Below are 57,671 nucleotides of genomic sequence, written 5' to 3' on the forward strand. Positions count from 1 at the left end.
AAGAAGAAGAAACCGTTACCCGATTGTCTCGAGTAGGTTTTGATCACTTAATTGGTTATTTGGACGGCGGCTATGCTTCATGGACTAAAGCTGGTTTTGACAGTGATAAAGTGACACGAATTACGCCAGAGCAATTTGCCAAAGAAGTAAAAATTGGTGAAAGTACCGTAATTGACGTTCGAAAAGAAACAGAATATAAGGCTGAACATGTAGACGAAGCCTTCAGCAAGCCCTTATCCTCCATCAATGAATGGGTAAAAGACATTAATCCGGACGAACATTTCTACATGCATTGTGCAGGCGGTTACCGTTCGATGATTGCCGCTTCAATTCTACAAGCACGTGGCTACAGAAACTTTACAGAAGTAAGCGGTGGATTTAATGAAATTGCCAAAACCGACGTACCTAAAACTAATTTTGTGTGCCAAAGCAAAGTGCTTAAAGCATAAATTATAAATGCTATTGGTACTAATTTAAGTGCCAATAGCATGCTCTTAAAAAGTAACATTATGAAAAGTAACATCCTATTTATAGCTATTGTAGCACTTTCAACAACATTTGGTTGTGCTCAAAATAAAAAATCAACTGCAACCGAAACTACGCAAACAGAAGTTTCACAAGAAGAAACGTTCTATGTAGATGTAAGAACACCCGAAGAATTTGCCGAAGGTTCTGCAAAAAACGCCGTGAATATTCCATTGGATCAAGTGGAAAAGAATTTGGCTCAATTTAAAGACAAAAAGAATATCGTAGTGTTTTGTAGAAGTGGCGGAAGAAGCGCAAAAGCCATCGACATCTTAAAAAACAATGGAATTACCAATGTAACAAATGGGGGAACTTGGCAAGAAGTAAATGCTTTATTGACAAAGTAATTAGGTCATTGTAAATTGCACACCTTACTTTCAAACTACATCATCTCATGAAAAACAACATCGGTTCTACCGACAAAATCATCCGGCTTGCGCTAGCTATTATTGTTGGTCTTTTATACTATAACGATCTTATCAATGGGACGCTTGCACTCATTTTAGGTACTATGGCATGCGTTCTGTTTATTACTAGTTTCATTAGTTTTTGCCCACTTTATACCCTGATTGGTGTCAACACGTGCGAAAATAAATCGGCTAAATAAGTTGAAGCAATGAGTGATTTACAAAATACAAATACAACCGACACTTCCTCCAATTCCAATTTTTGGGAAAACAGGTACCAAGCAAATGCCACTGGCTGGGATTTGGGAAAGGTGTCGCCACCACTAAAATCCTTTATTGACTCTATAGCAAATAAAGACGCAGTCATTCTAATTCCAGGCTGCGGCAACGCGTATGAGGCCGAGTATTTAGTGCAACAAGGATTTACGAATATTACAGTCATTGACATTGCACCTTCATTGGTGGAAGTGCTGCAGAAAAAATTTGTACATCAAGATCAGATCACAGTACTTTTGGGTGACTTTTTTGAACACGTTGGAAGCTATGATATAATTTTGGAACAAACTTTTTTCTGCGCATTACCTCCAGAAATGAGACCGCGGTACGTATGGAAAATGCACCAACTTTTGGCACCAAACGGAAGTATAGCGGGTTTGCTATTCAACCGATCTTTCGAAAATGGTCCGCCTTTTAGTGGAAGTAAATCGGAATACGAACAGTTGTTTGCAAAATCTTTTACATTTAAAACATTGGAAGTAGCCAAAAATTCAATATCCAATAGAGCCAACACCGAACTTTTTTTTGAGTTTCAAAAAGTAAATGCCGTTCAAGTCAATCTGTTTAGCATTGATTCCGTGACTACTTCAGTTAAGATAATTGCAGAAAAACTACTTGCCGCTGATGGTATTGAAAATATAAGTATCAACACTAAAAAGTCCGAAATACTAATTGTCAGCGCTAATGCAGTTAGCGAAGGAAAGTTACAAGATCTGCTTTCCAATGAACTGAAATTATCGCTGATTCAAAAATCGTAACACATGATGAATTATATTATTTTTGGAGTTATACTTCTGCATTTAATAGCAGGTTTCGGATGGCTTTTTTACAAATTAGAAGTTCAAAAAAGTAAGCCGAAGGAGGAAGAACCAACGGATACAGATGCGAAAGATGCATAAATAATTACCCATGTAATAGCTGCTACAAACATTTGTTTTTGTTTAACTATAAATTAATATAGATAAACAAAAAATATAATTTATATTTGCATTATAATTTATGAAAGGAAGTTGACACAGCACTACAACTGATACTTTTCTTTCTGAACTACTTTATAAAACGCAATTTCACATTTCATGGAAAATAAAAAACCCGATAATATTGTATACTCTGAAACCGAAGGTTACAACGCCAATATACTGCCTTATGCCACAAATGTTGGCGCTCCCGCTATTCGCATCGACGATTTAGTATCGTGGAAAAGCAGAGGAATCACGAGTGTCAATAAAGAATTAGCGGGTAAGTTTGAAGAACTGAAAGCCCAATACCAAAGTCTAGTTGAAGAATTTGAATGGAACGAATTGGTGTACAATGCTAAATTTGCATTTGAACCTGTTATCGGAGAAATTTACCATTTATATGTGGGAAAAGATGGCTCCAACTTTCTTTCACTAATTGGACCTTTAGAATGGAACAGAGAACACATCGGAACTTTTAAAATGAATAGTGATAAGAAGTGGATTCATTTGGGTTGAGGTATTTTGTGAAAATTGAAGAGTATAGAGTATAGAATATAGAGCATAGATGTATGGCTTTGAAATATAGATGTTATGCTTTCTTTCACTTTAATCTCCGAGCTACAAATTGAAACTAATTTTGACTAAAAAGGCTATAAATATTGTTTGGTTCAAACGTGATTTGCGTTTTACAGACCACGAACCTTTGTTTTTGGCTCAGGCTTCAGGGAATCCTACACTCCTGCTCTACTTTTTTGAACCTTCTATTATGAACTATGCTGATTCGGACAGTCGGCATTGGCGTTTTATTTATGAGTCGCTTCAAGAATTGAATAAAAAATTAGAAGCATTTTCAACCCAGATTTATATTTTTCATAGTGAAGTTGAAGTTGTTTTTGAAAAACTTTCGGTGCTTTATGACATTCAGAACATTTTTTCGCACCAAGAAATAGGAAATAAAGTGACCTATGATCGAGATGTTGCGATGCAGCATTTCTTTGATCGTAAAAATATCACGTGGCAACAATCTCAGATGCACGGCGTGATTCGGAAATTAAAATCGCGGAAGGATTGGGAAAAGAGGTGGAAAGAAGTGATGCAATCGGATGCAAAAATCATCGACTTGGCTTTATTTCGATTTGAAAATTTGGAAGGTGATTCCTATTTAAAGTTAAAAGGTACTGCTCTTTCCGCAGCAATAACCACTCATAACGAAAATTTCCAACAAGGCGGCGAATATTGGGCTTGGCGGTATCTGGATAGTTTTGTTAGAAAGCGTCACGTCAATTACAGCAAGCACATTTCCAAACCAAGTTTAAGCCGAACCGGTTGCAGCCGAATGTCGCCCTATCTGACTTATGGAACTATCAGCATGCGAATGGTCTATCAATATACCAATCAATTTTACGAAAATTCACCCAATAAGCGAGCTATGCTCAACTTTGTATCGCGTTTGCATTGGCATTGTCATTTCATTCAGAAATTTGAGGACGAATGCCGGATGGAATTTGAAAACGTAAATAAAGCTTATGATTCTTTAGTAAAACCTAAAAACGAAATGTACATCAAGGCGTGGCAGGAAGGTAAAACTGGGGTTCCTATTGTGGATGCTTGCATGCGCTGTCTGGTTCAAACGGGATACATTAATTTCAGAATGCGAGCAATGGTGGTTTCATTTTTCACATTTAACTTGTGGCAAGATTGGCGCGAATTGCATTTTCTTGCAAGGCAATTTCTGGATTACGAACCGGGAATTCATTATCCGCAAATTCAGATGCAATCTGGAACTACTGGCATCAATACCATACGGATTTACAATCCGATAAAGAATTCGGAAGAACATGATGCTGAAGGTGATTTTATCAAAAAATGGATACCTGAACTAGTGGAAGTTCCCGTACATAGTATTCATGAACCTTGGAAATTAAACGCTATTGAGCAAACATTTTACAATTGCGAAATAGGTAAAGACTATCCCTTTCCAATCGTTAACATTGAAGAAACCCGCAAATATGCAAGCGAAATTGTCTGGAGTTTTAGAAAAAAGGAAGCGGTAAAAGAAGAATGCAAACGAATTATGAATAAACATGTGAATAACCCTAATTCACATTTTGACAGTCGAACTAAATCTACAAAAGGGAAATAATAATCCTAAAAAAAAATATTAAAAATTTGACATAAAAAAACCGAGCTATTGCTAACTCGGTTAATTCTTATTTTAAATATATAATTCTAAAGTCTTAATACTTAATACTTCAGTCTTAATACTTACTTAACTTCTTCGTAATCTACGTCTTGAACGTTGTCACCTTCTGGAGCGTTATCTTGTGGTTGAGCACCTTGTGCTTGACCAGCATCTCCTTGAGCGTACATTGCTTCAGTTGCAGTTTTCCAAGCAGCATTGATGTTATCAAGTGCAGTTTGAATTGCAGTAACGTCTTGGTTAGCGTGTGCCAATCTCAATTCAGTTAATGCCATTTCAATTGTCGTTTTGTGAGCGTCAGTTAATTTGTCACCCAATTCTTTCAATTGACTTTCTGTTTGGAAAATCATAGAATCAGCTTCGTTTAACTTCTCTGCTCTTTCACGAGCTAATTTATCAGCACCAGCGTTAGCTTCTGCGTCTTTTTTCATTTGCTCGATTTCGTCAGCTGTCAATCCAGAAGAAGCTTCGATACGAATATCGTGAGATTTTCCTGTTCCTTTGTCAGTAGCCGAAACTTTGATGATACCATTTGCATCAATATCAAAAGTAACCTCAATTTGAGGAACTCCTCTTGGTGCTGGTGGAATACCGTCTAAGTGAAAACGACCGATTGTTTTGTTATCAGTAGCCATCGCTCTTTCTCCTTGCAAAACGTGAATTTCAACCGATGGTTGAGAATCAGCAGCTGTAGAGAACACTTGTGATTTTTTAGTTGGAATAGTTGTGTTAGACTCGATTAATTTAGTCAATACACCACCCATAGTTTCGATTCCTAAAGATAAAGGTGTAACGTCAAGTAACAATACATCTTTTACATCTCCAGATAAAACTCCACCTTGGATAGCAGCTCCAATAGCAACAACTTCATCAGGATTAACTCCTTTAGATGCTTTTTTACCAAAGAATTTTTCTACTTCGTCAGCGATTCTTGGCATACGAGTTGAACCTCCTACAAGAATAACTTCGTCAATATCAGAAACAGATAAACCTGCATCTTTTAATGCTTTAGCAACTGGTTCCATAGAACGTTTTACTAAAGAATCAGTTAATTTTTCGAACTGAGAACGAGATAATTTTTTAACTAAGTGTTTTGGTCCTGAAGCCGTAGCTGTAACGTATGGCAAGTTGATTTCAGTTTCTGAAGAAGAAGACAATTCAATCTTCGCTTTTTCAGCAGCTTCTTTCAAACGTTGCAATGACATTGGATCCAAACGTAAGTCAATACCTTCTTCAGCTAAGAAATCTTTTGCTAACCAGTCAATAATTTCATGGTCAAAATCATCTCCACCTAAGTGTGTATCTCCGTTTGTAGACAATACTTCAAAAACTCCGTCTCCTAATTCAAGGATAGAAATATCAAAAGTACCACCACCTAAATCGTAAACCGCAATTTTTTGGTCTGAACCTTTTTTATCTAATCCGTAAGCAAGTGCAGCTGCAGTTGGCTCATTGATGATACGCATTACTTTAAGACCTGCAATTTCACCCGCTTCTTTCGTAGCTTGACGTTGTGCATCATTAAAGTAAGCAGGAACAGTAATAACTGCTTCAGTAACTGTTTGACCTAAATAGTCTTCAGCTGTTTTTTTCATTTTTTGAAGAGTCATTGCTGACAATTCTTGAGCCGTATATAAACGTCCATCAATATCCACACGTGGCGTATTGTTGTCTCCTTTTACGATTTTGTACGACATTCTTTTAGCTTCACCTGTAGTTTCAGCAAAATTTTGTCCCATAAAACGTTTGATAGAAGCAATTGTTTTGGTAGGATTAGTTACTGCTTGTCTTTTTGCAGGATCTCCTACTTTAATTTCGCCACCTTCAACAAAAGCGATGATTGATGGTGTTGTTCTTTTTCCTTCTGCATTAGGAATTACAACTGCTTCATTTCCTTCCATTACAGACACACATGAATTTGTTGTTCCTAAGTCAATACCAATTATTTTACCCATTGTATATAATTTAATTTAATAATTTTTTTTATTATTCACTTAAAAGCAATCATTGTGCCATTGAAAATAATCCTATGAATTGTCAGTTTTATTAATTTACAAATCAATTTTTGCTGACAAGTTGACATTTTTACGCACGTTAAGGAATAAAAACAATGTGAACTGGCGAACAAATTTGAATCTTCCTCGGCAAAGGTGACAACATTCCCGAAATTATATCTCTTCTAAACACCTGTATTTCATTTGAATTTTGATTGGCAACCAGTAAAAATGCTCCAGTGGGATCAATAGCAAAATCTCTTGGTCCTTTTCCACCTGATGGAACACTTGCTTTATAATTCAATCTTCCATCTGCTTGAACGGTAAAAATGGTAATGTCATTCACACTTCCTCTATTGGTAGCGTACAAATATTTGCCGTCAGGCGAAAAGTGAAGGGCTGCTCCACCAATTATTCCTTTAAAATCATCATCCACAATTTGAGTTTCCTCCAACTTGCGCAAAATTCCGTCTTGGTAATTGAATACAATCATTCCACCATCCAATTCCTGGAGTAGATATACAAACTTGCCGTTAGGACTGAATGTCAAATGCCTTGGACCTGCTCCTCTTTTTAGCGAAACACTGTCTTTAATGGTCAATACTTCTTGCTCCGAAGTTGGATTGTAATTGTAAATGTAAATTTTATCTGTTCCTAAATCTGTCGCTAAAACATATTTGTTGTCCGGTGAAAACTGCACTTGATGAACGTGTGAAGCAGATTGTCTATCTGGATTTTTACTTTTCCCTTTGTGCAAAATAACTTGCGAAGCTGCATTTAAACTTCCCGTTTTTGATTTTTTAAAAACACTTATCGAACCACTGGAATAATTGGCTACCACTACATTTTTGTCGTCATTAATAATATGACATGGATCCGAACCTGCTGCTTCTTGTTTATTGAGCAACTTTATGGAACTGCTAGCTTTGTCATACTTAAAACTCGAAACCGTACTTTCTGCACCATTTTCATTGACAGCGTAAATAATTTTGCCATCTGCCGTAACAGACATATAACTTGGATTCACTACATTGCTGGATTGTTCATACAAAGAAGTATTTCCAGTATTCAAATCTAAATCAAAAACGTAAATACCATCACTTTTGCAGGTGTTGGTGTAAGTACCCACTAAAAATTTTAAGTTAGTTTCTTGTGCATTAGCGATGCCAAAACAAATCAAAACTAATATGTATAAACTATTTTTCCACATAAATACTTTCTTTTAAAAGACAAATTTATACTCTTCCCTCCTATTCCGAATGATTATTAACGAACATTTACTCTTTTTATGATTTTCAATTAATTTTGCAAGCCTACAAAATAAAAAGTAGTATTTTTGACACACAAAATTCAGTTGCTTTTCTGAAAAAACCCATTTAAGTAAACTATAAGGTAGAATGCAATTTAAAAATCCCGAAATTCTTTATTTTTTATTCCTATTGCTTATTCCAATTTTGGTTCATTTATTCCAATTGCGTCGATTTAAGAAGGAATATTTTACCAATGTTCAATTTTTAAAGGAATTAAGTCTTCAAACCCGCAAAAGTTCACAAATCAAGAAATGGCTTTTATTAGCTACCCGTCTTTTAATTTTAACAGCGTTGATTTTTGCCTTTGCACAACCTTTTTTTGCCGCCAAAGACGAAAATGCAAGTACAAATGAAACTTATATCTTAGTTGATAATTCGTTTAGTATGCAAGCTCAAGGCCAGAACGGCCCATTATTAAAAAGAGTCATGGAAGATTTACAGCAGCACCTTCCTGAAAATCAAAACTTTTCGCTCCTCACAAGCACCGAAAATTACTGGGAAACAGATGTAAAATCAATACAGAAAGAAATTCAAAATTTAGAGTATAGTGCTTCCGAATTTTCTTTGAACCAAGTGCTTTCTCAAATTAAATCTAAAAAGTCGCCATTCCAAAAGGACATTATCATCATTTCTGATTTTATTAATGCGGATGCAAATGCGTTAGATAAAATAAATAGTGCGTTTAATACTTTTGTAATTCCACTACAAGCAGAGAAGAAAGCCAACATCTCCATTGACAGTGTTTTTATCAAAGAAACCACCGATAAATTCTATGAAGTTGGAATTCAGTTGACCAACTACGCCACCGAAAAAACCGAAATACCTCTCGGGATTTACAACGAGAGTAAACTCATTGCAAAATCAGTTGTTAAATTTGAAACTGCAAAAAAAGTTGTATTCTTCACACTTCCTAAACTAGCGTTTAACGGTTTTGCATCCATTGATGACAACGCGCTTACCTACGACAATCAACTCTATTTCAGTATTTCGGAACCAAAAAAAATCAATGTATTAAGCATTGGAGCAACCGATAAAAGTACATTTTTATCCAAGATTTATACGGAATCAGAATTTAATTATGTAAATGTTGAACTTACTGCCTTAAATTATAATCTATTGGAAAAGCAAGAGGTTATTATTGTCAATGAACTTTCTTCGATTCCACAATCCTTGCAAACTACGCTTACTGATTTTGCCAAAAAAGACGGCAACATCATTTTTATTCCTTCTGCAGCATCCAATGTAGAAGAATTAAATAATTGGTTTAGAAGTGTTGGGACCATTCACTATTCTAAAATTGAAAATACCAAAAAGTTGATTACCAAAATCTCTTTTTCACATCCATTATTTAAAAATGTTTTTGAAAAAAATGTGACTAATTTTCAGTTTCCATCCGTAAATAATTATTTCCGTGTAAACACAACTGCAGCTCCAGTCTTACGTTTTGAAGACGAAGCGCCATTTCTTTCTGCAATTGGAAAAGTGTTTGTTTTTGCCGCACCTTTGAATAAGGAAAATGGTAATTTTCAGAATTCGCCTTTAATCGTTCCTACTTTTTATAATATGGCGCAAAATTCAAATCGCTCTGGAATTTCTGCAATGCAAATCGGATTTGAAAATGCATTAACTGTTGACGCAAAATTACAGAAAGAGGAGATTTTAAAAGTCCGTAAAAGTAATTCATCGGAAGCAACGGATTTTGTACCTTCGCAGCAAATTAAAAACAATAAAGTGCTGCTGACTTTTGACAATGCTCCATCCGAATCTGGAAATTATGGCATCTACCAAAATGAAAAAATACTGCAAAATATAAGTTTTAATTATCCGCGAACTGAAAGTAATTTAAATGATGCTGTTGTTAATTTGAGTAACTATAACGTTGCAACATCAATAGAATCCATCATCGATACTTTACAAACCAATCGCACCAATAATGAAATTTGGAAATGGTTTGCTGTTTTGACCTTACTTTTATTAATCACGGAATTGTTTATTCAAAAATTTGTAAAATGAATGTAATCCTGCGAAAAGCAAAAATAATTGATGCTAAAAGTGTCTTTCACAACCAAATTATGGATGTTGAGATTACGGATGGGATTATTAAATCAATTGACAAAAGTCTCGGAAATCCAAACAATATACAAGAAATTGCATTACCCGATTTACATATTTCTACCGGTTGGTTTGATACAAGTGTCTGCTTTGGAGAACCCGGTTTTGAAGATCGAGAAACCATTGCCAACGGGTTAAACGTAGCAGCAAGAAGTGGTTTTACAGGTGTAGCACTCCAACCCAATTCCACTCCTAGTATTGATAATCAGTCACAAATTAATTTTGTAAAATTAAAAAGCAATGGATTTGCAACGTCACTGTATCCTATTGGAGCGCTTACAAAGAATAGCGATGGAAAAGATTTAGCGGAATTATTTGATATGAAAAATGCTGGAGCTGTTGCATTTGGCGATTACAATTCAACTATTGACAACTCTAATTTATTAAAGATTGCGTTGCAATATGCCGCCGACTTTGATGCATTGGTCATTGCCTTTTCGCAAGATTCAACAATTAAAGGTTCGGGCGTTGTGAATGAAGGAATTGTTTCCACTCGATTGGGCTTAAAAGGAATTCCCGCTTTAGCCGAAGAATTGCAAATTGTCAAAAATTTATTTGTCCTTGAATATACCGGCGGAAAAATGCACATTCCAACTATTTCTACGGCAAAGTCAGCTCAGTTAATTCGAGAGGCCAAAGCGAAAGGCTTGAATGTAACATGCAGCGTTTCGGTACATCATTTGGTTTTAACCGATCAAAAACTGGAAACATTTGACACACGATTTAAAGTTTCGCCTCCTTTACGAATTGAAAGCGACCGACTCGCATTAATTGAAGCAGTAAAAGACGGTACAATTGATGTGATCACTTCGGACCACAATCCGATGGACATTGAACACAAGAAAATGGAATTTGACTTGGCAAAAAATGGAACTATAGGTCTAGAATCTGCTTTTGGCGCTTTAATGACTGTTTTGCCAATTGAAGACATCATCGAAAAATTAACAGCAGGAAGGTCCTTGTTTTTAGGAATCGAACAAGCAATTGAAATTGATAAACCTGCAAATATTTCATTGTTTTCTGCAAAAGTTAATTACACTTTTTCAAAATCTGACATTTTATCAAAATCAAAAAATAGTGCTTTCCTTGGCACAGAATTGCAAGGTAAAGCACATGGAATTTACAATAATAATCAACTCGTTTTAGCATAACTATGGATACGATTCAAGAAGGAAAAAAAATAGCAACTATAAGTTATATTACTATAATAGGTACAATTGTAGCTGCAACGATGAATAGTGATGCTAAAAACACATTTGCCGCTTTTCATGTCAGACAATCATTGGGAATTTTTATAACCTTTTTTGGCTTTGGATACATCATCGGATATTTTAACAGCTGGATGATTACCTCTGCCTTTTGGGTGTTTATATTTGTACTTTGGATGTACGGATTTTTAGGCGCTTTAGAAGGGAAAGCCCGATTGGTGCCGCTTGTTGGACCACTTTATCAAAAATTATTTAAAGGAATTAATTAAGCATGAAATTAACATTAGAATACCTTATAAGAGAACCAAAGATAAAAGCCGAAAAAAATCCTTTGATCTTATTATTGCATGGTTACGGTAGCAATGAACAAGATTTATTTTCTTTTGCAAGCGAGCTTCCTGACGAATATTATGTTATCGCGGCGCGAGCGCCTTATGACTTGCAATATGGAAGTTATGCATGGTACGCAATCAATTTTGATGGAAATCAAAACAAATTTTCTGATGATGTGCAAGCTGTAGCATCACGAGATCTAATAGCGACATTTATTGACGAATTAGTCCTAAACTACCCAATAGATGCAAAGCAAGTTGCATTATTAGGTTTCAGCCAAGGAACCATCTTAAGTTATGCTGTGGCACTTTCCTATCCTGAAAAAGTACAAAGGGTAATTGCATTAAGCGGTTACATCAATGAAGAAATTATAGCTAAAGATTACAGAAATAACGATTTCTCTAATTTACAAATATTTGTATCACACGGCTCTGTTGATCAAGTAATTCCGGCAAGTTGGGCTAGAAAAGCACCTGGAATTTTAAATGCTTTGGCCATACCAAATACCTATCAAGAATATGAAGTAGGTCACGGCGTTGCTCCACAAAACTTTGCCGATTTAAAGAATTGGTTACAAAAAACAAAAAGTTCCATTTAGGAACTTTTTTTTTTTAGCGTTTTGGGTAAATCACTGTTTCTGCAACTTCAAAGGAAACGGTTTTATCGTCGTTGATAAAATACTTTATAAGTACTTCTCCCCAAGTTGTACCATTATTAAAATCAGCAATAATCCAACGGTGGTTGAGCACTTTTACTTTATTTATAATAAATTTTCGTTCTGAAATTTTATCAAATCCTGTGTATGGATTTCCGTCTGGTTGATCATTAAAAGCTACTAATTGGTCTTTAAGAAAAGGAATCAACTTCTGATGAGCTAGAAATTCGCCTGTGGTTTTATCTTCAAAATAATTTTGTGCATTGTCATTGGTTTCCAGAGAAAAATAATCAGCGTCAAATAAATTGTTGTTCAAAACTTGAATAGAATCGTGCATTTTTTTGTCCAACTTTTCATAGCGCTCTTTTTCAAATTTCTGATCTTTTGTAAACCAAGCGTACGTAAAAACATTAAATAAACCAGCTAAAACTACAAGGTAAAGTAGAATTGATTTTTTCATATAAAATAATTAAATAGTAATTTCTAAATTATCATAAGCCACAAAAACATTCGGCGGCAGTTCGGATTCAATTGTTTCGTGAAAACCGAAATTATGACTAACGTGTGTAAAATAGGTTTTTTCAGGCTGTACTTTTTCAATAAAGGCAAGTGCTTCTTCTAAATTAAAATGCGTCGGATGTGGTTCCTTTCGCAGTACGTTAATGACTAAAACTTTGACACCCTTTATCTTCTCAATTTCCGCTTCTTCAATGGTTTTGACATCAGTCAAATAGGCAAAATCCCCAATTCGATATCCAAAAACTTGCAAACCACCATGACACGCATTGATTGGAATAACAGCTTGATTGAGAATTGAAAATGGTTCGTTCTTATCCACTGCAATTGGAAGAACAGAAGGAGCTCCAGGATATTTATTTTCGGTTGTAAATATGTAATCAAAACGTCGCGCCAAATTTTCTAAAACCCGCGGATGACCATAAACTGGAATATCCCCTTGTTTAAAATAAAAGGGACGAATATCATCCAATCCCGCGGTATGATCTGCATGTTCGTGTGTAAAAAGTAAAGCATCCATTCGGTTGCAACCTGAGGCTAACATCTGCATACGGAAATCGGGACCACAATCAATTACGATTGAAAAGTTTTCATTGTAGACCCAAACAGCAACTCTGAGCCGTTTATCTCTCGAATCCAAACTATTACATACCGCATCTGTACATCCAATAACTGGAATGCCTTGAGAAGTTCCTGTACCTAAAAAATAAACGTTCAAAAGTAATAATTTTATGCAAAAATAAGATAAAATTGGTTCATTAACGGCCTATTTTGTTAACTTTGTATCTACTAAAATGCAACTTATTTTCATGGATACTGAAATAATATTGAAAGGTGATAGAGTCATCGAACAAATTCCTTCTATAAAAGACAAAGCGCTTCGAATTAATTTGAACGAAAACATTTACGGCACGTTTGCTGAAATTGGTGCGGGTCAAGAAACCGTACGACACTTCTTTAGAACGGGTGGTTCATCAGGTACAATTGCAAAAGCAATGTCGGCTTATGACAAAGATTTTAGTGATGCGGTCTATGGAGTTGAAGAAGACGGAAGATATGTAACAGAAAGTCGTTTGAAGAAAATGCTTTCGCACGAAGTCAACTTAATTGAAGCTCGTTTAAATAGAGAGAAGCATCCTCATAAAATGTTTTTTAGCTATGCGAATACGGTTGCTACTATCGACTTTGCCAAGCAATTTAAAGGACACGGTTGGGTTGGAATTAAGTATCAATTGGACGCCAGTCAAGAATACAATGAAATTATAATCCACATCCGTTTTAAGGAAATGGATGCACGTTTGCAACAAGAAACTTTAGGTGTTTTAGGTGTGAACTTGATTTATGGTGCTTATTATAAGTATAACGATCCTAAAAGATTGCTTCGCTACTTATACGATCATTTGGATAAAGACCAATTGGAAATTGATACCATAAATTTCTCCGGACCTTTATTTGCAGATGTAGACAATCGATTGATGAGTTTACAATTGGTAAAAAATGGAATGACTGATGCAGTAATGTTCAACCCTGAGGGGCAAAACATTTTACCAGCCTCCATTTTATATAAAAAAAATATCCTTGCTTTACGAGGAAGTTTCCGTCCAGTTACCAAAGTAAATATTGATATGTATGAAAAATCATATAAAATGTTTATTGAAGAAAATAAGGTGGATGAAAAAAATACGTTAGTAATTTTTGAAATTACGCTGTCTAATCTGCGATCTGAAGGTGAAATTGATGAACGTGATTTCATGGATCGAGCAGAATTGCTTTGCTCATTAGGTCATACCGTGATGATTTCAAATTTTCAGGAATATTATAAAGTAGTAGAATACTTCTCCAATTACACCAAAGCGCGTATGGGATTAGCCATGGGTGTAAATAATTTAATCGATATTTTTGACGAGAAATATTACCGTCACTTGAGCGGTGGAATTCTAGAAGCTTTCGGAAAGTTATTTTACAGAGATTTAAAAGTATTTTTGTACCCTATGCTTGACGAAGAAGGAACTCTAATTACATCAGAGAATCTAAAAGTGCATCCTAGAATGAAAGAATTGTATAAATTCTTTAAATTCAATGGAAAAGTAATTGACATAGAAGACATTGATAATGAAGATTTGCAAATTTTCTCTCGTGAAGTGCTTAAAATGATCAGCAAAGGAAAACCCGGTTGGGAGGAAATGCTTCCAAGAGGTATTGCAGAAATTATAAAGCAACACCATTTGTTTGGCTTTGGTGAAACTAAAACGCTTGAAAAAACAAGCTAAGATTGAACGTTAAAATAAAAATCTCCAACACTTTAGTAAGTTTTGGAGATTTTTTTTTGGACAATTAACTATACAAATTGTTGCAGTGATCCTGCATCTATACTGTCGTGTGAAGCATCATAAACCGCTTTTCCTTGTTTTAAAACAATCATTTGAGGCGATTGATGCGTTACTCCAAAGCGTTCTGCTATTGCATTCGAAATGGGACGGTATTCTATTAAATCCAAAAAATAAATATCCATTTGATCTGCCGGAATACCGTAGGTGTTTTCAAACTGTTTTAATACAAAACGACTGATACTGCATCGCGTACTGTGTTTAAACAATACTACTGTCTTCTCCTTCGATGCTTGTTCTGCAGCATCCAAGTCTTCCATTGATTCTAGATATTTCCAATCTAATTTTGAAGATGGTTTCTCTTCACTTTTTCCAAACATTCCTCCAAATATACCCATTTTGTCATTTTTTATGCCAATTTGTCATTAAATTCAAAGTCGTATCTAGCAATTTGGCGCTAAATTCACATTGGACTATAAATTGACGTTCTATTATCAAAGTTAAAAAATATTAATTTAATTATAATACACAACATATGAACATTAACAATTTTACAATCAAATCTCAAGAGGCGATTCAAAAAGCGCAAATGTTAACGCAAATAAACGGGCAACAACAGATTGAGAATGAACACATTTTGAAAGGTATTTTTGAAGTAGATGAAAATGTGGCGCCTTACCTACTTAAAAAACTCAATGTTAACGTTGATTTATTCAAGCAGATTTTGGATAGAATGATTGAATCATTTCCTAAAGTTTCTGGTGGCGATATCAATCTTTCGCGTGAAGCAAATGCAACACTGAATGAAGCAGAAATTATTGCTAAAAAAGGAAATGACGAATACGTTTCCATAGAGCATTTAATTTTAGCCATTTTTCAATCTAAAAGTAAAGTAGCTCAAGCGTTAAAAGACCAAGGCGTTACTAAAAAAGCTCTAGAAAGTGCCATTGAAGAATTGCGCAAAGGTGAACGGGTAACTTCGCAATCTGCTGAGGAAACTTACAATGCGCTAAATAAATATGCCCAGAACTTAAATGAATTGGCGCGAAACGGAAAACTAGATCCTGTAATTGGTCGTGATGAAGAAATCAGACGGGTTTTACAGATTTTAACTAGGAGAACCAAAAACAATCCGATGTTAGTAGGAGAACCTGGAGTTGGTAAAACCGCCATTGCCGAAGGTTTAGCACACAGAATTGTAGATGGCGACGTTCCTGATAACTTAAAAGACAAAATTGTTTTTTCTTTAGATATGGGCGCTTTAATTGCCGGAGCAAAATTTAAGGGAGAATTTGAAGAACGCTTAAAATCAGTGGTCAAAGAAGTAACTTCTGCCGAAGGCGACATTGTTTTATTTATTGATGAAATCCATACCTTAGTTGGTGCTGGAGGTGGTGATGGCGCGATGGATGCGGCAAATATTCTAAAACCGGCTTTAGCCCGTGGCGAATTAAGAGCAATTGGTGCAACAACTTTAGATGAATACCAAAAGTATTTTGAAAAAGACAAAGCGTTAGAACGTCGTTTCCAAAAAGTGATGGTGGATGAACCGGACACAGAAAGTGCCATTTCAATTTTACGTGGGATTAAAGAAAAATATGAAACACATCACAAAGTTCGTATCAAAGACGATGCAATTATTGCAGCCGTAGAACTTTCGCAACGTTATATTACTAACCGATTTCTTCCAGATAAAGCGATTGACTTGATGGACGAAGCGGCTTCCAAATTACGTATGGAAATCAATTCAAAACCAGAGGAATTAGATGTTTTGGATCGAAAAATCATGCAATTAGAAATTGAAATTGAAGCGATAAAACGTGAGAATGACGAAAATAAACTCAAAGTATTGCATCTGGATTTGGCCAATTTAAAAGAAGATCGTAACATCATTTTTACCAAATGGAAAAGCGAAAAGGACGTTGTAGATAACATTCAAACGGTAAAAACAGAAATTGAAGACTTAAAATTTGAAGCTGAAAAAGCAGAACGTGAAGGCGATTACGGAAAAGTAGCGGAAATTCGGTACGGAAAAATGAAGGAAACGCAGGAGCGTTTGGATGAATTACAAAAAGATTTGGCAGAAAATCAGAACGAACATTCTTTGATCAAAGAAGAAGTAACCCGTGAAGATATTGCTGAAGTGGTAGCAAAATGGACCGGTATTCCAGTCATGAAAATGTTACAAGGTGAACGTGAAAAATTGCTGAATTTAGAAAACGAATTGCATTTGCGTGTTGTAGGTCAAGAAGAAGCGATTGAAGCGGTCTCAGATGCCGTTCGAAGAAGTCGTGCTGGATTGCAAGATTTGAAAAAACCTGTCGGAACGTTTTTATTTTTAGGCACAACAGGAGTTGGAAAAACAGAATTAGCAAAAGCACTGGCTGAATATTTATTTGATGATGAAAATGCAATGACGCGAATTGACATGAGTGAATATCAAGAACGCCACAGCGTGAGTCGATTGGTTGGAGCACCTCCGGGATATGTAGGTTATGATGAAGGTGGACAATTGACAGAAGCCGTTCGAAGAAAACCGTATTCTGTAATTCTTTTAGATGAAATAGAAAAAGCGCATCCAGACACCTTTAATATATTGTTACAAGTCTTGGATGAAGGTCGATTGACCGATAATAAAGGGCGTCTCGCTGATTTTAAAAATGCGATTATCATCATGACTTCGAATATGGGAAGTGCAATTATTCAAGAAAAATTTGAAAAGGAAAACCTTAAAAAAGGACTTGATCAAGCTATTGAAGAAGCTAAAGTTGAAGTGTTGTCATTATTGAAACAGACGGTTCGACCAGAATTCATCAACAGAATTGACGAAATCGTGATGTTTACACCTTTGACTCAAAGTAATATCCAAAAAATTGTTGGATTACAATTGAAATCAGTAAGCAAGATGTTGGGTTTACAAGGAATCACTTTTGATGCAACTCCCGAAGCTGTAGCTTACTTATCAGAAAAAGGTTTTGATGCTGAATTTGGCGCCAGACCTGTGAAAAGAGTAATTCAAAGAGATGTATTAAATCCATTATCGAAAGAGATTTTGAGCAGTACAATTTCGACAGAAAGTATTATTTTACTTGATGCCTTTGATGGAAAATTGGTTTTCAGAAATCAATAACAACTTGTTTTAAGATAAAAATCCGTCTCGAAAATGTGTTTTCGAGACGGATTTATTTTTTTAGAAATTATTCTTACATTCTAATGGTAAAGACATCCATTGGATTTCGCACTTTTTTCATTGTAGCCAACCAATCGCGCTCTTTGTCACTATAACCAACGTAAAGAAGGCAAACACTTTTCAGCCCTTTTTCTGGTAATCCTAAAACAGTATCCACCAATTTATTATCAAATCCTTCCGCAGGCGTAGAATCAATTTTAAGTTCGGCAGCTTGCGCCAAAGCCATTCCTAAACCAATATAGGATTGTTTAGCGGCATGAATAAAGTGTTCTTCTTTAGGCTGTTTTGCATACATTTCTTTAAGTTTGTCCGTGTATGAGTCAAAACGACCTTTGGGCAAATTTCGTTCTTCTGTAGTTCTATCGTAAATTGCATCAATTCTTTCTGGTGTGTATTCATCCCAAGCGGCAAATACTAAAACGCAAGACGCTTCCACCATACATTCTGGATTAAGCGATCCTATAGCTAGTTTTTTACGCAACTCTTTATCTTCAACAACGATCACTCTAAATTGCTGCAAACCTGATGATGTTGGCGCTAAACGAGTTGCTTCTAAAATTTTAGTAAGGTTTTCTTCACTTACTTTTTTCTCTGGAAGGTAAGCTTTTGTGGCGTGGCGCCAATTCAAATCTTCTATTAATGACATAGATTTAGTTTTATACAATTAATATTATTCTCTGTTTTTTAAAAATACAAAACTTTTAGAGATGGGAGATTTAAAATTATATTAAATAAAAAATAATTATTGCATCACTAATTCGTTTTTTTATAACTCCAAACGGCAAAACCATTAATTGCGAAAGCATAAATTGCAATTATTACTAATTGACTTTTTATATCATTAAACCCTGCTCCTTTTAGCATAACCATTCTTATGACTTCAACAAAATAGCGAATAGGATTTAATAACGTTACTTTTTGAGCCCAACTTGGCATGCTTTCAATTGGTGTAAAAAGTCCACTCATTAAGATAAAAATCACCGTAAAAAACCACGCAATAAACATCGCTTGTTGTTGGGTCTCGGTATGATTGGAAATGAATAATCCGATGCCTAAAATAAGAATTAGATAAATGGAAGTAAATAAGTATATCAAAAAAATATTTCCTAAAATCGGAACGTTAAAGAGTACTTTGGCAATAATCAACCCGACAGTTAAAATTACTAAGCCTAAAATCCAAAATGGAAATAATTTCCCGATGATGAATTGGTGTTTTTTAATGGGAGTTACATTAATCTGTTCTAAAGTACCCATTTCCTTTTCGCGAACAATGTTCATGGATGACAAGAATAAAGACAACATAGTTACAATTAAAACTAAAATTCCGGGTACCATAAAGATTTTATAATTTAGATTTTTGTTGTACCAAAACGATGGAATAGTAAGAATGTTTTCAGGCTGTACTTCGTTACCTTGATTATAGATTTGCAATCGCATTTTTATGGATTGATTAAAACTCGATATAATTTGTGTGATATACACATTTGAAACTCCAGCAGCTGCTCCATCAATCGCATTAATGCTCACTGAAAGATTGGTATAATTTTGTTTTATTAAATTGCGTTCAAAATGAATTGGGATTTCCAGAATTACGTCTACATTTCCTTTTTGCATTTGAAGGTTGGCTTCTTTTTTACTTGGAAATTCGGCAATTATATCAAAATAATCGGATGATTGAAATGTACGGATCAACTCGCGAGAAGCGGCTGAATGATCGTGATCAACATATGAAAATTTAATATTTTTTACTTCAAAACTTGCAGCATTTGATAAAATGACCAATTGCAGTAAAGGCAAAATAAATATAATAGGAAGCATACTTTTATTTCTAAAAATTTGCTTGAACTCTTTTTGAATTATGAATAGAATTATTTTCACATTGCGAGTATTAAGATGGAAGTGTTGAGATAATTAATTTTGGAACACCGATTTGAGAAAATAGAGCAATTTTAATACTCTTTTTTGATACGGATTTTCTATTATCATTGATATTTGAAATTATTAGTGGTATCTCCTACTCTAATCTGATTTTGTACTTTTTAATACTAACTGATATAAACAACAGAGTCATTCCTACGAGAATCAGCGTTTCTTTCCAAATTATAGAAAATCCTGCACCTTTGAGCATGATTGCTTTTATAATGATAATAAACCATTTTGCGGGAATAATGTTACTGATGATTTGCAATGGCAAAGGCATACTCGAAATGGGAAAGATGAATCCAGACAGTAATATGACAGGCAACATCAAGCCAAAAAGCGATATCATCATAGCGGTTTGTTGCGAATTGGACAAAGTTGAAATCAAAATACCGAGGCTCAAGGCACAGATAATAAACAACACACTTTCAACAGCCAATAAAAATAAACTGCCTTCAATAGGCATTTTAAAAACAAAATAGCCTAAAAGTAAAATCACTGCTGCGTTAATAATGGACAAAAAAATGTACGGAAACACTTTTCCAATAATTACTTGAATCGGTTTAATGGGCGAAACCAGTAACACTTCCATCGTTCCCATTTCCTTTTCTCTAGTAATTGAAATAGACGTCATCATAGCCGAAACCAACATTAAAATAACAGTCATAACTCCTGGAACAAAGGTGAAAACACTTTTCAGTTCTGGGTTGTAAAATAGTTGTGTTTGCGTTTCTATTTGATGCTTTTGATTGTTGATTTTATTTTTGTCTTGCATGTAATTTTGCAACATTGCAGTAACATAATTAGAAATTGTATTAGCAATATTGGGATCCGTAGCATCCGTAATTACCTGCACTTTTGCATTTTTTTCGGTTTGCAATTGTTTGATAAAATCATTCTCAAAAACCAAAACCGCCTTTACTTTACCTCTTTTAAAAACCGCTTCAATTTGTGATTCTGAACTTAATTCTTGTTCGATATCAAAATAGGTAGAATTGCTGATTTTTTGAATAATCTTTTGCGTTTCAGTATCTTTTGACTTGTCTAGAACGGCAATTTTAACGTTATTAATTTCGTTTGTTATGGCAAAACCGAACAACATAATTTGTGCTATCGGCATTCCAAAAAGAATGAACATAGAACGTTTGTCACGAAAAATGTGATAGAATTCTTTCCTTACAAAACCGATGAATCTTTTCATTTTTTCAATTTTTAACAGTAAAGTCCGCAAAGGTTTACGCGATCTTCGCAATGTTTTAATTTTTAGGAAAACAGATTTAAGAAATTTGAGAAATCAGTAAAATCCATACTCTTTTAAAATCTTATTACTATTCTATATTCCGCGCCAACTTCAAAAACACATCATTCATTGAATTTACCTTGAATTGTTGTTTTAGGTTTTTTGGCGTATCCAAGGCTTCGATCACGCCGTCAACCATTATAGAAACGCGGTCGCAATATTCGGCTTCGTCCATATAATGCGTGGTTACAAAAATTGTAGTTCCTTTGTGGGCTTGTGTATAAATCATTTCCCAAAATTGCCTTCTGGTAATGGGATCAACACCTCCAGTGGGTTCGTCTAAAAAAACAATTTTTGGCTCATGCAGCAAAGCTACCGAAAACGACAGCTTCTGCTTCCAACCCAATGGCAGTGCACCCACTAAATTATTGGCTACATTTTGCATTTCTAGTTCTTCAACTAATTGAATCGACTTTTCTTTAATCTGCTTCCGCGATAAGCCGTAAATTCCACCGAAAAACGTAATGTTTTCATTTACCGTTAAATCATCGTACAAAGAAAATTTCTGACTCATGTACCCAATATTCATCTTTACTAAATCGGATTGCGTAGCAACATCTAATCCAGCAACAATCGCTTTTCCTGAAGTAGGATTTGAGATACCAATCAGCATTTTCATCGCCGTAGTTTTGCCTGCACCATTAGCTCCTAGAAATCCAAAAATTTCTCCTTTGTAAACATCAAACGTAATGCCTTTCACTGCAGTGAAATTGCCAAATGTTTTGGTGAGTTTTTCTACTTGTATGATTTTTTCTTTGTTCATAATAATGATAGATACCTGCAAGGTTTCGAAAACCATGTAGGATAATTACAAGTCCATAAATACATCTTCAATAGTTGTTTCTGCTTTTTTTATTATAATGTCCGAATGATTTTTTTCTTCCAAATACTGTTGTAAATCTTCTGGTTTAAAATCAACATTTTTATCAATGTAATGAATGAATTCTCCAAAAGCATAAACACTATAATGACTTGAATAATTTTTCAAATCATGAATTAATCCGTGTGTATTTTTAGACTGAATATCATAAATTAGTTTTTCATAATTAGCTGTTATTACTTGTGGAGCATCAATTTTTAATATTTTTCCTTTTTGTATCAACGCAATTCTATCACATAAGGAAGCTTCATCCATGTAAGGTGTAGAAACTAAAATGGTAATTCCTTTTAGCTGCAATCGTTTCAGCATTTGCCAAAATTCTTTTCGAGAAACTGGGTCAACACCTGTTGTCGGTTCATCTAAAAACAAAACTTTTGGTGCGTGAATCAATGCACAACACAATGCTAATTTCTGCTTCATTCCACCAGACAATGCTCCTGCTCTTCTGTCTTTGAAAGGTTCAAGTTGAATATAAATGTCTGCAATTAAGGCATAATTTTCAGCAAGTGTAGTTCCAAAAATGGTGGCAAAAAATTCAAGATTTTCTTCAACTGTCAAATCTTGGTACAGTGAAAACTTCCCCGGCATATAACCCACGGAACTCCGAATGGCTTTATAATCTGCAACTACGTCATATTCAGCAACAGTTGCATTTCCTTCATCAGGCATTAAAAGTGTTGTTAGTATTCTGAAAATGGTTGTTTTTCCAGCACCATCAGGACCAATCAATCCAAACAATTCTCCTGAATTTACTTCAAAAGTTACCGCGTCAACTGCTTTGATTTTATTGTACGATTTGGAGATGTTTTGAACTTTTATATTCATTTCAATTGCAATAACAATGGCAATGTCAAAATTCAATTTTTGTACTTGATCTTGACTTTTGCCATTGAAGATGATTTTTGTTATTATTTACTTAATTAACAAGAAGTTGCTATTTTCAGAAGCATCCACCCAATGTTTGATGTTTGGCTCGATTTTTACATAATCGCCTGATTTTAAATTTACCTTCTTGCCTCTTTCATCTTTATAACTTCCGCTACCTGATACACAAACTAATAATGCTGGTACATTTGTGATGTGTTCTGCTAATTGTTTACCTTTCGCAATTTGCAGCGACAGTACCTTATTTTCTGATGGAGCAAATAAAAGTGCCGTTTGAACGTCTTTTACCTCAGTGTGTAATTCTTTTAAATTCATTGCTTTAGTAGTTTGTTGAACTGACGTAGACTTACAACTGGTGAATCCTAAAATGGATACGAAGAGAATTATTTTTTTCATAGTAGTACTTTTTACTGTTTATATAAATTGTAATTGATTTTATTGTTGAAATTGATTCAAAAAATTAATATTGTCTTTGCTATTGAACTAAAGCATTACTTCCGCAGGCATTCCTATTTTTAAGCTTCCATCATTCTTAACGATTACTTTTACAGCGTAAACCAAATTAACCCGTTCTTCCTTAGTTTGAATGATTTTAGGAGTAAATTCTGCCGCAGAAGCAATCCAAGAAATTTTTCCTTTAAAGGTTTTTGTTCCGTCTTTTTCATCGATAGTAACGTTTACTTCTTGTCCGACTTTTATGGATGACAATTGCGTTTCGCTAAAATAAACACGCAAGGTCATTTCGGACAAATCGGCAATTTTATAGATTGGTTTGCCATACGATGTGATTTCGTTGGCCTCTGCATATTGTGCTAAAACAGTTCCCGAAACGGGATTTATAATTTTTGATTTTTTAAGTTGGTCGTTTAATTTTTCAATTTGAACGTCGATCGATTGTACTTCGTTTACAATTGGTGCATTTTGTGTTGCTACACTTTTAATTTGCTGTTGCAATACGTTTACTTTTCCAGAAATTTCGTCTACTTGGCGTTTCGTGGCAGCACTTTCGCTGAACATCGTTTCGATTCGGCTTTGTTCCAATTTGGCTGTTTTCAGTTGTTCTTGCACCACATTGCGTTGTGACAAAACATTTGCTGACTTTGATAGAATCGTATTTTTAGAAGCAAGCAACTGCTGTTTGTTTAAATACAATTGCAGTGTATCAATTTGGCCAATCACCACATTTTTTTCAAGCAGCATGCCTTCATCTAGATTTAAGAACTCAATTTTTCCATTGGCTTCTGCAGAAATCGTAACTTCTGTAGCTTCAAAATTTCCATATGCATCCGCTTCGTTCTCTGCTTTATTGCAAGAAAATAATACAAATGCGATTATAATTGTAACTATATTTTTCATTATATATTTTTATTTTTTTTGACTTTACTACTTTCGACTAATTCGTACCCAATGTCGTTTGGTAACTAATTTTGGCTAATTCAAGTTGTGTTTCGTGTATTTTTTGGTTCGTTTTTGAGTCATAAAGTTGGTTTAATTCTGTCAAATATTCTGACGAAGTTATCACGCCATTTCGCAATTGCGAATCAAAAGCATTCATTACTTTCTCCCTGATTTCAATAATTTTAGCATCCGTTTTTATGATGGCTTCCATTTTAGCAATTTCAGATTGTAAGTCATTTAACTGCATCTGATTATTGGTTTCAAAAGTATCTTTTTCGGTTGTAATAATTTCCTTGGCAATGTCTAAAGCTTGATTATCGGTTCTTGATTTATTCCAATCAAAAATATTCCAATTTAGCTTTAAACCCACAATATAAAATCCCTGAAAGGAATTGTCAAGCATATTCAAACCTGGATTTCCATAACCTGCTTGTCCAAATGCGCTAAGTTTCGGTAAATTTGATTTTGAAATCACTTCCTTTGAAGCGTCGATTTGCGCTTGTTGCAATTCAAAAAACTGTAATTCTGGTCGAAAACCTGCACCTTGTACATCAGTACTTGGATTTTCTAAAATGGTATTTTCGGCAAATTCAATTGTTGTTAAACTAGCTAGATTTTGAAGTTCTTTAGCTCTTTGAAAACTATTTTCCGTCAAAGCTTGATCTAACTTTAGTAATTCCGCTTCTAAAACTTGTTCTGATGCCGGCAAGTTAGCTCCGTTTTTAACACCAGAATGCACTTCTTTTAATCTTGAATTGATTGTATTTTGTTTTGCAACCAACAATTTACTTTGCTCTTCAAAAAGCAAAATCATCATGTATGCATAATTAATTCTAGATTTTAATTGATATAGATTTATGGCAACTTGCTGCTGTACTGTTTGCATTTGCGCTTCTTTTAATTTGGAATTTGCAGCGATCATTCCACCATTATAAATCAACTGATTTACATCTAAAGTTGCTCTATATTGATCTTTATTTATCGGCTGAATTCCAGGCAAAGATGTTGGTAAACCAATAACATCCGATTGATAGGTTGCCAATGCATTCAAATCTACCTTGGGCAATTTTGCTTTATGCAACGCACCAATTTCTAATGTTGATTTTTGTTGAATCAAATCAGTTTGTTTCGCTAATGGATAATTTTTTTCGGCCCAATCATAACACTCTTTCAAGCTTATTTTTTGCTGTGAGAATCCTAAAAAGGGTATAAAAATTAAATAATATAAAATTAATTTTTTCATTTTTTTATTGCATTTATAATAAAGGATGTGATATGCTTTTTACGTTCTGCAAGAAGTTGGTTGTAGTCGACTTCATTTAAATTTGAAATTTTCTGAAGTAATGGAGCGCCCACAAATGGAAATATGGACAAGGAAAACATATCCACTACTATTTGTTTTGGATCTACAGATCGTAAAATTCCATTTTTAATTCCTTCTTCAATTTGGATCAAAAATTTAGTGGGTTTTGGAAATTCAGCCTGACTGAAAAAATCAGCGGCAAAATCAGGGTTGTTATTTAGCTCTTGAATAATGAACGTGGGTAAGAAACGATTTTCCAATACAAATGAAATGTACTTGTCGGTAAAATTTTCAATTTTATCAAAAAGAGCATCATCAGAATTCAAGACGATGTGAATTTGCGGTGCCAATTGCATAAATGCTTTCTTAAAAACAGCCTCAAAAAGTAACTGTTTGCTCCTAAAATAATAATGCAACATCGCTTTATTTATACCCGCTTCATCTGCAATTTCTTGCATTCTGGCACCCGCCATTCCTTTCTTGTGGAAAATAGCAATGGCACTTTTAAATATAAGCTCTTCTGTATTGGATTCTAATTTCTTCATTTTGACTAAACAGTTTAACCACTTGGTTAACAAATTTACAATAATTTTTGCACAATAAAATTAATTTCTACAAAATAAATTAATTCTTTTTAACAACCTGATTAAAACTAGCTAATTAATTGTTTTTCAATTTTTTATGTAAAAATTAAAAAAGTCAATTCATTTTTAAAAGATTAGATTCTGTGTAACTTTGGTTACTTTACAACTTAAATTTAATTTGTAATTTTGAATAATATAAAAAATACTATGAAATATTTTCTATCCCTTTCGGCGTTACTCTTCCTTTTTGGATGTCAAAAAAAGAACACCACCTTCACCGAAATTTCCACGCACGCTGATGAAAAAACTGCTGCTGTTGTAGAAGGAAAAAAACTAATGGAAACCCATTGTTATTTGTGCCATAGTCCAGATGCTGCAGAAAACCAGGGCCGAATCGCGCCTCCCATGGTTGCCATAAAAGCACACTATATAGATAAGAAAGGCTACAGTAAGGACGAATTTATTGAAAAAATGACTTCGTTTGTACAAAATCCAACCAAAGATAAGGCAATTTTGAAGGGTGCTGTCAAAAAGCACGGTTTGATGCCAAAACAAGATTTTCCAATAGGTAGCGTAGAGAAAATAGCGGCATATCTTTACGAATACAAAATTGAAGAACCCCAATGGTTTCAATCGCATTGGCAATCGCATGGAAACCAAAACTGGTCGCAATCAGGTATTGTATTTACAGAATCAAGCACAGCTCCAAATTTTGCCGACATAGGTTTAGAATATGCTTTAGAAACCAAAAAAGTGCTGGGGAAAAACTTAATGACAGCTATTCAGCAAAAAGGGACAATTGCTGCTTTGGATTTTTGTAATGTACAAGCAATACCACTAACTGACAGTATGTCTACACATTACAATGCAGTCATTAAACGTGTTTCAGACCGGAATAGAAACCCAAACAACAAAACAAACGCAGAGGAGTTATATTACATCAATCATTTTAAAAAATTGACTGCCAATAAAGAAGAAATTAAGCCAGTGGCATTAGAAAAAGGATCTAAAATTCAATTTTACTATCCAATAGAAACCAATTCAATGTGTTTACAATGTCATGGAACCCAGATCAGACCCGATGTTTCGAAACGGATACTAAAACTATATCCAAACGATTTGGCTGTTGACTACAATGAAAATGAAGTTAGAGGAATTTGGAGTATTACATTTGATAAAAATTAAAATGACAAGAAAAGGATTTATAATTACAGGAATAGGGATTGTTTTTGGATTAGTTTCAGGTTACTTCTATTACGACAAAATTGGTTGTTTAACAGGAAATTGCGCCATTACATCCAAACCATTAAATAGCACACTGTATGGCGGTTTAATGGGTGGATTATTGTTTAATTTGTTTGCTACATCATCAATAAAGAAGCCAGAGAAAAAATAAATAGAACTTCATCTCAACACTGAGAATAAACTCTTCTATTTTACAACCAGAAATAAAATAAGTATCTTGCACTACTTATTAATAAACGCCAAATGCAATTTCGTTACCTTTCAAATCATACTATATATTTACTTTCCTTAGTACTTTGGATTTTAAATACTGGTTTATGTCACTCCCAAGTTAAAGTAGTTTCTTGGAATGTAGAGCATCTCGGGAAATCAAAAACCGCCACAGAAATCAAATTCATGGCAAAAATTATTAGAGATTTTGACGTTGCGGCAATTCAGGAAGTCGTTGCCGGCTACGGAGGTGCTCAAGCTGTAGCTCAATTAGCAGATGAATTAAATCGTACAGGTTCAAAATGGGATTACGTTATAAGCGATCCTACTTCAAGCAGCGCTTATAAAACAGAACGATATGCATTTCTATGGAAAACGGCAGTTGTAAAGAAAATTGGCAAACCATGGTTAGAGCAAAAATATACTTTGGAGATCGACCGCGAACCTTTCTACTGTACTTTTGATTATAAAGGACAACCATTTACGTTAGTTAACTTTCATGCTATTACCAAGAATCTTCAGCCGGAGACAGAGATAAAATACTTTAAATTTCTACCCGATTTATATCCCAAACTGAATCTGATATTTGTTGGCGATTTCAATTGTCCGCAATCGCATTCGGTTTTCAATCCTTTGAAGAAATTGGGCTACCAACCTTTGTTAATTGCTCAAAAAACAACCTTAAAAAAGCATATTAAAAACGGCGAATACTTGCATTCCGAGTTTGATAATATGTTTTATTCTCCGAAAGTAAATAAGACAAATGGGGGTATTATTCTGTTTTACACAAATTTTAAAACTTTACCTGAAGCTCGATCCGTTTCTGATCACCTCCCGATTTGGATGGAATTTTCGTTGAATTAAAGAGTCGATTTTATTTGGCGAAAGCCTTAGAAAAAAATTTAAAATTCGACTAGAATACTTGATGTAAAAAACACGCATAGTCTTTATAATTCTTGTTTTTATCTTGAAAATCTATACTCATTTTTGAAAAGTCATTATTCAGAAGATACAATTCCAGCACATGTAAGTAGCTTTTTAAAAATGTACTTCGTAGATAACCAATAGGAAGATGCCAATCATTTCCAAAACAAGCCAGTGCGATTTTATTATAGATAGTTCTGCCTTTTGTCGCTAATTCTTTATGTAATTGGACGAAAGTTTTTCCTTTAATTTTGATTTTATGCGACACAAATTCTGCATCAATAACATCCTTTGAAGATTGATAATTTATCATTACACTAGACTCGTTCTTGTACACCCGATCTAGAAGTTGCACTTTTAGTGTTCGTTCAAATTGTTCTTCTAGCGATAATTTGATAAAAGTGCTTATCGTCATAATGATACATTAAAATAAATTACTTGCGAAATCTTGGCTCTGTTTTAAAGGAATATCGATAAGCCCGCTTCACAAATTGCGTAGAAGTGATAAAAAACAACGCAATAATAAATCTATATTGTTTTGCAAAACTTCCAATTGGAGCATAAAGAAGCGCATAAATCATAGCGATCAAAATGGCCAACCAGAAAATTAGAACACTATAAAAAACCCATTGACGTTTAAAATTCATTGTCGTACTTTTAGAATATAAAGATAGGAAAAATAAAAGTTTCTTTTATAAGATTCATTTTGGGTTAAAATTAAGTATATTGATTTTAATAATTATAAAGTAAAAGCAAAGCATATTGCCAACTGTATAGTGCATAACTCTGTAGTAAAGATTTTATATTAAAAATAATACAATCTATATTGAAAGCGAAGTCCAGATTCAGTAACAAGGCGAATTATGAATTATCGGATTGAATTAAGTCAATTTAGCAAAGTTTGTGTTTTTAAAATTAAAGAAATCATCAGGATTTTTATTATCTTAATTTGCAAAATGCTTAGCATTAGTAAGGATTATTTTTTGCTCAACTGGAATTGATTAGAAAGTACTAAACAAAAAAAAGGATTTGTAAAATTACAAATCCTCTTTCAATCAACCAAAAAAACAAACCTTATGTGTTATGCTTTTGGAGTAACAACAGTATCAATTACGTGAATAACACCATTAGATTGGTTAACATCAGCAATAGTTACTTTTGCTTTTCCTCCATTTTCGTCCGTGATATATAAATCTTTACCCATCATCCAAGCCGTTAATGTACCACCTTGAACGGTTTTCAACATTGCTTTTCCATTTCCTTTTTTAATTGCTTTTGCAATATCTTTTGCATTCATTTTTCCTGCAACAACGTGGTACGTTAAGATCCCTTGCAACATTGCTTTATTTTCGGGTTTAACCAAAGTTTCAACTGTTCCTTTAGGCAATTTGTCAAAAGCAGCGTTCGTTGGAGCAAAAACGGTGAAAGGACCTTTACTTGATAAAGTCTCTACTAAATCTGCAGCTTTAACTGCGGCAACTAGAGTTGTATGGTCTTTGGAATTTACTGCATTCTCAACAATGTTTTTAGTTGGATACATTTCGGCACCACCTACCATTACTGTTTTTTGAGCGTAAGAAGTTGTTCCGAATGCTAATGCAATTGTGAAAATTGCTGTACTTAATAAATTTCTGTTTTTCATGATAATTTTTATTATTAGATGTTTATACAGTCATTTACGGGAATGCATTTGATATGGTTTTAAATAAATAAAAATAATGCATAAAAAAAGCCCCACATTACTGTGAGGCCTTAATTTTATTGAAATAAAGTCTGGAAATTAGTTTCCTCCTTTTTCCATTTTAGCTTTCAAAGCTGCAAGAATGTCGTTACTATCTCCTAAAGTAGAAGCAGCAGGTGCATTGTTGTTACTAGATGAATTGCTATTGTTATTGTCATTGTTTGCTTTCACATTTTTCTCTTCTTCTTCACGGAAGATCGCTGTGTGAGATGCAACAACTCTTTTGAATTCTTTGTTGAATTCGATAACTTTGAAATCAGCAGTATCGCCTTTTTTCAATTTTTTACCGTCTTCTTTTTCTAAATGACGAGTTGGAATAAACGCAACAACATCATCACCGAAATCTACAGTAGCTCCTTTGTCAACAATTTCAGAGATTTCACCGTTGTGGATAGTTCCTACAGCAAAAGCTTCTTCATGTTTGTCCCATGGATTAGCAGTAGTTTGTTTGTGACCTAAAGACAATTTACGTCCGTCAACATCTAATTCTAATACTACAACGTCAAGTTTTTCACCAACGTTTACAAATTCAGATGGGTGTTTAATTTTCTTAGTCCAAGATAAGTCAGAAATGTAGATTAATCCATCAATTCCTTCTTCAAGCTCTACGAAGATACCAAAGTTTGTAAAGTTTCTAACAATACCTGAATGTTTAGAACCTACAGGGTATTTAGAAGTAATATCAGTCCAAGGGTCTTGAGACAATTGTTTGATACCTAATGACATTTTACGGTCATCTCTATCTAAAGTTAAGATCACTGCATCCACTTCATCACCAACTTTTACGAAATCTTGAGCAGAACGTAAATGAGTTGACCATGACATTTCAGAAACGTGGATCAAACCTTCAACACCTTCAGCAACTTCGATGAAAGCACCGTAATCAGCGATAACAACTACTTTACCTTTAACTTTATCACCAACAGCAAGGTTAGCATCTAAAGCATCCCAAGGGTGAGCGTTTAATTGTTTCAATCCTAATTGAATTCTTGTTTTCTCGTCATCAAAGTCAAGGATTACAACGTTCAATTTTTGATCTAATTCAAGAACTTCACTTGGGTGATTAATTCTAGACCAAGAAAGGTCAGTAATGTGAATCAATCCATCAACACCACCTAAGTCAATAAACACACCATAAGAAGTAATGTTTTTAACAACACCTTCTAATACTTGTCCTTTTTCTAATTGACCGATGATTTCTTTTTTCTGTACTTCAATATCCGCTTCGATAAGCGCTTTGTGAGATACAACAACGTTTTTAAATTCGTGATTAATTTTCACAACTTTAAATTCCATTGTTTTGTTTACGTATACGTCGTAATCTCTAATTGGTTTAACATCAATTTGAGATCCTGGTAAAAACGCTTCAATTCCGAAAACGTCAACGATCATACCACCTTTAGTTCTGCATTTTACAAAACCATTAACGATTTCTCCTGTTTCGTTTGCAGAGATAACTCTATCCCAAGCTTTGATAGTACGTGCTTTTCTGTGAGATAATACCAATTGACCTGTTTTATCCTCACGGATGTCAATTAATACTTCTACAGTATCACCTACTTTTAAGTTTGGATTGTAACGGAATTCATTTAAAGAAATTACACCTTCAGATTTAGCGTTGATATCAACGATTGCATCTCTGTCAGTAATTCTTACAACAATACCATCTACTACTTCTTCTTGATCAGTTGCAATAAAAGTTTTTGCTACTAATTCTTCAAATTCTTGCAAGTTTTTTTGGTCAACAGGATCAATTCCTTCTTCGAAATTGTGCCAATTAAACTCTGCTAAAAACTGCTCTTGTGATTTGTTAACGTCAGACATATGTTCTGATAAAAATTTGTATTCTGCATTCCTTGCGTTTCTTAATGCGATAAGAAAAAAACAGAAGTTGTTTACTTAAATATTTGATACCTAATGGAAACGCTATTCGCTAAAAGGTGTGCAAAAGTAAAGCTTATATTTTGAATTACAAAATAATGTTACACACAATTTAATTATTGTAAATTAAAATCAGGAAACTAAGCCACTTTAGATATTTTACAACAAATACAGGTGCAAAATAGTCTTTAAAAAAAAAGTCTGACAAAAATGTCAGACTTTATATATACTTTACTTGAGGTTTATCTCGAATAATTTGGAGCTTCCTTTGTAATCGTTACATTATGAGGATGGCTTTCATTAATTCCGCTGGACGTAATGCGAACAAATCGTCCCGTTTCTTGCAAAGTTGGAATATCTTTTGAACCACAGTATCCCATTCCAGCCCGTAAACCACCGATGAACTGTTGCATACTTTCGTTTAATTCTCCTTTATAAGGTACACGACCAACGATTCCTTCTGGTACTAATTTTTTAACATCATCTTCAACATCCTGGAAATAGCGGTCTTTTGAACCTTCTTGCATAGCTTCTACAGAACCCATTCCACGGTACGATTTGAATTTTCTACCTTCAAAAATTATCGTCTCTCCTGGAGATTCTTTTGTTCCCGCTAAAAGCGAACCTAGCATTACACAATCTGCTCCTGCAGCAATTGCTTTAGGAATGTCTCCTGTATAACGAATTCCTCCATCAGCGATTACCGGAACGCCTGAGCCTTTAATTGCAGCGGCAACTTCTAGGACTGCAGAAAATTGCGGAAAACCAACACCTGCTACAATACGAGTAGTACAGATTGAACCTGGACCAATTCCTACTTTTACGCCATCTGCACCATTTTCAACTAAAAATTTAGCTGCTTCAGGTGTAGCAATATTTCCTACGATAACGTCTATACTGGTAAATTTTGCTTTTATTTCTTTCAAAACATTGACCACACCTTGCGTATGTCCGTGAGCCGTATCAATTATTAAAGCATCTACACCAGCGTTTACCAAAGCTTCAGCTCTTTGAACCGCATCACCAGTAACACCAATCGCAGCGGCAACTCTTAACCTACCGTAAACGTCTTTATTTGCTATTGGCTTTTGTGTTAATTTGGTAATATCTCTAAAAGTAATTAATCCTACTAACACATTATTAGCGTCAACAACGGGAAGTTTTTCAATTTTATGACCTTGCAAAATTATTTCCGCTTCGCCTAAAGAAGTTCCTGCAGCAGCTGTCACTAAATTCTCAAAAGTCATCACTTCAACAATCGGACGGGTTCCCACTTTTTCAAAACGCAAATCACGATTGGTAACAATTCCTTTCAATTTTTTCTCTTCATCAACAATTGGAATTCCACCGATACCAAATTCCTTCATTGCATTTTTAGCATCTGCAACTGTTGAATTTAAAGGTAAAGTTACAGGATCGATAATCATTCCCGACTCCGCACGTTTTACACGACGCACTTTTGCAGCTTGCTGTTCAATGGTCATGTTTTTATGCAAAACACCTATTCCGCCTTCTTGAGCCATCGCAATTGCCATAGCACTTTCAGTCACTGTATCCATTGCTGCGGAAACAATAGGAACATTAAGCGTTATATTTCGAGAAAATTTAGTTTGGATATTGACTTCTCTAGGAAGTACATTTGAAAAATTTGGTACTAATAAAACATCGTCATAAGTAAGTCCTTCTCCGATTATTTTTGTTTGATGTGCAATCATTGCCTGTTGTAGTTGTGGTTTAATTGCGTGCAAATATACTACAATTAAATAAAATTATTTCCTAATTTTTTAAAAAAGAAATAATAAACTCCGTGCCATTTTCTACTGTACTTTTCAAATCAAGCCTGCCCCGATTATTAGCTAAAAATTGCTTTACTAATAAAAGCCCTAATCCTGTTCCTTCTTCAAATGCTGTTCCATCCTCTGAAGTCATCCGTTGTTGCCTATTTAGTATTTGATCAATACGCTCTTCACTTAATTTTTTGCCAGTATTTAAAATGTGTACTTCCACATAATCATCAGACTCTGTGTAGGATACACTAATTTTTCCACTTGGATTGGTAAACTTAATTGCATTAGAAATGAGATTCTGAATTATTATTCGTGCTTGACCAATATCGGCATTGATAAAAAGCACCTGATCTTGCTCAAAATTTTGAAACTTGATCTGTTTTTCATTAATTTCTTCTCTATAAAAATCCGCAACATGTTCTATTAAAGAATAGATATCTACACTTTCAAAGTTTACTTTTTGACCGTCCATTTGCGTGTTGGCCCACTCGAGCAAATCGTTCAGCATTCTAGATGTGCTTTGTGCTTGCAAATGTAATTTCTCAAAAACCTCTTCTTGAAGCTCCGGCGAAAACGCATGCTCTTTTTGTAATTCCAAAACCTGTATGATGGTATTTAACGGCGAACGCAGATCATGTGAAATGATTGAGAATAATTGATTTTTTGACTCGTTAAGACTTAGTAAATCTTTATTCTGCCTTATTATTAATGCTTTTTGACGTTTAATATCTTCATTTTTTAAAGTCAGTTTTCTATTGAACGCATCTTTTAGCTTTGCAGTTCTCCAAGCTAAAAATAGCGTACCTATTAGAAGCAAGATTAAGGCTACAAAAGAGTACATTATAATTTGATTACGTTTGGCTTCCTGTACCTTTTTCTGGTTGGTGCTAACAAGTTTTAAATTTTCAACTTCCTTACTTTTAAGTTGCAGATAATTAATATCATTTATTTTTTTTTCACTGTACAAACTATCTTCCAAATCACTGCTGATTTTTCTGTAGTCGTACGCTTTCTTAAAATCACTTTTCTTGTAATATACTTCTGAAATAATTTTTGAAATACGAGCAACATCTACAATTGCTGTATTTTTTAAAGCATAGGAGTAGGACAATAGACCGTATTCTTCTGCTTTATCGTAATCATTTAGCTCTAAAAATGTTTGCGACAAGCCAATATATGCATACGCCTTTTCCCAGTTGTTTGGTAATGGCTGCTTACTCGTAAGTACTTTATTGTAATAATAAAGCGCAGAATCTGGCTTGTTTCTCGTGAGCATCATATCGCCAAGCTTACTTTCAATCATGTTATTTGATTCCTCTCCTTCCAGGAATTTAGAATACCTTAGTGCTTTCTGTAAGCTTACGGTAGCTTCATCATAGGCTTTTAAAGCACCTTGTGCTAAACTGATATTAAAATAACATCTCGTAATTCCTAAATAATTTTTATTCTTTAAATCAATTTGCAGGCATTTTTCAAAAGTAGAAATGGCTTCATCCATTTGATTAAATCCACTTTGAATAAGTGCAATTCCATTTAGAGAGCGTGCTAAGTCCTTGTCATTATTATACTTTTCGTGAATCGGAACAGCTTTGAGATACATTTGAAGTGAGAGGTTGTACGAGCCTTTTACATAATTGTAAACACCCAACATTGTATAAACCTCCCCTAATTTCGCTTTATTATTAAGCTTGACGGCTAATTTCTTAGCTTGTTCTACCTTTAAAAAACCAATACTATCACTTTTATACTTTAAATTATCTGCCTCTTTAAGAAGTAAATCAATCTTTTTTAAAGTTGATTGCTGCGCTTGAGCTGCGTGTTGTGAAGCAATTGCAAACAACACAATTAAAAGCAACTGAATATGAACCTTCATAAATGGATACGTATAAATTTATAGTGCGTATTTTGATTTAACCTGCATGAACTCCTTTTTCTATCCACCTTATTGCTTAACGCTGTAATGCCTGCTTATTTTAAACAAATAAAGCACGCACAATTGCAATAATTTAATGGTATTTTCCAAACAATTTTGTAGCTTCATTATAACAACTTTCAAAGCTCATTGGACTAGCGTTTGTGGGTACTTTCTCGGCAGTAAAGTAAGATAGCAATTTTTCAGTTGGCATATTTCCAGTCAAATCGTCTTTCGCCATCGGGCAACCTCCAAATCCTTGAATAGCTCCGTCAAATCGTAAACAGCCTCCTTTATAAGCAGCATTTACTTTTTCAAACCATTTATCAGGCGTGGTGTGTAGATGTGCTCCAAATTCGATTTGAGGGTAGTGCGGAATCAAATTTGAAAATAAATATTCAATCACTTCCGGTGTGGAACTTCCTACTGTATCTGATAAGGATAAGATTTTAACGCCCATTTTAGTCAAACGTTCGGTCCAATCGCCCACAATTTCCACATTCCAAGGATCTCCATACGGATTTCCAAATCCCATCGAAAGATAGGCAACAACTTCCTTATTTGTTTTTGAAGCAATATTTAAGATTTCGTCCAAAGTAACTAAGGATTCTGCAATGGTTTTATGCGTATTTCTCATCTGAAAATTTTCAGAAATTGAAAAAGGATAGCCTAAATATTGAATTTCGTTATGAACTGAGGCTAATTCTGCACCTTTAGTATTGGCAATAATAGCCAGAAGTTTACTTTGCGTCTGTGATAAATCTAACTTGGCTAATACTTCTGCCGTGTCCACCATTTGCGGAATTGCTTTTGGAGATACAAAGCTTCCAAAGTCAATCGTATCAAAGCCTACTCGCAAAAGCGACTGGATATAAGCTACCTTTTCATCCGTAGGAATAAACGACTTGATACCTTGCATGGCATCTCGGGGACATTCGATAATTTTGATTGACTTCATCTTGCCAAAGATAGTAAAGAATTGAAATTTACGAAATCGATTTCTGAAAAAATATCAATTGCCGCATTCATTTGATTATTTTAATCGACCCAACAATTTTTTATTAATGGCTTTAATTAAAGCAGGACCTTCGTAAATAAACCCAGTATACAACTGAATTAGACTTGCACCTGCATCTAACTTTTCAATTGCATCTTCGGCAGAATGAATCCCTCCCACTCCAATAATTGGAAATGAACGATTGCCTTTTTCAGCCAAAAACCGAATTACTTCCGTAGATCTTTTACTCAAAGGTTTTCCAGATAAACCACCCATTTCAGCTTTATTTTCAGATTGCAATCCTTCGCGCGAAAGCGTGGTATTGGTAGCAATTACTCCTGCAATTTTTGTAGTATTTACGATATCAATAATATCAAGCAATTGTTCGTCGGTCAAATCGGGAGCAATTTTTAATAAAATCGGTTTTGGTTTCGACTTTAAATTATTTTTATTTTGCAAGGTTTGTAATAAGTGTTGCAAAGGTTCTTTGTCCTGTAATGCTCTCAAATTTGGTGTATTGGGCGAACTCACATTGACCACAAAGTAATCCACATGATCATAAAGCGCATCAAAACAAATTTCATAGTCGGTAACTGCTTCCTCGTTGGATGTCAGTTTATTTTTACCAATATTTCCTCCTATTAAAACTCCATTATTTTTTTTCAAACGTTCCACCGCTTCCAAAACACCTCCATTATTAAAACCCATCCGATTGATGATTGCTTGGTCTTCCTTCAAACGAAATAAACGCTTTTTAGGATTACCTTCTTGCCCTTTTGGCGTCAATGTGCCAATTTCTATAAAACCGAACCCTAGATTGGATAATTCCTTATATAATTTTGCATCCTTATCAAATCCGGCGGCTAAACCTACTGGGTTTTTAAATTTTAAACCAAACACTTCGCGTTCCAGCCGCGGATCATTTACTTCATACAACTTCCGAAAAATTCCGGCAATTCCAGGTAACTTAAATAAATTACGAATCATCGAAAACGTAAAATAGTGCACTTTTTCTGGATCATATTGAAATAAGAGCGGTCGGAGAATTGTTTTATACATATTGCTGTTGTTTGTTTCGCAAAAATAATCAAAACCGAAAGCTTTCCATCTAAAATAAGAAACTAAAATAAGATAGAATTAAATTCATTTAAAAAATTATAAAAATCACAGCTTCATAAAATTCACATAGTAATAATAAGGTGTCAAGTGCGCTAATTAAAGCTCCGAAAGTTCAATTTCATGTAAAAGTTTAAATATTGTAAACTATAAAAAAAGTACTATAACAGATTTTAAAGGTAACGGTGGCATCTTTGTACTATAGAATTAACAACCTATAAAAACAAAAAAAAGCTATGAAAAAATCAATTTTAACTTTAGGAATGCTGGCTTCGGTTTTTGCACTTTCGCTTACAAGTTGTAAGGATGCTGAAGGTACTGTTAAAGATACTCAAGAAGAAGTATTGGATTCTAGAGTAGATTTAATGGAATCCAAAAATGAAGCTGCTGAAGCTTTAGAGAAATTTAAGTTGGATGTGTATGAAGATATTTCAGACAACAACAAAAAGATTCGCGATTTGAGAGTTAAAGAAATTAAAGGTACAGCGAAAGAGCGCGAAGATTATGCCACTCGAATTGATCAATTGCAAACCAAGACAGAAGCATTGAAAGCAAAGTTAGATGCTTATACTTCTTATGATGAGTCAAGTTACGCAACATTTAAAAACGATTTACAGGAAAATGCAGATGCATTGGAACGTGAATTTAAAGAACTAGAAAATCAAAAGTAAATCCCCAAATTAATATTTAGAATATGACAACTTTAAGAAAATTATTTATTGCCCCTGTATTTGCTGTAGCACTTTTTTCAGCACACTCAATGTCCGCTCAAGACCTAACTAATTCATCTGCGTATGATATGGACGGTAGAGAAGAATTAAAAGTTGGTATCAAGGCTGGTATGAATTATTCCAATGTGTACAGCGAAAGCGGAGAAGATTTTGTTGCCGATGGTAAAGCAGGATTTGCTGGAGGTGTTTTTGTGTCTATTCCTTTAAGTCAATTGGTTGGAATTCAGCCTGAATTGATGTATTCTCAAAAAGGTTTTAAAGGCGAAGTGCTTGGTGCAGAATATAAAGCTACGTTTAACTACCTAGACTTACCTGTTCACTTACAAATTAAGCCTACTGAAAACATTAGTATTCTTGCAGGACCACAATTTTCGTACCTATTAAGCTCTAAATATGAGTTGGGCGGTTTTAGTGCTTCAAGTGACGATTTAGAAGACGATAACAAGAGAGCAACATTAGGACTTTCTGCAGGTGTAGATTTTACATTACAAAACTTTCTAATTTCTGCTCGTGGATCTTGGGACTTAAGTAAAGTAAATGATGATAACGATACGAGTGACATCAATTATAAAAATCAAGTTTTTCAAGTTACTTTAGGATACCGTTTCTAAAGATTAATGGGAGAAATTGTTACTGAAAAAGAAAAATTAACGAAAGACCGCTATATCTTTCGAAAAGTCAAAAAATAATACTAATTTTAAAAATCAAACATTATGAGTTCAGGTAAAGTAGTTTTAGGTGCAATCGCAGGATTAGCAACAGGTGCAATTTTAGGAATATTATTTGCTCCAGAAAAAGGTAAAGACACACGTAAGAAAATTGCTAAAAAAAGCAAAGAGTCTATGGACGAGATGAAATCAAAATACGAAGGTGTTATTGATACATTGTCTAACAAATACGAAAGTGTAAAGAAAGATGCTTCGGCTCTTATGAACAAAGGTGAAAACATGGCAGAAGACGTAAAAGAAAATGCTGAACGTCTATACGCAGAAGGAAAAGATTTGACACGTGAGGCTAAGATTAGAGCTGAAAGTCAAGTTAAATAATTAAATGAACAACTATGAAAGATAAAGCAGTATTGATAGAAATGCTTTTTGGAAAAGTGGAATCGTACACGAAGACCACTATTGAATTGTACCGACTCAAAGCTATTGACAAGCTTACAGATGTATTTGCAACCATTGCTTCTGGACTTATACTTGCTGTTATTATTGCTTTATTCTTCATATTATTTTCAATTGGTCTTGCGCTTTTTCTAGGCGAACTTTTGGGAAAATCATACTATGGCTTCTTTGCATTAAGTGGGCTGTACGGTTTGATTGCTATCATTGTAGCGATGAATCGTCGCGAATGGTTAGAATTCAAACTTAACGATTTCCTTATCAATCAAATCTTTAAAGAGAAAGACAATGTATAGAATTAATAGCGACAAAACTTTAGCAACAGCCATTCAAAATTTGGAAGCACAACGTGTTTTAGAGTTAGAAATTCTTAAAAAACATGCTGAATATACTTTTCATGAATTGAATCCTTTGAACATAGTAAAAGAAAAAATTCACGATGGTTTATCAAATATAAGTGAAACGGTACATTCTACCGGCTTCAAAAATGGTGTTTTAAAAACTGGAATTGGTTTAGCAACTGGATTTTTGACAAAGAAATTATTCTTAGGAGCAGATGCAGGCATTGTAAAACGACTTCTAGGAACAGCGGTACAAGCAGCAGTTTCTGGTTTTATAATAAAGAAGTTGCCCGATGAATCATCAGAAATAAATACATAATTTATAAAACCGGTTTTTTAAATAGAAATCGGTTTTTTTCTGTTTTGCCTACTTACTACGTTTCATTATTTAGCCGATCTCACTGCTAATGCTGATCTTAAATAAATTACCCCAAATGAAGACGCCATCTTACTTCTTTTTACTACTAATTACCTTTTTATTACCTGCTGCACTTTCTGCGCAAGTAAAAGAGGAAGTTAAGGACACTACTGCAAAGAAGATAATAAAGAAAAAGCCTGAACAAGAGAAATCTTCCTCGGAAAAGGATACGGTACTTTATAATAAGATAGAGGATTTTTCAAAGAAAAGTAAATTTACAAAACTATTGCACAAAGCCGTATTTGAACCAATTAGTAATAAAAGTTCAAACCCAATTCGGAAAGAAAGAAAACGGGAATATAAAAAATATGAAGGTAAAATCATTAGGTCTATTACCATCCAAACCTTAGATCCTTTTGGCTACTCTGTTACTGATACAACCAAAAAACCAAAAAATTGGGGTGAGGAAACCGGAAATAAATTACACCTAAAATCGAAAGAATTTGCTATTAAAAACTTAACGCTTTTAAAGAAAAACACACCTTTAGATTCATTAATTGTTAGAGAAACAGAACGTTTGATACGGAAGCAGCGCTTTGCCAGTGAAGTACATATAACAGCCAGTTTAGCTAGTGCAAAATCAGATTCGATTGATGTTACCATTAGAGTATTAGATTCTTGGAGTATAATTCCTAAAGGATCGATATCACCAAGCCGAACTCGTTTTGAAATATTAGATCGAAACTTTTTTGGAACTGGAAGCGAATTTGAAAATGAAATAGTTACCGAAAATGAAAGTGGAAATACAGGATATCGCACAAAATTAGTGATACCTACGATAAAAAACTCGTATGTAAGAACGACTTTATCGTACCGCTATAATATTGATGAAAGCTATGGTAAAAGCATAAACGTTGAACGAAATTTCTATTCTGCCTTTACAAAATATGCAGGTGGAATCTATGTTGATCAGCAATTCAATAAAGACTCTCTACAAAATAGCGCAGGTGAATATGCAATGCAAAATTTTAGATACAATTCAATTGATGTTTGGGCTGGACGTGCTTTCTCTATTTTTGATGGAAGAAGTGAAACTGCCAGGACTACAAATCTTATTTTAGCTACAAGATACTTACACACCAATTTTGACGAGACTCCTGCCGAAGCGTTTGATCCTATAAATTATTACAGTGGCGAAAACTTTGCACTTTTAGGAATCGGGTTGTCTTCCCGACAGTTTGTGGAAGATGAATACTTATTTAATTATGGAATTACGGAGGATGTTCCCGTGGGAAAAATTTACAATATTACCGCAGGTTATCAGCGAAAAAACGAGTTGGGACGCTATTACTTAGGCAGTCGATTTTCCTTTGGAAACTACTACAAATTTGGTTATTTCAGTGTTAATTTTGAATACGGCACTTTCTTTAAAAAGAAGCGTTTAGAACAGTCTGCGTTAACTATTCAAGCAAATTATTTCACCAATTTAATTACTTTGAGTAACGATTGGAAAATGCGTCAGTTTATAAAACCACAAGTAGTTTTAGGTTGGAACCGATTACAAAGCAATGGAGATTATGTAACTATCAATGAAAGTAGTACATTTCAAGGCGATTATGGGGCAGGATTTGATGGCACAAATTCGTATGGTTTACAAGGCTATGATACTAACATTTTCGGAACTAAGAAAGTAATTATTTCTTTGCAAACGCAATTTTATGCGCCTTGGAACTGGATCGGTTTTCGATTTAATCCGTACGTAAATGTTACAGGGGCAATTTTAGGAAGCCAAGATTCCAGCCTTTTAAAAAGCAAATTATATTCTTCGTTAGTTGTTGGCGTTATCATAAGTAATGATTATTTAGTTTTCAATTCATTCCAATTTTCATTGGCGTATTATCCGTCCATTCCGGGACAAGGAACTAATATATTCCAAACCAATTCCTATCAAACTACTGATTTTGGCTTTCAAGATTTTGAATTGGGAAAACCACGAACAATATTATATGAGTAGAACCTCAATTTCTAATGTAATGTTAAAGGTTTTTCAAATCATTTCAAACTTTTATTAAATACCTATATTTGGCATTCTAACCACATATTTTTTTAGAATGCACGTACGCTCTACCCTATTAATAATAACGTTTTTCTTTCTATCCAGTCAAATTCAAGCGCAAGCACCCGCTAAACCCAATTCAGCTGAAATTTACGCTAAAATCGAAAAATTGAATTTTCTTGGTTCTGTTCTTTACGTAGCAGCCCATCCTGACGATGAAAATACTCGATTAATTTCATACATGGCCAATGCACAAAAAGCCAGAACAGGTTATCTATCACTTACAAGAGGTGATGGAGGTCAGAATTTAATTGGTCCCGAACTGCGTGAATTTCTTGGAGTAATCCGTACGCAAGAATTAATTGAAGCTCGAAAAGTAGATGGTGGCGAACAATTTTTTTCACGTGCAAATGATTTTGGTTATTCTAAAATTCCAACTGAAACTTTAAAAATTTGGAATGAAAAAGAAGTTTTAGGTGATATGGTTTACATCATTCGAAAATTTCAACCGGATGTAATTATCAATCGCTTTGATTACAGAACTCCAGGAACCACACATGGTCACCACACATCATCAGCAATATTAGCGCAACAAGCATTTGATTTAGTAAATGATAAGAACAGTTATTCCGATCAATTGAACTTGGTGCAAACCTGGCAACCCAAACGCATGTACTTCAATACTTCATGGTGGTTTTACGGCACAAAGGATAAATTTGATTCGGCAGATAAAACCAATTTAGCAAACCTGACCACAGGCGTTTATTACCAAAGTTTAGGGAAATCCAATCAAGAAATCGCTGCTTTAAGTAGAAGTCGCCATCAGTCTCAAGGCTTCGGAACTTTCGGGGTTAGAGGAGATGATATGGAATATTTAGAATTTATCAAAGGTGAAAAACCAAAGGTACCCACAAATTTATTTGAAGGCATTGATACTTCATGGAACCGCGTGGAAGGCGGAAAAACAGTTGGTAATTTAGTGGACAAAATTATAAAAGAGTATAATTTTAAAAATCCATCGGCTAGCATTTCTGATTTGGTAAAGGCTTATCAAATGATTCAAAATTTAAAAAATGACCATTGGAAAGAGTTAAAATCTAAAGAAATTAAGGACATTATTGCATCATGTGCAGGATTGTATTTAGAAACAGTTGCCGAAAATCAATCTGCGACACCCGATTCTGACATTAATTTAAATGTGGAAGCCGTAAATAGAAGTGCAGTATCCATGACATTAGAAAGCTTAACTACATTACCCGAAAATGTAATTTCAACTCAAAACATCGTATTAAAAGACAATGTAAACGAAAGTATTTCTTTAAAAATTCATATTCCAAAATCAACTGAATTTACCGCTCCATATTGGTTAAAAGAGCAAGGAACGGTCGGAATGTATCGTGTAGACGATCAGAAAAATATTGGTAAACCTGATATTATTCGTGATGTTAAAACCGTTTTTAATATCAAAATTAACGATGTTCTCATCCCTTTTGAGCGAACCGTAATATATAAATTTAACGATCCCGTTGCTGGGGAAGTGTATCGTCCATTTGATATTGAGCCTTTAGTAAGTACAAGTTTTACGGATAAAGTGAAAATATTTAGTTCAAATAATAGACAGAATGTGACCGTAAAAGTACACGCTGGAGCAGCAAATTTAAAAGGTACATTAAAATTAGATGTGCCAAAAGAATGGATGGTAAATCCTGAAACTATTCCTTTTTCAATAGCTTTAAAAGGAGAGTCAAAAACATATACTTTTGAAGTTACACCTCCAAAATCTAGCAACGAAGTAAATGTGAAGGCAATAGCGGTGGTGAATGATCAAATTTTTGACAAAGAAAAAATCATGTTGACGTACAACCATATTTCCCACCAACAAGTTCTTCAGCCTTCAGTGGCAAAATTCATAAAATTAGACATCAAAACTGGAACTGAAAAAATTGCATACATCATGGGAGCTGGAGATGAAGTTCCTGTGAGTTTACAAAACATGGGCTACTCCGTGACTATTGTTAAACCGGCAGAAATTTCAGCAGAAAACTTGCAGAGATTTGACGTCATCATGTTGGGAATCCGAGCGTATAATACTGTTGAAGAATTAGAATTTAAACAAGCGATTTTGCTGGATCTAGTTGAAAAAGGCAAAACCATGATTGTACAATACAATACTACGGGCAAATTAGTGACCAATAACTTAGCGCCATTTCCATTGAAATTGTCACGCGATCGCGTAACCGAAGAAGATGCAAAAGTCACATTTTTAGCACCAGCTCATCCGGTTTTAAACACACCAAATAAAATTACTTCAAAAGATTTTGAAAATTGGGTACAAGAACAAGGATTATATTATCCAGATCAGTGGGACAAAGCATTTGTTCCTATAATTTCTTCGCACGACGAGAATGAAACACCAAAAAACGGTGCCTTATTAGTGGCTCCTTTCGGAAAAGGATATTATATTTACACAGGATTAAGTTTCTTTAGAGAATTACCTGCCGGAGTTTCTGGAGCACACCGACTTCTTGCCAATTTAATCAGTCTTAAAAACGAAAAATAATTCATGGGAGAGCCAAAAATAAAGACGTGGAAAAAAAACTACACTTTGGTGCTGGTTGCCAATGCGGTTTATATTCTAATTTTTTACATTATAATGACTTACTTTTCCTAGATTATGCAAGAATTAGATTGGATCATACTGATATGTACATTGTCATTTATCGTTTTATACGGCGTTTGGAAAACCAAAGGCAGTAAAAATGTAAACGACTATATTTTAGGGAACAACGAAACACCTTGGTATACCGTTGGAATCTCTGTTATGGCAACACAAGCCAGCGCGATTACTTTTCTTTCTACACCTGGACAAGCCTTTAATGATGGAATGGGTTTTGTGCAATTTTACTTTGGATTACCCATTGCTATGGTCGTCATCTGCTACACGTTTATTCCGATTTATCATAAATTAAAAGTTTACACGGCCTACGAGTATTTGGAACAACGTTTTGACTTGAAGACGCGCTCTTTAGCTGCAATTTTATTTTTAATTCAGCGTGGTTTAGGAACGGGATTAACCATTTATGCTCCAGCCATAATTCTTTCTACCATCTTGGGTTGGGATTTAACCAACACCATTATTGTAATCGGAACTTTAGTTATTATTTATACTTTTACCGGTGGTACAAAAGCGGTAAATGTGACACAAAAGCAGCAAATGTTCATCATTATGTCGGGAATGTTTATCGCTTTTTACTTAATTTTAAGCTATTTGCCTGAAGAAGTCACTTTTTCAAATGCATTGCAAATTGCCGGAGTAAATGATAAAATGAACATCATCGATTTTTCTTTTGATACCAAAAGTAGGTACACGTTTTGGAGCGGAATAACGGGTGGTTTCTTCCTAGCACTCTCCTATTTTGGAACCGATCAATCGCAAGTCCAACGCTATTTATCCGGAAAATCCATTCGTGAAAGTCAAATGGGTTTAGTCTTTAATGGATTGATGAAAGTACCGATGCAGTTCTTTATCCTGTTAACTGGAGTAATGGTGTATGTGTTTTTTCAATTTCAAAGTTTGCCCATCAATTTCAATCCCAACAGCAAAGCAACTATTGAAAATTCAATTTATGCCGAAGAATACAAACAACTTGAGCAAAATTTAGTTAAGGTATCTGCTGAAAAGAAAGACGTGACTTTAGCTTACGCCACTCAATTGAACATTGACCGCGAAAATAAAGTTTTGAAAAGTCGAATTATTGCCTTGAATGAAAAAGAGAAAAGCATTCGTGATGAAGCAAAAGTAATGATTGGTAAAGCAAATGAAAAAGGCAAAACAAGTGATGCCGATTATGTTTTCATGCACTTTATTATTAACTTCTTACCCAAAGGAATGATCGGTCTTTTATTGGCCGTAATTATGTCCGCTGCAATGTCTTCCACCGCTTCAGGATTGAGTTCACTTGCTTCTACCACAGTTATTGATATTTACAAACGTAATATAAAGACTGAAAAATCGGATAAGCATTTTGTAAATGCGTCCAAGTTGTTCACAATTATGTGGGGTGTTATAGCAATCCTATTTGCTTGTTTTGGAACATTATTTGAGAATTTAATTCAGCTGGTTAATATCATCGGTTCTATTTTTTACGGAACGGTATTGGGAATTTTCTTAGTTGGATTCTATGTGAAATACGTTAAAGGTAAAGCTATTTTTTGGGGTGCTGCTTTAAGTCAGCTGACCATCTTTTTTATCTACTATTTCACCATTCACATCTATCCTAGTGGACAAGAAAAGTTAGGTTATTTATGGCTTAACTTCATCGGAGCTGTTCTGACGTTAATTTTATCTGTTCTATTTCAGATGATTTTTAAAGATGAAATTCCCGAAGAACCAACATTGGTAGAAGCTAAATAAACTCCCGTCATTAACTTGATTATATAGTTGAACTTTTAAGGTGCTAAAGATATTAAATTGCATCAAAACAATTGATGTACAATGCTTTAATTTTACTTTTTATACAAAGTAAGGCGTAAATGACGCCTATCAATTACATTGAGAAATGTTAAATCATTTTCATTGTTAAAGTTCAAAGCTGTACTTTTACCTTTGTACAACAAGCATTGTTGGACTATTAAATATATTTAAAATTCAAGAAAAATGAGCACAACTCAAGTAAAAGCATATGGTGCTGCAGATAAAGACGCTGATTTAAAAAAAATGAGCATCGAAAGACGAGCAGTAACCGCTACGGATATTGAAATAGAAATTTTATATTGTGGTGTATGTCACTCCGATCTACATACCGCTCGAAACGATTGGGGAGGAACCCTATATCCCACCGTTCCCGGACATGAAATTGTTGGTCGAATCACACAAGTCGGAAGCGAAGTAACAAAAATGAAGGTGGGCGACTTAGCTGGTGTAGGCTGTATGGTGGATTCGTGCCAAACTTGCGATAACTGCAAGCAAGATCTAGAACAATATTGCTCAAACGGTTGGGTAGGAACGTACAATGGCGAAGATAAACATTCAGAAGGTTACACTTTTGGAGGTTACTCTGAAAAAGTGGTAGTGGATCAAAATTTTGTTTTAAAAGTCCCAACAAACTTAAATTTAGCAGCAGTTGCACCTTTACTTTGTGCAGGAATAACTACGTGGTCGCCTTTAAAACACTGGAAAGTAGGTAAAGGTAGTAAAGTAGCCGTTGTAGGTTTAGGAGGATTGGGACACATGGCTATAAAATTAGCTAAAGGTTTAGGTGCTGAAGTCACACTTTTTTCAAGATCTACTGATAAAATCAGCGATGCAAAGGAATTAGGTGCTGATACCGTTATTATTTCCACAGATGAAAATCAAATGGTTTCTGTAAATAATCGCTTTGACTTGATTATTGATACAGTTCCTTACGTTCACGATATCAATCCGTACGTTTCGACTTTAAATGTCAATGGAACTATAGTTTTAGTAGGATATCTTGGACCATTAGATCCCTTTTTAAATTCTGTTCCGATGATTTTAGGCCGCAAATCGGTGGCAGGGTCACTAATTGGAGGAATTGCAGAAACACAAGAAATGCTTGATTTCTGTGGTGCTAACAATATCGTTTCTGACATCGAGCTTATTAAAATGGAAGACATCAATACTGCTTACGAACGTATGTTAAAAAGCGATGTAAAATACCGCTTTGTAATTGATATGGCGTCTCTTAAATCTTAAAAACGCATCCTTTATTTTCTATGGAAAGTACTTTTTATTAATAACAAACCCTTTAAATTTTACAATTTGAAGGGTTTGCTTTTTAAAATGATGTCACTCTAGATATAACCTGCAAAGTGCAGTCATAAAAAAAACCGTCTCAACAATTGAGACGGTTTTTCATACTTAAAGAAATGAAAAAAATTATTTCTTGCTCCATTCAGCAATACTGTCTTTATTCATTTTTACGTAATCGTTATTTTTCGCTGTTTCAGCAGCTGCAAGAGAAAGTTTTGCTGTTTCAATAGCTCCTTTTTTGTCTCCTAATTTTGCTTGAATCAATGATTTTTGTCTCAACTGCCAAAACGGTTTTGCATCATTCATAGTCAACGCTTTGTCTACATATTCCAATGCTTTTTTCATGTCGCCATTTGATTGGAAATAATACGTTCCTGCTGCATAGTAATCTGCTGCATTTGGTCCGTCCAAAGCTTTAGCGATGCTTGCCATTGCAATTTTATCTGTTGGAACTTCTACTTTCACCGCTACCAATGTTTTCTCCCAAGAAATTTCAAGGTGTCCAAAATTGTTATCCAAGTTATTCATAGCAATCGTAAACGTCTCCAATCTGTTGTTCAACATTTGTGGTTTAGCCGTTGTTTTTAAAGCCACTTTCGACTCATCCATATTTTCTGGAGTTCCCCAGTTGTCTGTATCTGTGTAGAACATGATATCCCAATTGTCCGCTTTAGGAACAGTAAAAATGGCATATTTTCCTTTAGGCAACATTTTTCCATCAATCATTACATCATCCGAAAAAGTAACAATTGAATTCGCATTTGCACCCGTTCTCCATAATTTTCCAAAAGGAACTAAATCGCCAAAAATGGTTCTTCCTTTTGCACTTGGTCTGCTGTAATCAATAGAAACGTCAGTCATTCCTACCATTTGAGAAACCATCGCTTTTGGACTTGGTTGAGGAGTTTTTACTTGGGAAAATCCAGTTGAACAAACAACTGCCATTAATAAAGTTGTAAGTAATTTTTTCATGCTTAATATCTTAAAAAGTTAGTGCTCAAAGATAGCATTCTTATGGAATTATAAAAGTTAAAATAAACCCAAAATGAATATTATGTTTAACCAAATACGTCAAAAGTTAAACATTATTTGTACTTTTACCAAAATTATTATTCGATGATTTATACAAAAAGTAGTACACAAAGATTACCTATTTCTATGGACGTGGCGTGGGAATTTCTTTCTAATCCAAGAAATTTAAAAACCATTACACCCGATTACATGAGTTTCAATATCATTTCTGGCGCAGATAGAAAAATGTATGCGGGACAAATAATTCAGTATATTGTAACTCCGGTGTTAGGCATCAAGGCCAAATGGGTTTCTGAAATTACGCAAGTTGTGGAAAAAGAATATTTTATTGACGAACAACGGTTTGGACCGTACGCATTTTGGCACCACAAACATTTCATCAAAGAAATTGAAGGCGGCGTGGAAATGGAAGACATCATTGATTATAAAGTACCAATGGGAATTCTTGGCCAAATGGTGCATCCTTTTTTGGTTCAACCAAAATTAGAAGAGATATTTGAATACCGAAGAAAAAAATTAATAGAGCTTTTTGGCGAATTAAAATAGAACTAAAGATGAAAAATATATTATTAATAGGAGGATCACACGGAATTGGACTTGAAATTGCAAAAAACTTAAGTGCAACTCATAACATCATAGTTGCATCAAGAACAGCGGAGCATTTAGGCGACATGAATTTAAAACACATCACATTTGACGCTTCAACAGATACTTTAGATTTATCTGCCTTGCCAGAATCCTTAGATGGATTTGTATATTGTCCGGGAAGTATCAATTTAAAACCGTTCAAGAATTTAAAAATAGAGCAGTTTCAAGAAGATTTGGAGATTAATTACATTTACATGGTCAAGATTTTCCAAACTATTTTACCAAAATTATTAGCGTCTCCCCAAGCTAGTGTTGTTTTATTTAGTAGTGTTGCCGCAAGTACAGGAATGCCTTTCCACTCCAGTATAGCTGGTGCTAAAGCTGCTGTAGAGGGTTTTGCAAAAGCAGTTGCTGCCGAATTTGCACCCAAAATTAGAGTAAATACGATCGCTCCATCAATTACGAACACGCCGTTAGCCGATAAATTCTTAAATTCGGACGTGAAAACAGAACGTGCTGCCGAAAGACATCCTTTGAAAAAAGTAGGACAACCGCAAGATATTGCGCAAATGGCACAATTTTTACTTAGTGATAACGCCTCTTGGATCACCGGACAAGTTTTTCACGTGGACGGCGGAATGTCTACTTTAAACCTATAAAATACAACAAAATGACGATTTTTTGGTTCAGACGCGATTTACGATTAGACGACAACCACGGGTTATTTGAAGCTCTATCTACTTCAGAAGCCGTTCTCCCTATTTTTATTTTTGACAAAATGATTTTAGACGAACTGCCAAAGGACGATGCTCGAGTGACTTTTATTCATGAGAGTTTAGTCGGTATTAATACTAAATTGCAAAAAGTTAACAAGTCATTGGCTGTTTTTTATGGAAATCCAGAGGAAGTTTGGGAACAAATTACATCTGAAAACGACATAAATGCAGTGTACACCAATCACGATTATGAACCTTATGCGTTGAAAAGAGATGCAAAACTAAAATTGTATTTTGAACAAAAGGGAATTTCGTTTCAGACTTACAAAGACCAAGTTATTTTTGAAAAAAATGAAGTGGTAAAAGACGACGGTTTACCCTACGTTGTGTATACTCCATTTTCAAACAAGTGGAAAGAAAAACTGAAAAACAATCCCATTGAAAATTACAACTCTGAGGGATTTTTAGAAAAGATAACAATGCACTCCTATCCTTTTCTGAACTTGGCTGACTTCGGATTTGAATCTTCAACAATTAAAGTTAAGCCGTATGATATTTCTAAAAAAGTAATTGAAAATTATAATGATACTCGAAATTTTCCAGCGGTAGATCAAACTTCTTATGCCAGTGTTCATTTGCGTTTTGGCACAATCAGTACACGAAAGTTGGTCCAATATGCAGCAAAATTCCAACAGGAAACCTATTTAAAAGAGTTGATTTGGCGCGAATTCTTCATGCAAATTTTGTGGCATTTTCCGCATACGGTGCATCAAAGTTTCCGACCTAAATACGACGCAATTCAATGGAAAAATGATGAGAAATTATTTAAAAAATGGTGTCAAGGTAAAACTGGATATCCAATAGTCGACGCTGGAATGCGGCAATTGAACAAAACCGGCTACATGCACAATCGAGTTCGCATGGTTGTGGCTAGTTTCTTAACCAAGCACTTGCTCATTGATTGGCGTTGGGGCGAAACGTATTTTGCACAAAAACTATTGGATTACGAACAATCAAGTAATGTAGGAAATTGGCAATGGGCTGCCGGATCTGGAGTGGATGCTGCACCTTATTTTCGCATTTTTAATCCTACAGAGCAAGTCAAAAAATTTGACAAAGATTTGAAATACATTAAAAAATGGGTACCTGAATTGGAAACGCTTCATTATCCAAATCCAATTGTTGATCATAAACAAGCCCGAGAACTTTGTTTGAAAACGTATAAAGAAGCTGTTGGTTAATGCTTATTTAACCTTACTTTTCATTAGTTATACCACCTAATTTTAAACGCTAATTTCTCGAATTGTATCGTAATTCAGTTCCTTATAATTATAAATAATTTTGTCCGCTAAGGATTGATTTTGAGAGTCAACTCCAGACGCTTTGTAAGCAATACAATACACTCCTGCCGCATTTGCTGCCTTAATTCCGTTCGTACTGTCTTCAATGATAATGCATTCTGAAGGTGAATTTTCTGACAATTCAACTGCTTTTAGGAAAATAGCTGGATTTGGTTTTGATTCTGGAAAATCTGCACCGCTAACTTTGTACGAAAAATAAGTGTGCAAGTCAAATCGGTCAAAAATGGCATTGATAATTTCCATCTCAGAGGAAGAAGCCACAATGATTTGCATGCCTTTTTGATGCAAATCGACAATGAGTTCCTTTACGCCGTCAATTAAATCATGTGTTGAATCACTTTTAAATGCGTTTACAAATAATCTGTTTTTTTCGGCAATTAGCTCTGAAACATCTTCGTGTAACTGAAATTTAGTCTTTAGTTTTTGGTAAATCATTTTATTCGAACTTCCTGTGAAAGTGGCAAACAATTCGTCTGAAACTTCGATATTCAAATCTTTAAATTGCACTTTGCAAACCTGATGGTGCAGGGGTTCACTATTTACCAAAACACCATCCATATCAAAAATTACCGTTTTTATCAAAATAAATTATTTAGTTGAAGTTTCTAATTTGTGTCAAAGTCAGTTCGTCAAAGTGATTTACGATGATATTTGCTTTGGATAAGTCCTGCATTTTAGAGTGTTCGCTATTGTAGCCTACGCAGAAAATTCCAGCACCAACCGCCGCTTCAATACCGTTCCAACTGTCTTCGATTACGATACAATCGCCTTTTGGAAATTTGGATAAACGTGCAGCATGTTCAAAAATAGCAGGATGCGGCTTACTTTTAGGAAAATCCTCACCGCTCACAATGTGCGAAAAATATTGGTGCAACTGAAAGCGTTTAAATACACGATCGATAGTAACTTTAGACGCTGAAGAAGCTACAATTAGTTCAAAACCATCTGCATGCAAGGTCTGAATCAAATTTTCAACACCTTCAATCAAGCATAAATCTTCTTTGGTGTCAAAAGCATCGTTGAAAATAGCTCTTTTACGTTGAATTAAATCTTCCACTTCATGATTGATTTCAAAAGTAGCCTTTAATTTTTGGAATACATTCCGAGTCGAATTTCCGGTATAAGTAGCAAACATTTCGTCCGTAACTACTACGTTAAGTTCGTCAAAATGTTTAAAATAAGCATAGCGATGAACCGGTTCTGTGTCAACGATGACGCCATCCATGTCAAAAATTATAGTATTAATCATGTGAAAAAAGTGTTGTAGTTAGAAGCGGCAAATTTACACTTTAATAAATCAACTCACAAGAATCAAAGTTTGAGAATTTGACCTAGCAAAAAAAAGCCTGAATCTCTAATTATTCAGGCTTTGTATGGTTCAAAATTTGGTTTTAATCTATTGAAAAACTTCTTCTAATTGTCCATCAAAACTGGCAAAAACCATAGAAGGATGTGAATCTTGGTGAAAAATAGTACCTTCTTTATCAATGGCAATTGCTCCCGCAAATCCGTCAATGGGTGTCAATTCCTGAAACGTTTTTGCAAACGCCTCTTTAATCGAAAATCCATCCGTAACCCGTGTAACAATTTTTGCTGCAACTGCACCACTTACAATATCTTCACCAACACCTGTTAAGCTTACGCCGCAAAATGCATTTGCGTAATTTCCAGCTACCGTTGCCGAATCTGAAATACGACCCGGAACTTCAAATCCCTTTCCTCCCGTTGAAGTGGCTACCGCAATTTTGCCGTCTTTATCAAAAGCAACGCAGCCCACGGTTCCTTGACCATTTCCTTCTAGTTTCGCCTCATATTCTGATCTTCTTTGCGGAATTTCTGTAGAGTATACTTCAAATCCATTTTTGCGAGCAAAAGCAGTTGCACCACTTCCACCCAACATTTTATCTTCGCAATCCAAAAGTTGTTCTGCAACAAAAACTGGATTTTTTACCTCTTCTATATTGATCACACCACACATTTTTAAAGAACTTCCATCCATTATAGAAGCACTCATTCTGATCTTTCCGTCACTTTGAATTTGAGAACCAATTCCAGCATTGAACAGCGGGTCGTTTTCGAGTAAACTTACGGTGTATACAACTGTTTGCAATGCAGAATGATTTTCCATGTAAGAAAATCCGTCCTTAACTATACGTAAAAGTGCTTCCTGTTTGGCAATTTTAGTCTCGTTGCTAGTTGATGATTCCGAAAAAAAACCGCCGTGAATAATTATTTTCATAATAAAATTTTAAATGTAAAGGCACTTAATTCAATTCTGAATCCTTAATCGTCTGTTGGAACGCCTAAATCATCCGCATATTGCGACGTATGAATGTGCATTTTGTGCGTCGTTAAATCATACGTATCAAATTTACTCAAAACATGCGTTACCAGATGATTGATTGAAATAGGTTTGCCCAATTCAATTTGAGTCAAGTTGGTATCCTTAATTTCGCGTCCGTCAACCAAAATAACCAGTCCTGAACCGATAGCCTCCATCGTTACGTTATTGGTAATCAAAAGTCCTGTATCTTCACCCAAACCAATACCTAAAATTCTTGGATTACTGACCACTGACTGAAATAACCTTCCGATTCTACCTCTTTGTACAAAGTGCGTATCGATGATTACACCACCAATTAATCCCATTCCTCCCGTAATTTTCACTTCACCTTTAAGTAAAGCTTCACCACTACTTCCTTGATAAATCATGTTATTTGAAGCAGCTGCGGCACCAGCTGAAGTTCCAGCATAGATGAATTCTTCGGTTTGGTATTTCTTTAATAACAAATCTTGAAAAAGAGTTCCACCTAAAATTGAAGTCAATCGCAATTGATCTCCACCGGTTACCATAATCACATCGGCAACCTCTAATCGTTTGATAATTTCAGGATCTGCAGCTTGTTCTCTCTTTGTAATATCAAAAACGCCTACATTTTTGGCACCCAAATGCGCCAAGGCTTTGACATATTCTGCTCCAACTTCTTTTGGAATTTTTGAAGCCGTAGTTAATATTTCAATTCTTGATTCGTTATTATGTTTTGATTCTTCAATAAGTCTTCTTAAAATTCCCGTTTCAAAAAAGTTAAGATTTTTAGTCACATCTTGATCAAAATGCCCCTCTGTAAAACTTCCTTTGTCAACTGCACCACCTATTATTATTAACTTTCCTTTGATATCCATGTGTTTTTCCTTAATTTGTAAAAGTAACGTATTTTTAAAAAACTCCAAATTTAAGCGTACCTTTTATGAACAATTCTCAATATAAAATGCCAATAATGCGGTTTGAGAAATCAATAGTGGAAAAAATTATGTTTGGCACAAAAAAAAAATAATTTATACGAATTAATATATTTTATTTAACTATTTTTCTAAAATAAAACTTTATCAAAATTAAAGCGGCAAAATAATACTTTCAATAACCCAAAATAAATGCAAATTCAATGAAAATTTTAAAAATTCAAGCTTTAAGAGGTCCTAACATATGGAGTATCTCGCGCAAAAAACTGATTCAAATGCGATTGGATTTGGAGGAAATCGAACAATTTCCTACCGATAAAATTGATGGATTTGCGGAACGAATCGAAACTATGTTTCCTACTATGTATGAACACCGATGTTCTGAAGGTGAAGCGGGCGGTTTTTTCTCTCGTGTAAGACGCGGTACTTGGATGGGACATGTTATTGAACATATTGCTTTGGAAATTCAAACATTAGCAGGAATGGAAACCGGCTTTGGTCGAACTCGTGAAACAAAAACTCCTGGTACATATAATGTTGTTTTCAGTTACACTGAAGAAACCGTTGGAATGTTTGCCGCTGAATCATCGGTACGAATTGCAGAGGCTTTAATAGCTGGAACCGAGTATGATTTAGAAGCAGACATACAAGAAATGCGTGAAATTCGAGAACGCGTTCGACTTGGGCCAAGTACAGGAAGTATTGTGGAAGAAGCGGTTGCAAGAGATATTCCGTGGATAAGATTGAGTACAAATTCATTGGTTCAATTGGGTTACGGAATCAATCAAATGCGTTTTCAAGCCACAATTACGTGCAAGACGAGTAACATCGCCGTTGATATTGCTTGCAATAAGGAAGAAACAAAACGAATGTTGGATCAAGCATCCGTGCCTGTTGCCCAAGGTAGCATTTGTGTTGATCTAGAAGATTTAGAAGCGACTGTGGCAAAAATTGGTTATCCAATCGTACTAAAACCTTTAGATGGAAATCATGGAAAAGGAGCTTCAATCAATATTACAAACTGGGAAGATGCCGCTGAAGGTTTGATTTATGCTCAAAAATACAGCAGACGTGTTATCGTTGAGAAATTTATCACCGGTTTTGATTTTAGAGTTCTAGTCATTGATAACAAACTTGTTGCAGCTGCTAAAAGAGTTCCCGCACATGTTATTGGTAATGGAAAATCGACTATTCAAGAGCTTATTGATGTTACCAATGAAGATCCGCGTCGTGGCTATGGACATGAAAATGTGCTGACTCAAATTGATGTGGACCGCGATACTTTGGATTTACTGAAAAAAGCAGAAATGACACTTGAGACTGTTGCAAATAATGGTGAAATTATCTATTTAAAATCAACAGCAAATTTAAGTACCGGCGGAACTTCAGTGGATGTGACTGATATGATGCATCCCGAAAACATATTTTTAGCAGAACGAATTTCAAGAATTATTGGCCTTGACGTTTGTGGTGTGGATATTATGGCTGAAAATTTAACCCAACCTTTGAAAGAAAATGGCGGTTGTATTTTAGAAGTAAATGCGGCACCAGGATTCAGAATGCACTTGGCTCCATCGGAAGGATTGCCAAGAAACGTTGCTGCACCCGTAATTGACATGCTGTATCCTCCGGGAAAACCAAGTAGAATTCCAATTATTGCTGTAACGGGAACCAACGGAAAAACAACTACGACCCGACTTTTAGCACATATTGTAAAAAATAATGGCTATAAAGTAGGTTTCACTACTTCCGATGGAATTTATGTACAAAATCATTTGATGGAAAAAGGCGACACTACGGGACCACTTTCGGCTGAATATATTTTGAAAGATCCAACAGTAGAATTTGCAGTATTAGAAACAGCTCGAGGTGGAATTCTACGATCAGGAATGGGTTTCAGTCGTTGTGATATTGCGGTAATTACCAACATCCAAGAAGATCATTTGGGTTTGAACGACATTCATAATTTAAAAGATTTGGCACGTGTTAAAAGTACAGTTGCCGAAAGTGTAAAAAAAGACGGTTGGGCGGTTTTAAATGCCGATGATCCAGAATGTGTAGAAATTGGATCCAAACTAAAATGCAATGTAGCTTACTTTAGCATGGACGAAGATCAGCCTTTTGTGAAAAAACTTTCTAAAGAAGGTAGAATTGTAGCTGTTTTTGAAAATGGATTTTTAACGGTTAAGAAAGGCGAATGGAAAATTCGTGTAGAACGCGTTTCCCATGTGCCACTTACACTTGGTGGTAAAGCAAAAT

Annotated in this window: 55 protein-coding genes (2 of these 55 running past the window's edge); 29 read left to right on the plus strand and 26 right to left on the minus strand. The window is 34.7% G+C overall.

Annotation, left to right across the window (positions count from 1 at the left end; all coding sequences use genetic code 11):
- The 7 genes from H602_RS0114685 to H602_RS0114710 all read left to right on the plus strand — a co-directional run.
- On the plus strand, positions 1–449 hold the end of the coding sequence (locus tag H602_RS0114685) for an MBL fold metallo-hydrolase (protein ID WP_026978688.1). It extends 970 nt beyond the left edge of the window; 449 of the gene's 1,419 nt are visible here — the last part of the coding sequence; the start codon falls outside the window, past its left edge; the stop codon is at positions 447–449.
- A 60-nt stretch (positions 450–509) separates the two neighbouring features.
- Complete coding sequence (locus H602_RS18965; RefSeq protein WP_084404268.1) at positions 510–872, plus strand: rhodanese-like domain-containing protein; 363 nt, start codon at positions 510–512, stop codon at positions 870–872.
- 47 nt (positions 873–919) lie between these two features.
- Entirely contained in the window at positions 920–1,132 is a 213-nt protein-coding gene (locus H602_RS19725; protein WP_084404269.1) for a YgaP family membrane protein, read from the plus strand.
- A 9-nt stretch (positions 1,133–1,141) separates the two neighbouring features.
- On the plus strand, positions 1,142–1,966 hold the full coding sequence (locus H602_RS0114695; protein ID WP_026978689.1) for a methyltransferase domain-containing protein: 825 nt from the start codon (positions 1,142–1,144) through the stop codon (positions 1,964–1,966).
- A gap of 3 nt (positions 1,967–1,969) precedes the next feature.
- On the plus strand, positions 1,970–2,107 hold the full coding sequence (locus H602_RS19985) for a hypothetical protein (RefSeq protein ID WP_157505097.1): 138 nt from the start codon (positions 1,970–1,972) through the stop codon (positions 2,105–2,107).
- 177 nt (positions 2,108–2,284) lie between these two features.
- Positions 2,285–2,683 carry a DUF2452 domain-containing protein gene (locus tag H602_RS0114705; RefSeq protein ID WP_026978690.1) on the plus strand — a complete coding sequence of 133 codons (399 nt, stop codon included), beginning with the start codon at positions 2,285–2,287 and terminating at the stop codon, positions 2,681–2,683.
- Between the two features lie 121 nt (positions 2,684–2,804).
- Positions 2,805–4,310, plus strand: coding sequence for a cryptochrome/deoxyribodipyrimidine photo-lyase family protein (locus tag H602_RS0114710; RefSeq protein WP_026978691.1), 1,506 nt, complete (start codon positions 2,805–2,807; stop codon positions 4,308–4,310).
- A 122-nt stretch (positions 4,311–4,432) separates the two neighbouring features.
- Here H602_RS0114710 and dnaK read toward each other — a convergent pair whose 3' ends face one another.
- Both dnaK and H602_RS0114720 read right to left on the minus strand, forming a co-directional pair.
- Complete coding sequence (gene dnaK, locus H602_RS0114715) at positions 4,433–6,322, minus strand: molecular chaperone DnaK (protein ID WP_026978692.1); 1,890 nt, start codon at positions 6,320–6,322, stop codon at positions 4,433–4,435.
- A gap of 139 nt (positions 6,323–6,461) precedes the next feature.
- Positions 6,462–7,571, minus strand: a complete 1,110-nt coding sequence (locus H602_RS0114720; protein ID WP_026978693.1) for a lactonase family protein — start codon at positions 7,569–7,571, stop codon at positions 6,462–6,464.
- Positions 7,572–7,758: 187 nt separating this feature from the next.
- Here H602_RS0114720 and H602_RS0114725 point away from each other — a divergent pair, with 187 nt between their 5' ends.
- Genes H602_RS0114725 through H602_RS0114740 form a run of 4 tightly spaced genes read left to right on the plus strand, consistent with a single transcriptional unit; the run spans position 7,759 to position 11,922 of the window.
- The gene (locus H602_RS0114725) at positions 7,759–9,684 is read left to right on the plus strand and encodes a vWA domain-containing protein (RefSeq protein ID WP_026978694.1); all 1,926 of its coding nucleotides are present in this window, start codon (positions 7,759–7,761) and stop codon (positions 9,682–9,684) included.
- Positions 9,681–10,934 carry a dihydroorotase gene (locus tag H602_RS0114730; protein ID WP_026978695.1) on the plus strand — a complete coding sequence of 418 codons (1,254 nt, stop codon included), beginning with the start codon at positions 9,681–9,683 and terminating at the stop codon, positions 10,932–10,934. The genes H602_RS0114725 and H602_RS0114730 overlap by 4 nt, the downstream gene beginning before the upstream one ends.
- A gap of 2 nt (positions 10,935–10,936) precedes the next feature.
- Positions 10,937–11,260, plus strand: a complete 324-nt coding sequence (locus H602_RS0114735) for a membrane protein (protein ID WP_026978696.1) — start codon at positions 10,937–10,939, stop codon at positions 11,258–11,260.
- A gap of 2 nt (positions 11,261–11,262) precedes the next feature.
- Complete coding sequence (locus H602_RS0114740) at positions 11,263–11,922, plus strand: alpha/beta hydrolase (protein ID WP_026978697.1); 660 nt, start codon at positions 11,263–11,265, stop codon at positions 11,920–11,922.
- 13 nt (positions 11,923–11,935) lie between these two features.
- Here H602_RS0114740 and H602_RS0114745 read toward each other — a convergent pair whose 3' ends face one another.
- Together H602_RS0114745 and H602_RS0114750 are read right to left on the minus strand one after the other, a co-directional pair.
- Positions 11,936–12,439: a hypothetical protein gene (locus tag H602_RS0114745; RefSeq protein WP_026978698.1), complete on the minus strand. Its 504-nt coding sequence runs from the start codon at positions 12,437–12,439 to the stop codon at positions 11,936–11,938.
- 9 nt (positions 12,440–12,448) lie between these two features.
- Positions 12,449–13,213: an MBL fold metallo-hydrolase gene (locus H602_RS0114750; protein WP_026978699.1), complete on the minus strand. Its 765-nt coding sequence runs from the start codon at positions 13,211–13,213 to the stop codon at positions 12,449–12,451.
- Between the two features lie 91 nt (positions 13,214–13,304).
- On the opposite strand from H602_RS0114750, the gene H602_RS0114755 reads away from it, so the two are divergent.
- Positions 13,305–14,765: a nicotinate-nucleotide adenylyltransferase gene (locus tag H602_RS0114755; protein WP_026978700.1), complete on the plus strand. Its 1,461-nt coding sequence runs from the start codon at positions 13,305–13,307 to the stop codon at positions 14,763–14,765.
- A 68-nt stretch (positions 14,766–14,833) separates the two neighbouring features.
- On the opposite strand, the gene ytxJ is transcribed toward H602_RS0114755, so the two are convergent.
- Positions 14,834–15,220, minus strand: coding sequence for a bacillithiol system redox-active protein YtxJ (ytxJ, locus tag H602_RS0114760; RefSeq protein ID WP_026978701.1), 387 nt, complete (start codon positions 15,218–15,220; stop codon positions 14,834–14,836).
- A gap of 137 nt (positions 15,221–15,357) precedes the next feature.
- Between ytxJ and clpB the strand changes: the two genes are divergently transcribed.
- Positions 15,358–17,952: an ATP-dependent chaperone ClpB gene (gene clpB, locus H602_RS0114765; protein WP_026978702.1), complete on the plus strand. Its 2,595-nt coding sequence runs from the start codon at positions 15,358–15,360 to the stop codon at positions 17,950–17,952.
- Positions 17,953–18,025: 73 nt separating this feature from the next.
- On the opposite strand, the gene H602_RS0114770 is transcribed toward clpB, so the two are convergent.
- The 9 genes from H602_RS0114770 to H602_RS0114815 form a co-directional block, all read right to left on the minus strand.
- Positions 18,026–18,658: a nitroreductase family protein gene (locus tag H602_RS0114770; protein ID WP_026978703.1), complete on the minus strand. Its 633-nt coding sequence runs from the start codon at positions 18,656–18,658 to the stop codon at positions 18,026–18,028.
- A 107-nt stretch (positions 18,659–18,765) separates the two neighbouring features.
- Positions 18,766–19,890, minus strand: coding sequence for an ABC transporter permease (locus H602_RS0114775; RefSeq protein ID WP_026978704.1), 1,125 nt, complete (start codon positions 19,888–19,890; stop codon positions 18,766–18,768).
- 136 nt (positions 19,891–20,026) lie between these two features.
- Positions 20,027–21,133, minus strand: a complete 1,107-nt coding sequence (locus tag H602_RS0114780) for an ABC transporter permease (protein ID WP_026978705.1) — start codon at positions 21,131–21,133, stop codon at positions 20,027–20,029.
- A gap of 127 nt (positions 21,134–21,260) precedes the next feature.
- The gene (locus H602_RS0114785; RefSeq protein WP_084404273.1) at positions 21,261–21,995 is read right to left on the minus strand and encodes an ABC transporter ATP-binding protein; all 735 of its coding nucleotides are present in this window, start codon (positions 21,993–21,995) and stop codon (positions 21,261–21,263) included.
- A 45-nt stretch (positions 21,996–22,040) separates the two neighbouring features.
- The gene (locus H602_RS0114790; protein WP_026978707.1) at positions 22,041–22,937 is read right to left on the minus strand and encodes an ABC transporter ATP-binding protein; all 897 of its coding nucleotides are present in this window, start codon (positions 22,935–22,937) and stop codon (positions 22,041–22,043) included.
- A gap of 87 nt (positions 22,938–23,024) precedes the next feature.
- Complete coding sequence (locus H602_RS0114800) at positions 23,025–23,393, minus strand: cupin domain-containing protein (RefSeq protein ID WP_245574953.1); 369 nt, start codon at positions 23,391–23,393, stop codon at positions 23,025–23,027.
- A gap of 87 nt (positions 23,394–23,480) precedes the next feature.
- Complete coding sequence (locus H602_RS0114805) at positions 23,481–24,353, minus strand: HlyD family secretion protein (RefSeq protein WP_026978709.1); 873 nt, start codon at positions 24,351–24,353, stop codon at positions 23,481–23,483.
- Between the two features lie 37 nt (positions 24,354–24,390).
- Positions 24,391–25,638: a TolC family protein gene (locus H602_RS0114810; RefSeq protein WP_035759752.1), complete on the minus strand. Its 1,248-nt coding sequence runs from the start codon at positions 25,636–25,638 to the stop codon at positions 24,391–24,393.
- Positions 25,635–26,243 (minus strand): TetR/AcrR family transcriptional regulator, encoded by a 609-nt coding sequence (locus H602_RS0114815; RefSeq protein WP_026978711.1) that lies wholly within the window; start codon positions 26,241–26,243, stop codon positions 25,635–25,637. Before H602_RS0114815 ends, H602_RS0114810 begins: the two co-directional genes overlap by 4 nt.
- A 246-nt stretch (positions 26,244–26,489) precedes the next feature.
- On the opposite strand from H602_RS0114815, the gene H602_RS0114820 reads away from it, so the two are divergent.
- The 3 genes from H602_RS0114820 (at position 26,490) to H602_RS0114830 (ending at position 28,601) form a co-directional block, all read left to right on the plus strand.
- Positions 26,490–27,467 (plus strand): c-type heme family protein, encoded by a 978-nt coding sequence (locus H602_RS0114820; RefSeq protein ID WP_026978712.1) that lies wholly within the window; start codon positions 26,490–26,492, stop codon positions 27,465–27,467.
- Position 27,468: 1 nt separating this feature from the next.
- The gene (locus H602_RS0114825; RefSeq protein WP_035759754.1) at positions 27,469–27,678 is read left to right on the plus strand and encodes a hypothetical protein; all 210 of its coding nucleotides are present in this window, start codon (positions 27,469–27,471) and stop codon (positions 27,676–27,678) included.
- A gap of 92 nt (positions 27,679–27,770) precedes the next feature.
- Positions 27,771–28,601, plus strand: a complete 831-nt coding sequence (locus H602_RS0114830; RefSeq protein WP_051224570.1) for an endonuclease/exonuclease/phosphatase family protein — start codon at positions 27,771–27,773, stop codon at positions 28,599–28,601.
- A gap of 49 nt (positions 28,602–28,650) precedes the next feature.
- Here H602_RS0114830 and H602_RS0114835 read toward each other — a convergent pair whose 3' ends face one another.
- From H602_RS0114835 to H602_RS0114870, 7 genes are all read right to left on the minus strand, one after another.
- Complete coding sequence (locus tag H602_RS0114835; RefSeq protein ID WP_026978715.1) at positions 28,651–29,076, minus strand: hypothetical protein; 426 nt, start codon at positions 29,074–29,076, stop codon at positions 28,651–28,653.
- A 666-nt stretch (positions 29,077–29,742) separates the two neighbouring features.
- Positions 29,743–30,303 (minus strand): fasciclin domain-containing protein, encoded by a 561-nt coding sequence (locus H602_RS0114845; protein ID WP_026978717.1) that lies wholly within the window; start codon positions 30,301–30,303, stop codon positions 29,743–29,745.
- Positions 30,304–30,441: 138 nt separating this feature from the next.
- Positions 30,442–32,226, minus strand: a complete 1,785-nt coding sequence (gene rpsA / locus H602_RS0114850; RefSeq protein WP_026978718.1) for a 30S ribosomal protein S1 — start codon at positions 32,224–32,226, stop codon at positions 30,442–30,444.
- A gap of 299 nt (positions 32,227–32,525) precedes the next feature.
- Entirely contained in the window at positions 32,526–33,998 is a 1,473-nt protein-coding gene (gene guaB / locus H602_RS0114855; RefSeq protein ID WP_026978719.1) for an IMP dehydrogenase, read from the minus strand.
- Positions 33,999–34,059: 61 nt separating this feature from the next.
- Positions 34,060–35,943, minus strand: a complete 1,884-nt coding sequence (locus tag H602_RS0114860) for a tetratricopeptide repeat-containing sensor histidine kinase (RefSeq protein WP_026978720.1) — start codon at positions 35,941–35,943, stop codon at positions 34,060–34,062.
- A 133-nt stretch (positions 35,944–36,076) separates the two neighbouring features.
- Positions 36,077–36,940, minus strand: a complete 864-nt coding sequence (locus H602_RS0114865) for a hydroxymethylglutaryl-CoA lyase (protein ID WP_026978721.1) — start codon at positions 36,938–36,940, stop codon at positions 36,077–36,079.
- A gap of 75 nt (positions 36,941–37,015) precedes the next feature.
- On the minus strand, positions 37,016–38,038 hold the full coding sequence (locus H602_RS0114870) for a quinone-dependent dihydroorotate dehydrogenase (protein ID WP_026978722.1): 1,023 nt from the start codon (positions 38,036–38,038) through the stop codon (positions 37,016–37,018).
- Positions 38,039–38,331: 293 nt separating this feature from the next.
- On the opposite strand from H602_RS0114870, the gene H602_RS0114875 reads away from it, so the two are divergent.
- The 9 genes from H602_RS0114875 to H602_RS0114915 all read left to right on the plus strand — a co-directional run bounded on the left by H602_RS0114875 (position 38,332) and on the right by H602_RS0114915 (position 48,418).
- On the plus strand, positions 38,332–38,766 hold the full coding sequence (locus H602_RS0114875; RefSeq protein ID WP_026978723.1) for a hypothetical protein: 435 nt from the start codon (positions 38,332–38,334) through the stop codon (positions 38,764–38,766).
- Positions 38,767–38,789: 23 nt separating this feature from the next.
- Complete coding sequence (locus tag H602_RS0114880) at positions 38,790–39,437, plus strand: porin family protein (RefSeq protein WP_026978724.1); 648 nt, start codon at positions 38,790–38,792, stop codon at positions 39,435–39,437.
- A 102-nt stretch (positions 39,438–39,539) separates the two neighbouring features.
- Positions 39,540–39,872, plus strand: coding sequence for a YtxH domain-containing protein (locus H602_RS18970; RefSeq protein ID WP_051224574.1), 333 nt, complete (start codon positions 39,540–39,542; stop codon positions 39,870–39,872).
- A gap of 14 nt (positions 39,873–39,886) precedes the next feature.
- The gene (locus H602_RS0114890; RefSeq protein WP_026978725.1) at positions 39,887–40,243 is read left to right on the plus strand and encodes a hypothetical protein; all 357 of its coding nucleotides are present in this window, start codon (positions 39,887–39,889) and stop codon (positions 40,241–40,243) included.
- On the plus strand, positions 40,236–40,607 hold the full coding sequence (locus H602_RS0114895; RefSeq protein WP_026978726.1) for a hypothetical protein: 372 nt from the start codon (positions 40,236–40,238) through the stop codon (positions 40,605–40,607). The genes H602_RS0114890 and H602_RS0114895 overlap by 8 nt, the downstream gene beginning before the upstream one ends.
- Positions 40,608–40,722: 115 nt before the next feature.
- Entirely contained in the window at positions 40,723–42,660 is a 1,938-nt protein-coding gene (locus H602_RS0114900; RefSeq protein WP_245574954.1) for a hypothetical protein, read from the plus strand.
- A 97-nt stretch (positions 42,661–42,757) separates the two neighbouring features.
- Positions 42,758–45,262 (plus strand): PIG-L family deacetylase, encoded by a 2,505-nt coding sequence (locus H602_RS0114905; protein ID WP_026978728.1) that lies wholly within the window; start codon positions 42,758–42,760, stop codon positions 45,260–45,262.
- A 114-nt stretch (positions 45,263–45,376) separates the two neighbouring features.
- Positions 45,377–47,116 carry a sodium:solute symporter family protein gene (locus H602_RS0114910; RefSeq protein ID WP_026978729.1) on the plus strand — a complete coding sequence of 580 codons (1,740 nt, stop codon included), beginning with the start codon at positions 45,377–45,379 and terminating at the stop codon, positions 47,114–47,116.
- A gap of 243 nt (positions 47,117–47,359) precedes the next feature.
- Positions 47,360–48,418 carry an NAD(P)-dependent alcohol dehydrogenase gene (locus H602_RS0114915; protein ID WP_026978730.1) on the plus strand — a complete coding sequence of 353 codons (1,059 nt, stop codon included), beginning with the start codon at positions 47,360–47,362 and terminating at the stop codon, positions 48,416–48,418.
- 183 nt (positions 48,419–48,601) lie between these two features.
- On the opposite strand, the gene H602_RS0114920 is transcribed toward H602_RS0114915, so the two are convergent.
- A complete protein-coding gene (locus tag H602_RS0114920; RefSeq protein WP_026978731.1) occupies positions 48,602–49,447 on the minus strand; it encodes a DUF2911 domain-containing protein in 846 nt (281 codons plus the stop codon).
- Positions 49,448–49,591: 144 nt separating this feature from the next.
- Between H602_RS0114920 and H602_RS0114925 the strand changes: the two genes are divergently transcribed.
- From H602_RS0114925 to H602_RS0114935, 3 genes are read left to right on the plus strand one after another with little or no spacing between them, the layout of a single operon-like run.
- Positions 49,592–50,053 carry an SRPBCC family protein gene (locus H602_RS0114925; protein ID WP_026978732.1) on the plus strand — a complete coding sequence of 154 codons (462 nt, stop codon included), beginning with the start codon at positions 49,592–49,594 and terminating at the stop codon, positions 50,051–50,053.
- Between the two features lie 8 nt (positions 50,054–50,061).
- Entirely contained in the window at positions 50,062–50,754 is a 693-nt protein-coding gene (locus H602_RS0114930) for an SDR family NAD(P)-dependent oxidoreductase (protein WP_035759757.1), read from the plus strand.
- Between the two features lie 11 nt (positions 50,755–50,765).
- Positions 50,766–52,052 carry a cryptochrome/photolyase family protein gene (locus H602_RS0114935; RefSeq protein WP_026978734.1) on the plus strand — a complete coding sequence of 429 codons (1,287 nt, stop codon included), beginning with the start codon at positions 50,766–50,768 and terminating at the stop codon, positions 52,050–52,052.
- A 42-nt stretch (positions 52,053–52,094) separates the two neighbouring features.
- Here H602_RS0114935 and H602_RS0114940 read toward each other — a convergent pair whose 3' ends face one another.
- From H602_RS0114940 to H602_RS0114955, 4 genes are all read right to left on the minus strand, one after another.
- Positions 52,095–52,754, minus strand: a complete 660-nt coding sequence (locus H602_RS0114940; RefSeq protein WP_026978735.1) for an HAD family hydrolase — start codon at positions 52,752–52,754, stop codon at positions 52,095–52,097.
- A 10-nt stretch (positions 52,755–52,764) separates the two neighbouring features.
- The gene (locus H602_RS0114945; RefSeq protein ID WP_026978736.1) at positions 52,765–53,421 is read right to left on the minus strand and encodes an HAD family hydrolase; all 657 of its coding nucleotides are present in this window, start codon (positions 53,419–53,421) and stop codon (positions 52,765–52,767) included.
- A 147-nt stretch (positions 53,422–53,568) separates the two neighbouring features.
- A complete protein-coding gene (locus tag H602_RS0114950; protein WP_026978737.1) occupies positions 53,569–54,411 on the minus strand; it encodes an isoaspartyl peptidase/L-asparaginase in 843 nt (280 codons plus the stop codon).
- A gap of 44 nt (positions 54,412–54,455) precedes the next feature.
- Positions 54,456–55,355 carry a cyanophycinase gene (locus H602_RS0114955; RefSeq protein WP_026978738.1) on the minus strand — a complete coding sequence of 300 codons (900 nt, stop codon included), beginning with the start codon at positions 55,353–55,355 and terminating at the stop codon, positions 54,456–54,458.
- Positions 55,356–55,615: 260 nt separating this feature from the next.
- On the opposite strand from H602_RS0114955, the gene cphA reads away from it, so the two are divergent.
- Positions 55,616–57,671 carry the 5' portion of a cyanophycin synthetase gene (cphA, locus tag H602_RS0114960; protein WP_026978739.1) on the plus strand. 569 nt of this gene lie beyond the right edge of the window, so only the first 2,056 of its 2,625 coding nucleotides appear in the window; the start codon lies at positions 55,616–55,618; the stop codon falls past the right edge of the window.

The organism is Flavobacterium tegetincola DSM 22377 (genome assembly GCF_000425485.1).
Classification (GTDB): domain Bacteria; phylum Bacteroidota; class Bacteroidia; order Flavobacteriales; family Flavobacteriaceae; genus Flavobacterium; species Flavobacterium tegetincola.

What these genes read in the sequence shown, in the direction of transcription:
- H602_RS18965 (WP_084404268.1), top strand. Translation starts at nt 510, where the DNA reads ATGAAAAGTAACATCCTATTTATAGCTATTGTAGCACTTTCAACAACA.
- H602_RS19725 (WP_084404269.1), top strand. Translation starts at nt 920, where the DNA reads ATGAAAAACAACATCGGTTCTACCGACAAAATCATCCGGCTTGCGCTA.
- H602_RS0114695 (WP_026978689.1), top strand. Translation starts at nt 1,142, where the DNA reads ATGAGTGATTTACAAAATACAAATACAACCGACACTTCCTCCAATTCC.
- H602_RS19985 (WP_157505097.1), top strand. Translation starts at nt 1,970, where the DNA reads ATGATGAATTATATTATTTTTGGAGTTATACTTCTGCATTTAATAGCA.
- H602_RS0114705 (WP_026978690.1), top strand. Translation starts at nt 2,285, where the DNA reads ATGGAAAATAAAAAACCCGATAATATTGTATACTCTGAAACCGAAGGT.
- dnaK (WP_026978692.1), bottom strand. Translation starts at nt 6,322, where the DNA reads ATGGGTAAAATAATTGGTATTGACTTAGGAACAACAAATTCATGTGTG.
- H602_RS0114720 (WP_026978693.1), bottom strand. Translation starts at nt 7,571, where the DNA reads ATGTGGAAAAATAGTTTATACATATTAGTTTTGATTTGTTTTGGCATC.
- H602_RS0114725 (WP_026978694.1), top strand. Translation starts at nt 7,759, where the DNA reads ATGCAATTTAAAAATCCCGAAATTCTTTATTTTTTATTCCTATTGCTT.
- H602_RS0114730 (WP_026978695.1), top strand. Translation starts at nt 9,681, where the DNA reads ATGAATGTAATCCTGCGAAAAGCAAAAATAATTGATGCTAAAAGTGTC.
- H602_RS0114735 (WP_026978696.1), top strand. Translation starts at nt 10,937, where the DNA reads ATGGATACGATTCAAGAAGGAAAAAAAATAGCAACTATAAGTTATATT.
- H602_RS0114740 (WP_026978697.1), top strand. Translation starts at nt 11,263, where the DNA reads ATGAAATTAACATTAGAATACCTTATAAGAGAACCAAAGATAAAAGCC.
- H602_RS0114745 (WP_026978698.1), bottom strand. Translation starts at nt 12,439, where the DNA reads ATGAAAAAATCAATTCTACTTTACCTTGTAGTTTTAGCTGGTTTATTT.
- H602_RS0114755 (WP_026978700.1), top strand. Translation starts at nt 13,305, where the DNA reads ATGGATACTGAAATAATATTGAAAGGTGATAGAGTCATCGAACAAATT.
- ytxJ (WP_026978701.1), bottom strand. Translation starts at nt 15,220, where the DNA reads ATGGGTATATTTGGAGGAATGTTTGGAAAAAGTGAAGAGAAACCATCT.
- clpB (WP_026978702.1), top strand. Translation starts at nt 15,358, where the DNA reads ATGAACATTAACAATTTTACAATCAAATCTCAAGAGGCGATTCAAAAA.
- H602_RS0114770 (WP_026978703.1), bottom strand. Translation starts at nt 18,658, where the DNA reads ATGTCATTAATAGAAGATTTGAATTGGCGCCACGCCACAAAAGCTTAC.
- H602_RS0114780 (WP_026978705.1), bottom strand. Translation starts at nt 21,133, where the DNA reads ATGAAAAGATTCATCGGTTTTGTAAGGAAAGAATTCTATCACATTTTT.
- H602_RS0114785 (WP_084404273.1), bottom strand. Translation starts at nt 21,995, where the DNA reads ATGAACAAAGAAAAAATCATACAAGTAGAAAAACTCACCAAAACATTT.
- H602_RS0114790 (WP_026978707.1), bottom strand. Translation starts at nt 22,937, where the DNA reads ATGAATATAAAAGTTCAAAACATCTCCAAATCGTACAATAAAATCAAA.
- H602_RS0114800 (WP_245574953.1), bottom strand. Translation starts at nt 23,393, where the DNA reads ATGAAAAAAATAATTCTCTTCGTATCCATTTTAGGATTCACCAGTTGT.
- H602_RS0114805 (WP_026978709.1), bottom strand. Translation starts at nt 24,353, where the DNA reads ATGAAAAATATAGTTACAATTATAATCGCATTTGTATTATTTTCTTGC.
- H602_RS0114810 (WP_035759752.1), bottom strand. Translation starts at nt 25,638, where the DNA reads ATGAAAAAATTAATTTTATATTATTTAATTTTTATACCCTTTTTAGGA.
- H602_RS0114815 (WP_026978711.1), bottom strand. Translation starts at nt 26,243, where the DNA reads ATGAAGAAATTAGAATCCAATACAGAAGAGCTTATATTTAAAAGTGCC.
- H602_RS0114820 (WP_026978712.1), top strand. Translation starts at nt 26,490, where the DNA reads ATGAAATATTTTCTATCCCTTTCGGCGTTACTCTTCCTTTTTGGATGT.
- H602_RS0114825 (WP_035759754.1), top strand. Translation starts at nt 27,469, where the DNA reads ATGACAAGAAAAGGATTTATAATTACAGGAATAGGGATTGTTTTTGGA.
- H602_RS0114830 (WP_051224570.1), top strand. Translation starts at nt 27,771, where the DNA reads ATGCAATTTCGTTACCTTTCAAATCATACTATATATTTACTTTCCTTA.
- H602_RS0114835 (WP_026978715.1), bottom strand. Translation starts at nt 29,076, where the DNA reads ATGACGATAAGCACTTTTATCAAATTATCGCTAGAAGAACAATTTGAA.
- H602_RS0114845 (WP_026978717.1), bottom strand. Translation starts at nt 30,303, where the DNA reads ATGAAAAACAGAAATTTATTAAGTACAGCAATTTTCACAATTGCATTA.
- rpsA (WP_026978718.1), bottom strand. Translation starts at nt 32,226, where the DNA reads ATGTCTGACGTTAACAAATCACAAGAGCAGTTTTTAGCAGAGTTTAAT.
- guaB (WP_026978719.1), bottom strand. Translation starts at nt 33,998, where the DNA reads ATGATTGCACATCAAACAAAAATAATCGGAGAAGGACTTACTTATGAC.
- H602_RS0114860 (WP_026978720.1), bottom strand. Translation starts at nt 35,943, where the DNA reads ATGAAGGTTCATATTCAGTTGCTTTTAATTGTGTTGTTTGCAATTGCT.
- H602_RS0114865 (WP_026978721.1), bottom strand. Translation starts at nt 36,940, where the DNA reads ATGAAGTCAATCAAAATTATCGAATGTCCCCGAGATGCCATGCAAGGT.
- H602_RS0114870 (WP_026978722.1), bottom strand. Translation starts at nt 38,038, where the DNA reads ATGTATAAAACAATTCTCCGACCGCTCTTATTTCAATATGATCCAGAA.
- H602_RS0114875 (WP_026978723.1), top strand. Translation starts at nt 38,332, where the DNA reads ATGAAAAAATCAATTTTAACTTTAGGAATGCTGGCTTCGGTTTTTGCA.
- H602_RS0114880 (WP_026978724.1), top strand. Translation starts at nt 38,790, where the DNA reads ATGACAACTTTAAGAAAATTATTTATTGCCCCTGTATTTGCTGTAGCA.
- H602_RS18970 (WP_051224574.1), top strand. Translation starts at nt 39,540, where the DNA reads ATGAGTTCAGGTAAAGTAGTTTTAGGTGCAATCGCAGGATTAGCAACA.
- H602_RS0114890 (WP_026978725.1), top strand. Translation starts at nt 39,887, where the DNA reads ATGAAAGATAAAGCAGTATTGATAGAAATGCTTTTTGGAAAAGTGGAA.
- H602_RS0114895 (WP_026978726.1), top strand. Translation starts at nt 40,236, where the DNA reads ATGTATAGAATTAATAGCGACAAAACTTTAGCAACAGCCATTCAAAAT.
- H602_RS0114900 (WP_245574954.1), top strand. Translation starts at nt 40,723, where the DNA reads ATGAAGACGCCATCTTACTTCTTTTTACTACTAATTACCTTTTTATTA.
- H602_RS0114905 (WP_026978728.1), top strand. Translation starts at nt 42,758, where the DNA reads ATGCACGTACGCTCTACCCTATTAATAATAACGTTTTTCTTTCTATCC.
- H602_RS0114910 (WP_026978729.1), top strand. Translation starts at nt 45,377, where the DNA reads ATGCAAGAATTAGATTGGATCATACTGATATGTACATTGTCATTTATC.
- H602_RS0114915 (WP_026978730.1), top strand. Translation starts at nt 47,360, where the DNA reads ATGAGCACAACTCAAGTAAAAGCATATGGTGCTGCAGATAAAGACGCT.
- H602_RS0114920 (WP_026978731.1), bottom strand. Translation starts at nt 49,447, where the DNA reads ATGAAAAAATTACTTACAACTTTATTAATGGCAGTTGTTTGTTCAACT.
- H602_RS0114925 (WP_026978732.1), top strand. Translation starts at nt 49,592, where the DNA reads ATGATTTATACAAAAAGTAGTACACAAAGATTACCTATTTCTATGGAC.
- H602_RS0114930 (WP_035759757.1), top strand. Translation starts at nt 50,062, where the DNA reads ATGAAAAATATATTATTAATAGGAGGATCACACGGAATTGGACTTGAA.
- H602_RS0114935 (WP_026978734.1), top strand. Translation starts at nt 50,766, where the DNA reads ATGACGATTTTTTGGTTCAGACGCGATTTACGATTAGACGACAACCAC.
- H602_RS0114945 (WP_026978736.1), bottom strand. Translation starts at nt 53,421, where the DNA reads ATGATTAATACTATAATTTTTGACATGGATGGCGTCATCGTTGACACA.
- H602_RS0114950 (WP_026978737.1), bottom strand. Translation starts at nt 54,411, where the DNA reads ATGAAAATAATTATTCACGGCGGTTTTTTTTCGGAATCATCAACTAGC.
- H602_RS0114955 (WP_026978738.1), bottom strand. Translation starts at nt 55,355, where the DNA reads ATGGATATCAAAGGAAAGTTAATAATAATAGGTGGTGCAGTTGACAAA.